Annotated in this window: 58 protein-coding genes and 3 tRNA genes (1 of these 61 running past the window's edge); 39 read left to right on the forward strand and 22 right to left on the reverse strand. The window is 63.7% G+C overall.

The annotated features are described in order from the left end of the window. The first annotated feature begins 3 nt into the window (after window positions 1-3). Window positions 4-80: transfer RNA gene (locus BM059_RS21560), tRNA-Arg, on the forward strand. On the opposite strand, the gene BM059_RS25855 is transcribed toward BM059_RS21560, so the two are convergent. Next, a complete protein-coding gene (locus BM059_RS25855) occupies window positions 36-623 on the reverse strand; it encodes a DUF4124 domain-containing protein (protein WP_244154447.1) in 588 nt (195 codons plus the stop codon). The two genes, BM059_RS21560 and BM059_RS25855, sit on opposite strands and share 45 nt — an antisense overlap. A 323-nt stretch (window positions 624-946) precedes the next feature. Between BM059_RS25855 and mgtE the strand changes: the two genes are divergently transcribed. Continuing rightward, window positions 947-2,389 (forward strand): magnesium transporter, encoded by a 1,443-nt coding sequence (gene mgtE, locus BM059_RS21570; RefSeq protein WP_037005624.1) that lies wholly within the window; start codon window positions 947-949, stop codon window positions 2,387-2,389. Between the two features lie 6 nt (window positions 2,390-2,395). Here mgtE and BM059_RS21575 read toward each other — a convergent pair whose 3' ends face one another. The 3 genes from BM059_RS21575 to BM059_RS21585 form a co-directional block, all read right to left on the reverse strand. Then, a complete protein-coding gene (locus BM059_RS21575) occupies window positions 2,396-2,857 on the reverse strand; it encodes a nuclear transport factor 2 family protein (RefSeq protein ID WP_074941292.1) in 462 nt (153 codons plus the stop codon). A 26-nt stretch (window positions 2,858-2,883) separates the two neighbouring features. Beyond that, window positions 2,884-3,156: an Atu4866 domain-containing protein gene (locus tag BM059_RS21580; RefSeq protein ID WP_244154448.1), complete on the reverse strand. Its 273-nt coding sequence runs from the start codon at window positions 3,154-3,156 to the stop codon at window positions 2,884-2,886. A gap of 68 nt (window positions 3,157-3,224) precedes the next feature. After that, entirely contained in the window at window positions 3,225-3,947 is a 723-nt protein-coding gene (locus BM059_RS21585) for an SDR family oxidoreductase (protein ID WP_083413315.1), read from the reverse strand. 175 nt (window positions 3,948-4,122) lie between these two features. Here BM059_RS21585 and BM059_RS21590 point away from each other — a divergent pair, with 175 nt between their 5' ends. The 4 genes from BM059_RS21590 (at window position 4,123) to BM059_RS21605 (ending at window position 8,427) form a co-directional block, all read left to right on the forward strand. Further along, the gene (locus tag BM059_RS21590) at window positions 4,123-5,019 is read left to right on the forward strand and encodes an AraC family transcriptional regulator (RefSeq protein ID WP_074941364.1); all 897 of its coding nucleotides are present in this window, start codon (window positions 4,123-4,125) and stop codon (window positions 5,017-5,019) included. 201 nt (window positions 5,020-5,220) lie between these two features. Next, window positions 5,221-5,478, forward strand: a complete 258-nt coding sequence (locus BM059_RS21595; protein ID WP_074941365.1) for an OadG family protein — start codon at window positions 5,221-5,223, stop codon at window positions 5,476-5,478. Window positions 5,479-5,501: 23 nt separating this feature from the next. Next, window positions 5,502-7,280: a sodium-extruding oxaloacetate decarboxylase subunit alpha gene (gene oadA / locus BM059_RS21600; RefSeq protein ID WP_074941295.1), complete on the forward strand. Its 1,779-nt coding sequence runs from the start codon at window positions 5,502-5,504 to the stop codon at window positions 7,278-7,280. Between the two features lie 10 nt (window positions 7,281-7,290). Next, entirely contained in the window at window positions 7,291-8,427 is a 1,137-nt protein-coding gene (locus BM059_RS21605) for a sodium ion-translocating decarboxylase subunit beta (protein ID WP_037005617.1), read from the forward strand. 63 nt (window positions 8,428-8,490) lie between these two features. Here the strand turns inward: BM059_RS21605 and BM059_RS21610 are convergent, their stop codons facing one another. After that, window positions 8,491-8,817 carry an Arc family DNA-binding protein gene (locus BM059_RS21610; protein ID WP_037005616.1) on the reverse strand — a complete coding sequence of 109 codons (327 nt, stop codon included), beginning with the start codon at window positions 8,815-8,817 and terminating at the stop codon, window positions 8,491-8,493. A gap of 383 nt (window positions 8,818-9,200) precedes the next feature. On the opposite strand from BM059_RS21610, the gene phnC reads away from it, so the two are divergent. From phnC to BM059_RS21680, 14 genes are all read left to right on the forward strand, one after another. Continuing rightward, window positions 9,201-10,025, forward strand: a complete 825-nt coding sequence (gene phnC, locus BM059_RS21615; protein ID WP_037005615.1) for a phosphonate ABC transporter ATP-binding protein — start codon at window positions 9,201-9,203, stop codon at window positions 10,023-10,025. A 53-nt stretch (window positions 10,026-10,078) separates the two neighbouring features. Beyond that, a complete protein-coding gene (gene phnD, locus BM059_RS21620; RefSeq protein WP_074941296.1) occupies window positions 10,079-11,080 on the forward strand; it encodes a phosphonate ABC transporter substrate-binding protein in 1,002 nt (333 codons plus the stop codon). Window positions 11,081-11,163: 83 nt separating this feature from the next. Then, a complete protein-coding gene (gene phnE, locus BM059_RS21625; protein WP_037005613.1) occupies window positions 11,164-11,955 on the forward strand; it encodes a phosphonate ABC transporter, permease protein PhnE in 792 nt (263 codons plus the stop codon). 20 nt (window positions 11,956-11,975) lie between these two features. Then, window positions 11,976-12,698, forward strand: a complete 723-nt coding sequence (gene phnF, locus BM059_RS21630; protein WP_081811789.1) for a phosphonate metabolism transcriptional regulator PhnF — start codon at window positions 11,976-11,978, stop codon at window positions 12,696-12,698. An 11-nt stretch (window positions 12,699-12,709) separates the two neighbouring features. Further along, on the forward strand, window positions 12,710-13,159 hold the full coding sequence (phnG, locus tag BM059_RS21635; RefSeq protein ID WP_074941297.1) for a phosphonate C-P lyase system protein PhnG: 450 nt from the start codon (window positions 12,710-12,712) through the stop codon (window positions 13,157-13,159). Beyond that, entirely contained in the window at window positions 13,159-13,770 is a 612-nt protein-coding gene (gene phnH, locus BM059_RS21640; protein ID WP_074941298.1) for a phosphonate C-P lyase system protein PhnH, read from the forward strand. The genes phnG and phnH overlap by 1 nt, the downstream gene beginning before the upstream one ends. Continuing rightward, a complete protein-coding gene (locus tag BM059_RS21645; RefSeq protein WP_074941299.1) occupies window positions 13,770-14,846 on the forward strand; it encodes a carbon-phosphorus lyase complex subunit in 1,077 nt (358 codons plus the stop codon). Before phnH ends, BM059_RS21645 begins: the two co-directional genes overlap by 1 nt. Beyond that, window positions 14,846-15,715, forward strand: a complete 870-nt coding sequence (locus BM059_RS21650; protein ID WP_074941300.1) for an alpha-D-ribose 1-methylphosphonate 5-phosphate C-P-lyase PhnJ — start codon at window positions 14,846-14,848, stop codon at window positions 15,713-15,715. The genes BM059_RS21645 and BM059_RS21650 overlap by 1 nt, the downstream gene beginning before the upstream one ends. Next, the gene (gene phnK, locus BM059_RS21655; protein WP_074941301.1) at window positions 15,712-16,521 is read left to right on the forward strand and encodes a phosphonate C-P lyase system protein PhnK; all 810 of its coding nucleotides are present in this window, start codon (window positions 15,712-15,714) and stop codon (window positions 16,519-16,521) included. The genes BM059_RS21650 and phnK overlap by 4 nt, the downstream gene beginning before the upstream one ends. Before the next feature lie 220 nt (window positions 16,522-16,741). Beyond that, complete coding sequence (phnL, locus tag BM059_RS21660; RefSeq protein WP_074941302.1) at window positions 16,742-17,458, forward strand: phosphonate C-P lyase system protein PhnL; 717 nt, start codon at window positions 16,742-16,744, stop codon at window positions 17,456-17,458. Next, a complete protein-coding gene (locus BM059_RS21665) occupies window positions 17,448-18,593 on the forward strand; it encodes an alpha-D-ribose 1-methylphosphonate 5-triphosphate diphosphatase (protein WP_074941303.1) in 1,146 nt (381 codons plus the stop codon). The genes phnL and BM059_RS21665 overlap by 11 nt, the downstream gene beginning before the upstream one ends. After that, window positions 18,593-19,201, forward strand: a complete 609-nt coding sequence (phnN, locus tag BM059_RS21670) for a phosphonate metabolism protein/1,5-bisphosphokinase (PRPP-forming) PhnN (protein WP_074941304.1) — start codon at window positions 18,593-18,595, stop codon at window positions 19,199-19,201. The genes BM059_RS21665 and phnN overlap by 1 nt, the downstream gene beginning before the upstream one ends. Then, window positions 19,192-19,956, forward strand: coding sequence for a phosphonate metabolism protein PhnP (phnP, locus tag BM059_RS21675; RefSeq protein WP_074941305.1), 765 nt, complete (start codon window positions 19,192-19,194; stop codon window positions 19,954-19,956). Before phnN ends, phnP begins: the two co-directional genes overlap by 10 nt. A gap of 98 nt (window positions 19,957-20,054) precedes the next feature. Then, the gene (locus tag BM059_RS21680; protein ID WP_074941306.1) at window positions 20,055-21,257 is read left to right on the forward strand and encodes an MFS transporter; all 1,203 of its coding nucleotides are present in this window, start codon (window positions 20,055-20,057) and stop codon (window positions 21,255-21,257) included. A gap of 30 nt (window positions 21,258-21,287) precedes the next feature. Here the strand turns inward: BM059_RS21680 and BM059_RS21685 are convergent, their stop codons facing one another. The 3 genes from BM059_RS21685 to BM059_RS21695 form a co-directional block, all read right to left on the reverse strand. Continuing rightward, entirely contained in the window at window positions 21,288-21,905 is a 618-nt protein-coding gene (locus BM059_RS21685) for an NAD(P)H-dependent oxidoreductase (RefSeq protein WP_037005600.1), read from the reverse strand. Then, window positions 21,898-23,292: a class II fumarate hydratase gene (locus tag BM059_RS21690; RefSeq protein WP_074941307.1), complete on the reverse strand. Its 1,395-nt coding sequence runs from the start codon at window positions 23,290-23,292 to the stop codon at window positions 21,898-21,900. Before BM059_RS21690 ends, BM059_RS21685 begins: the two co-directional genes overlap by 8 nt. A 106-nt stretch (window positions 23,293-23,398) precedes the next feature. Continuing rightward, window positions 23,399-24,409, reverse strand: coding sequence for a DUF2804 domain-containing protein (locus BM059_RS21695; RefSeq protein WP_074941308.1), 1,011 nt, complete (start codon window positions 24,407-24,409; stop codon window positions 23,399-23,401). A 275-nt stretch (window positions 24,410-24,684) separates the two neighbouring features. Here BM059_RS21695 and BM059_RS21700 point away from each other — a divergent pair, with 275 nt between their 5' ends. The 5 genes from BM059_RS21700 to BM059_RS21720 all read left to right on the forward strand — a co-directional run bounded on the left by BM059_RS21700 (window position 24,685) and on the right by BM059_RS21720 (window position 29,002). Continuing rightward, a complete protein-coding gene (locus tag BM059_RS21700; protein ID WP_037005596.1) occupies window positions 24,685-25,182 on the forward strand; it encodes a DUF2059 domain-containing protein in 498 nt (165 codons plus the stop codon). Window positions 25,183-25,193: 11 nt separating this feature from the next. Further along, complete coding sequence (locus tag BM059_RS21705) at window positions 25,194-25,487, forward strand: BolA family protein (RefSeq protein ID WP_037005595.1); 294 nt, start codon at window positions 25,194-25,196, stop codon at window positions 25,485-25,487. Window positions 25,488-25,654: 167 nt separating this feature from the next. Then, window positions 25,655-26,593, forward strand: coding sequence for an oxygen-dependent tRNA uridine(34) hydroxylase TrhO (gene trhO / locus BM059_RS21710; protein ID WP_074941309.1), 939 nt, complete (start codon window positions 25,655-25,657; stop codon window positions 26,591-26,593). 2 nt (window positions 26,594-26,595) lie between these two features. Then, a complete protein-coding gene (locus BM059_RS21715) occupies window positions 26,596-27,228 on the forward strand; it encodes a DsbA family protein (protein WP_074941310.1) in 633 nt (210 codons plus the stop codon). After that, complete coding sequence (locus tag BM059_RS21720) at window positions 27,221-29,002, forward strand: ABC transporter ATP-binding protein (protein WP_074941311.1); 1,782 nt, start codon at window positions 27,221-27,223, stop codon at window positions 29,000-29,002. Before BM059_RS21715 ends, BM059_RS21720 begins: the two co-directional genes overlap by 8 nt. A 125-nt stretch (window positions 29,003-29,127) precedes the next feature. Here BM059_RS21720 and BM059_RS21725 read toward each other — a convergent pair whose 3' ends face one another. Next, on the reverse strand, window positions 29,128-29,991 hold the full coding sequence (locus BM059_RS21725; RefSeq protein WP_074941312.1) for a LysR family transcriptional regulator: 864 nt from the start codon (window positions 29,989-29,991) through the stop codon (window positions 29,128-29,130). A 95-nt stretch (window positions 29,992-30,086) separates the two neighbouring features. Here BM059_RS21725 and BM059_RS21730 point away from each other — a divergent pair, with 95 nt between their 5' ends. The 8 genes from BM059_RS21730 (at window position 30,087) to BM059_RS21765 (ending at window position 39,177) form a co-directional block, all read left to right on the forward strand. Beyond that, window positions 30,087-30,824, forward strand: coding sequence for a CTP synthase C-terminal region-related (seleno)protein (locus BM059_RS21730; protein WP_074941313.1), 738 nt, complete (start codon window positions 30,087-30,089; stop codon window positions 30,822-30,824). Next, window positions 30,821-31,147, forward strand: coding sequence for an antibiotic biosynthesis monooxygenase family protein (locus BM059_RS21735; RefSeq protein ID WP_037005589.1), 327 nt, complete (start codon window positions 30,821-30,823; stop codon window positions 31,145-31,147). Before BM059_RS21730 ends, BM059_RS21735 begins: the two co-directional genes overlap by 4 nt. A gap of 224 nt (window positions 31,148-31,371) precedes the next feature. Further along, complete coding sequence (gene hppD / locus BM059_RS21740) at window positions 31,372-32,454, forward strand: 4-hydroxyphenylpyruvate dioxygenase (protein ID WP_074941314.1); 1,083 nt, start codon at window positions 31,372-31,374, stop codon at window positions 32,452-32,454. Window positions 32,455-32,458: 4 nt separating this feature from the next. After that, the gene (locus tag BM059_RS21745) at window positions 32,459-33,592 is read left to right on the forward strand and encodes a homogentisate 1,2-dioxygenase (RefSeq protein ID WP_074941315.1); all 1,134 of its coding nucleotides are present in this window, start codon (window positions 32,459-32,461) and stop codon (window positions 33,590-33,592) included. Between the two features lie 57 nt (window positions 33,593-33,649). After that, entirely contained in the window at window positions 33,650-34,636 is a 987-nt protein-coding gene (locus tag BM059_RS21750; protein ID WP_074941316.1) for a fumarylacetoacetate hydrolase family protein, read from the forward strand. A gap of 97 nt (window positions 34,637-34,733) precedes the next feature. Next, window positions 34,734-35,384 carry a maleylacetoacetate isomerase gene (gene maiA, locus BM059_RS21755; protein ID WP_074941317.1) on the forward strand — a complete coding sequence of 217 codons (651 nt, stop codon included), beginning with the start codon at window positions 34,734-34,736 and terminating at the stop codon, window positions 35,382-35,384. 90 nt (window positions 35,385-35,474) lie between these two features. Then, window positions 35,475-36,935, forward strand: coding sequence for a sodium-dependent transporter (locus tag BM059_RS21760; RefSeq protein ID WP_074941318.1), 1,461 nt, complete (start codon window positions 35,475-35,477; stop codon window positions 36,933-36,935). A 292-nt stretch (window positions 36,936-37,227) separates the two neighbouring features. Further along, a complete protein-coding gene (locus tag BM059_RS21765) occupies window positions 37,228-39,177 on the forward strand; it encodes a methyl-accepting chemotaxis protein (protein ID WP_074941319.1) in 1,950 nt (649 codons plus the stop codon). Between the two features lie 96 nt (window positions 39,178-39,273). Here the strand turns inward: BM059_RS21765 and BM059_RS21770 are convergent, their stop codons facing one another. Continuing rightward, window positions 39,274-39,684 (reverse strand): VOC family protein, encoded by a 411-nt coding sequence (locus tag BM059_RS21770; protein ID WP_037005581.1) that lies wholly within the window; start codon window positions 39,682-39,684, stop codon window positions 39,274-39,276. A 61-nt stretch (window positions 39,685-39,745) separates the two neighbouring features. Between BM059_RS21770 and BM059_RS21775 the strand changes: the two genes are divergently transcribed. Next, window positions 39,746-40,048, forward strand: a complete 303-nt coding sequence (locus tag BM059_RS21775; protein ID WP_037005580.1) for a putative quinol monooxygenase — start codon at window positions 39,746-39,748, stop codon at window positions 40,046-40,048. Window positions 40,049-40,090: 42 nt separating this feature from the next. On the opposite strand, the gene BM059_RS21780 is transcribed toward BM059_RS21775, so the two are convergent. The 8 genes from BM059_RS21780 to BM059_RS21815 form a co-directional block, all read right to left on the reverse strand. Continuing rightward, the gene (locus BM059_RS21780) at window positions 40,091-40,864 is read right to left on the reverse strand and encodes an SDR family oxidoreductase (protein WP_074941320.1); all 774 of its coding nucleotides are present in this window, start codon (window positions 40,862-40,864) and stop codon (window positions 40,091-40,093) included. 182 nt (window positions 40,865-41,046) lie between these two features. Continuing rightward, window positions 41,047-41,748: a tRNA (N6-threonylcarbamoyladenosine(37)-N6)-methyltransferase TrmO gene (tsaA, locus tag BM059_RS21785; RefSeq protein ID WP_074941321.1), complete on the reverse strand. Its 702-nt coding sequence runs from the start codon at window positions 41,746-41,748 to the stop codon at window positions 41,047-41,049. Window positions 41,749-41,757: 9 nt separating this feature from the next. Continuing rightward, window positions 41,758-41,964 (reverse strand): hypothetical protein, encoded by a 207-nt coding sequence (locus tag BM059_RS21790; RefSeq protein ID WP_037005577.1) that lies wholly within the window; start codon window positions 41,962-41,964, stop codon window positions 41,758-41,760. A 152-nt stretch (window positions 41,965-42,116) separates the two neighbouring features. Then, on the reverse strand, window positions 42,117-42,827 hold the full coding sequence (locus BM059_RS21795; RefSeq protein WP_074941322.1) for an rRNA pseudouridine synthase: 711 nt from the start codon (window positions 42,825-42,827) through the stop codon (window positions 42,117-42,119). A 102-nt stretch (window positions 42,828-42,929) separates the two neighbouring features. Then, window positions 42,930-44,252, reverse strand: a complete 1,323-nt coding sequence (gene rimO / locus BM059_RS21800) for a 30S ribosomal protein S12 methylthiotransferase RimO (protein ID WP_074941323.1) — start codon at window positions 44,250-44,252, stop codon at window positions 42,930-42,932. Between the two features lie 97 nt (window positions 44,253-44,349). Continuing rightward, the gene (locus BM059_RS21805; protein ID WP_074941366.1) at window positions 44,350-44,898 is read right to left on the reverse strand and encodes a cytochrome b; all 549 of its coding nucleotides are present in this window, start codon (window positions 44,896-44,898) and stop codon (window positions 44,350-44,352) included. A gap of 135 nt (window positions 44,899-45,033) precedes the next feature. Continuing rightward, window positions 45,034-45,110, reverse strand: a tRNA-Met gene (locus tag BM059_RS21810). 115 nt (window positions 45,111-45,225) lie between these two features. Further along, window positions 45,226-45,302: transfer RNA gene (locus BM059_RS21815), tRNA-Met, on the reverse strand. 136 nt (window positions 45,303-45,438) lie between these two features. Between BM059_RS21815 and dinB the strand changes: the two genes are divergently transcribed. Next, window positions 45,439-46,491, forward strand: a complete 1,053-nt coding sequence (dinB, locus tag BM059_RS21820) for a DNA polymerase IV (protein ID WP_074941324.1) — start codon at window positions 45,439-45,441, stop codon at window positions 46,489-46,491. Window positions 46,492-46,578: 87 nt separating this feature from the next. Here the strand turns inward: dinB and BM059_RS21825 are convergent, their stop codons facing one another. From BM059_RS21825 to BM059_RS21840, 4 genes are read right to left on the reverse strand one after another with little or no spacing between them, the layout of a single operon-like run. Further along, window positions 46,579-46,977, reverse strand: a complete 399-nt coding sequence (locus BM059_RS21825; RefSeq protein WP_074941325.1) for an META domain-containing protein — start codon at window positions 46,975-46,977, stop codon at window positions 46,579-46,581. Between the two features lie 4 nt (window positions 46,978-46,981). Then, window positions 46,982-47,413 carry a hypothetical protein gene (locus BM059_RS21830; protein WP_074941326.1) on the reverse strand — a complete coding sequence of 144 codons (432 nt, stop codon included), beginning with the start codon at window positions 47,411-47,413 and terminating at the stop codon, window positions 46,982-46,984. Between the two features lie 27 nt (window positions 47,414-47,440). Then, window positions 47,441-48,436, reverse strand: coding sequence for a 2-hydroxyacid dehydrogenase (locus BM059_RS21835; RefSeq protein ID WP_074941327.1), 996 nt, complete (start codon window positions 48,434-48,436; stop codon window positions 47,441-47,443). 9 nt (window positions 48,437-48,445) lie between these two features. Further along, window positions 48,446-51,196 (reverse strand): response regulator, encoded by a 2,751-nt coding sequence (locus BM059_RS21840; protein WP_074941328.1) that lies wholly within the window; start codon window positions 51,194-51,196, stop codon window positions 48,446-48,448. 120 nt (window positions 51,197-51,316) lie between these two features. Here BM059_RS21840 and BM059_RS21845 point away from each other — a divergent pair, with 120 nt between their 5' ends. The 4 genes from BM059_RS21845 to rlmD all read left to right on the forward strand — a co-directional run. Then, window positions 51,317-52,027, forward strand: a complete 711-nt coding sequence (locus tag BM059_RS21845; RefSeq protein WP_074941329.1) for a response regulator transcription factor — start codon at window positions 51,317-51,319, stop codon at window positions 52,025-52,027. Continuing rightward, window positions 52,024-53,361 (forward strand): HAMP domain-containing sensor histidine kinase, encoded by a 1,338-nt coding sequence (locus tag BM059_RS21850; RefSeq protein ID WP_074941330.1) that lies wholly within the window; start codon window positions 52,024-52,026, stop codon window positions 53,359-53,361. The genes BM059_RS21845 and BM059_RS21850 overlap by 4 nt, the downstream gene beginning before the upstream one ends. Window positions 53,362-53,459: 98 nt before the next feature. Continuing rightward, window positions 53,460-54,365 carry a cysteine synthase CysM gene (gene cysM / locus BM059_RS21855; protein ID WP_074941331.1) on the forward strand — a complete coding sequence of 302 codons (906 nt, stop codon included), beginning with the start codon at window positions 53,460-53,462 and terminating at the stop codon, window positions 54,363-54,365. Continuing rightward, window positions 54,365-54,528, forward strand: the start of a protein-coding gene (gene rlmD / locus BM059_RS21860) for a 23S rRNA (uracil(1939)-C(5))-methyltransferase RlmD (RefSeq protein ID WP_074941332.1). 1,195 nt of this gene lie beyond the right edge of the window; only the first 164 of its 1,359 coding nucleotides appear in the window; it begins with the start codon at window positions 54,365-54,367; its stop codon lies beyond the right edge, outside the window. Before cysM ends, rlmD begins: the two co-directional genes overlap by 1 nt.

Raw genomic sequence — 54,528 nt, forward strand, 5'->3', positions numbered from 1 at the left:
AACGGACTCATAGCTCAGCTGGATAGAGTACTCGGCTACGAACCGAGCGGTCGGAGGTTCGAATCCTCCTGAGTCCGCCATACCGAAAGGGCCTGCAGCAATGCAGGCCCTTTTTCTTTGTGCGTCATTTGCCTTTCACGCACCCGGCTTCGTCGAAGCTGACCTGCCGACTGCTCCCGCCTTTGCGTTTCTCGCGGTAGTGATAGCGCTGCTGTCCATTGCTGCTTGTGACTCTGTCCGGCTTGCCCAGACGTGCTTTCCACGTCGGCTCGGCTCATGCCGCGGCGGACCTCCTTGCGGATGATTGCCTGGCGCCTCTCGCTGCTGCTCAACAGGTTGCCGCAGCCATCGTCCTGCTGGCCGACGATGACCAGCTCGCCACTGCTTGCCGAGGCGGTTGCCGTGCGTCGGTCTGGATCCGCCAGGGGGATTGCCTTGCCGCTGCTGGGGGTGTGGTTGCGCGCATCCTGCAGATGCTGCTCCTGATCGTCGCTGCAGCCGTGGCGAGTGAAGGTGACATGGCCATCTGCGCCCACGCAGCGGAACACGCTGGCGGCATAGCTGTCTGCAATAGGGTAGAGAAATGCAGCGGCCAATAGCGCTGCGAAGTGCCGTCCTCGCATGAATCGTCCTCCGTGACGTTTGCCTGCTTCAGGTTAGACCGTTTTTTCACCCTCGTCAGGGTGTCCTGGCGCGAGTGGCTGGCGTCGCATAGCCAGGTTTTCATGCGAGATCGAAGTTTGCGACGCAAGCAATTGTTCTTGCCGCGCTTTTGTCACGTACAAAGCTGTTTTGCGGTGTTATGATTCGCCGCGTCAGCCCCGCCGGGGCTTGTGGAATACCACCATGGACTTACCCAGTAGTTACTCAATACTCCCCTCGCACAATCGTGTAAGACCTGATTGATCCCCTTTGGCGTGCCCGCCAACTGGGGGTGGAGCGCGCTATGACAGAAGTAGAAGCCAAAAAGCCGCAAGAGAGCTTGCAGGATCGCCTGGCCCAGGTGATCGAGCTGCTGCATCGGCACAAACTGGTCGAAGACCTGACCCATCGTCAGGAAGGCCAGCATCACGACCGGGTCGAGAACCTAGTACATCGTCAGAATCTCGTCGAGCTGCAGCGCAAGCTCGAAGATCTGCACCCTGCGGATATCGCCCACATCCTCGAAGCCTTGCCGCTCGATGAGCGTCTGACCGTCTGGCAGTTGGTCAAGGCTGAGCGTGACGGCGACATTCTGCTGGAAGTGTCTGACGCGGTACGAGAAACCCTGATCGCCGACATGGATGATCACGAGATTCTCGCTGCTGCCAAGGATCTGGACGCCGACGAACTCGCCGACCTGGCACCGGAACTGCCGCGCGACGTCGTTCACGAACTGATGGAAACCCTCGATGCGCAGCAGCGCGAGCGTGTGCGCTCGGCCCTGTCCTATGAGGAAGATCAGGTCGGCGCGCTGATGGACTTCGAGATGGTCACCATCCGCGAGGACGTCAGCCTGGAAGTGGTACTGCGTTACTTGCGCCGCCTGAAAGAGCTGCCGGGCCATACCGACAAACTGTTCGTGGTCGATTACGACGGCGTGCTCAAGGGCGTGCTGCCGATCAAGCGCCTGCTGGTCAACGACCCGGACAAGCAGGTTGGTGAGGTCATGGCCGACGATCCGGTGAGCTTCCACCCGGACGAGGACGGCTACGACGCGGCCCAGGCGTTCGAGCGTTACGACCTGATTTCCGCCCCGGTGGTGGACAAGAACGGCAAGCTGATCGGCCGTCTGACCATCGACGAGATGGTCGACCTGATCCGTGAGGAAAGCGAAAGCGAAGTGCTGAACATGGCCGGTCTGCGCGAGGAAGAAGACATCTTCGCCTCGGTGTGGAAGTCGGTGCGCAACCGTTGGGCCTGGTTGGCGATCAACCTGGTCACGGCGTTCCTGGCGTCGCGGGTGATCGGCCTGTTCGAAGGTTCGATCGAGAAGCTGGTGGCGTTGGCGGCGCTGATGCCCATCGTTGCCGGTATCGGCGGTAACTCGGGTAATCAGACCATCACCATGATCGTGCGCGCCATGGCGCTGGATCAGGTCAGCACCGGCAATACCAAGCGTCTGGTACGCAAGGAACTCGGCGTATCTTTGATCAACGGCATCCTTTGGGGTGGGGTGATCGGCGCCGTCGCCTATGGGCTTTACGGCAGCTGGTCGCTAGGCGTGGTGATGACTGCGGCAATGACCCTCAACCTGTTGCTGGCGGCATTGATGGGGGTGCTGATCCCCATGACCCTGGCACGCCTGGGGCGAGATCCGGCCATGGGGGCCAGCGTGATGATCACCGCCATGACCGACAGCGGCGGCTTCTTCATCTTCCTGGGGTTGGCGTCGATCTTCCTGATGTAGGTCGCTTCAGTTCATCAGTTCGACCAAGCGCCAGGTATCGAGAAAGGCCGTGACCCGGGTGATCCGGCCGTTTTCCAGCTGCATGTGCCAGGAATAACTGTTCTCGTAACGGCTGCCGTCCTTGGCGGTCGCCTGGCCGTTCCAGTGCACGACTACGTATGGCCCCTGCGCCACGATCTGGCGGACGGTGGGGACGATGGGTGTCGCGAGTTTGTCAGTGATGGGTTTGACCGCATCCTCCATGAACGCCTCGCGCGTACGGTAAGTCCCGGAGGACGGGCTGCTGCCGGCCACGACCCAGACGGCGTCATCGGCCAGCAACTGGAAGATGCCGCCCTGACCTGCACGCCAGTCATCGAAGGCTTTCTGAATCAGGGCCTGATTGGCCGCGGTGTTATCACTTGCCCAGGCAGGTAGGCAGAGTGATGCGCTCAGTAGCAATGCGGCGATGATCTTTTGCATGTTCATAAGTTTTCCTTGGCTGATGGCTAGCGTTACTCGCCAGTCGGGTCGCTTCTGCGGCGCAGTACCATACCGCCGTGATAGAGCACGTCGTCGATGAATTCACCGTCGGCGGTAAAGCCGGTGTCGTCGACGTAGTCGATGTGGTTGCCGGTGATTCGGTAGCTGCCCTGGTAGGCACTTTCCCGCTTCCCACGTGCCTCGTCATAACGTCCGTTGGCCAGTAGCTCATGACGGACATGGCCATCGTCTGTTACCCACATGCCTGCGTAGGCATGGGGTTTCTGCGTTTCTGCGGTCGTCATTTCGGGCAACAGTGCGCCGCTGATCAGCAGCGCCGTCAGAGTGGTCTTTGCTGACATGCTGGTTTCCTTCAATACGGACTGGCGGTCGGCCGCACGATCAGCTCGCTGACGTCGACGTCGTCGGGCTGTTCGACTGCATAGGCCACGGCCCGGGCGATGGCGTCCGGTGTGATGGCGATGCGGCGGAAGGCTTTCATCGCTTCGCGTGCACTGGCGTCGGAGATGCTGTCGGCCAGTTCGGACTCGACCACGCCGGGGCAGATGGTGGTGACGCGGATGCGCTCGCTTTCCAGGCGCAGGCCTTCGGATATGGCCCAGACGGCGTACTTGGTGGCGCAGTAGACCGCCGCCGTCGGTGATACGGCGTGGGCGCCGATGGAGGCGATGTTGATCACCTGGCCATGTCCGCGCGCCTCCATGCCCGGCAACACGGCGGCGATACCGTGCAGTACGCCGCGTACGTTGACGTCGAGCATGCGATTCCACTCATCTACCTTCAATGCATTGAGCGGCGAAAGCGGCATGACGCCTGCGTTGTTGATGATCACGTCGACGGCGCCGTGATGCGTTTCGGCATGCTCGACGAAGGCTTGCATGTCATGCAGCTGAGTGACGTCTAGGGCGCGGCAGGACGCGTGTTGCCCCTCGGCTTGCAGGGCTTTTACCAGGGCCTGCAGGCGCTCGATGCGCCGCGCGCCGAGTACCACGTGATGACCCAGGCCAGCGAGGTGCCTGGCGATGGCTTCGCCGATGCCACTGCTGGCGCCGGTGATGAGGATGACTTTGCTCATGTCGGTCTCCATTGCGTTATGGAGAGGTCATGCTAGGCAGGCGCTGGCCTGCTGCTAAGTCTCGTTACTCTTTGGTTATTGCCTGTTTCTATTGAATGCTTCCTACAATGCCCGGGTCTTCATTGCGAGTCGAAAGTGGCGCATGAGCATGAATCCCGAGCAGACGAAACAGCGCATGGTCGAGCTGATGCTGCGCCTGGCGCCAGAAGAGGGGTACACGGCGGCGCAGCTCGACGGCGTCACCTTCATGCGTTCCAATCGGCCGCTTCCGGTGACCCCGGCGCTCTATGAGCCGAGCGTCGTGATCGTGATTCAGGGGCGCAAGAGCGGGCTGCATGCCGGCAATCTGTATGTCTACGATGCGCGGCACTACCTGGTGCTGGCGCTGCCCTTGCCATTCTCAATCGAAACCGAGGCCAGCGCCGAAGAGCCGATGCTGGGCCTGGCACTGCGTGTCGATCCCTTGCAGGTGGCGCAGTTGCTGATGGGGCTGGACGATCTGCCGGCGAGCGAGCCGGCGACACTTTACTCCAGCCCGATGGATGCTCGTTTGAGCGACGCCACGCTGCGCCTGCTGGAGGCATTGGCCGACCCTGACGAAGTGCGCCTGCTCGGGCCGTCGATCCTGCGTGAAATCCTCTTTCGCGTGTTGCAGGGCGAGCAGGGCAGCGGCCTGCGTGCGACTCTGGCACCGAACAGTCATTTCGGCCGCATCACGCGCGTTTTGCAGCGCATTCATAGTGACTATCAAGAACCGTTCGACGTGCCCGCCATGGCTGAGCTCGCCAGCATGAGCGTGCCGACCTTCCATGTGCACTTCAAGGCCATGACCAGCCGCTCGCCATTGCAGTATCTCAAGGCGATTCGCTTGCACCAGGCGCGCCTGTTGATGATCCGCAACGATATGAGTGCGATCAGTGCTGCGCAGCGTGTTGGCTATGAAAGTCCGTCGCAATTCAACCGGGAGTTCAAGCGTCTGTTCGGGCGTACGCCGGGAGATGAAGCCCACCACTTCAAACGCCTGCTGTCGCTCGCCCCGGCGGTCGATATCCGTGCTCGTGTGGCCTTCTAGATCGAGACTTGCAGAGGCGTTCTCCTCCTTTGGTAGTGAGCATGGCGCAAACACTACATAAATCGTTCATCCAGCCCTTTTGTGGTTTGCTTCAAACGCTCGTTTCAGGCTAAGGTTCGGCAGCTTTGCCTGGGCGCAGACCCCAGGCGCTCCTGATCAATAATGAACGCAGCCGTCGAGCTGCTGGCCAAAGGAGCCAAGATGACCCCCAGTGAACTGCTGCTCGAGGGCGTTGAACTCATGCTGTTCGGCATGGGCTTCGTCTTTGTCTTTCTGGTGTTGCTGGTTGGCGTGGTCAGCCTCATGTCCCGCTTGATCGCGACCTTCGCGCCGCCCGTATCGATCTCTGCCGTTGCATCTCCAGTACCCAGTGCCAGGTCGGCCAGCCAAGAGCCGGATGCAGAAACGCTGGCCGCCATCCAATCCGCTATTGCCCAGTACCGCGCACGCCGCGGTTGATCAGGTTCAGAGGGAGTACCTGCATGACTGCCGTGAAACAAGCACTCGGAATTACCGATGTGGTGCTGCGTGACGCCCATCAATCCATTCTGGCCACGCGCGTGCGTCTGGAAGACATGCTGCCGATCGCACCGAAGCTCGATCAAGTCGGCTTCTGGTCGGTGGAGTCCTGGGGCGGCGCGACCTTCGACGCCTGCATTCGTTACCTGGGCGAAGACCCCTGGGAGCGCATCCGCGAACTGAAGAAGGCCATGCCCAATACCCGCCAGCAGATGCTGCTGCGTGGGCAGAACCTGCTGGGCTACCGTCACTACGCCGATGACGTGGTGGAAAAGTTCGTCGAGCGTGCTGCAGTCAACGGCGTCGACGTGTTCCGCGTATTCGATGCGATGAACGACCCGCGCAACCTGGAAACCGCGCTCAAGGCCGTTAAACAGCAGGGCAAGCACGCCCAGGGCACCATCTCCTACACCACTAGCCCGGTGCATACGCTGGAAATGTGGGTCGACCTGGCCAAGCAGATCGAAGACATGGGCGCCGACTCGGTGGCGATCAAGGACATGGCGGGAATTCTCACGCCCTATATCGCCTTCGAGCTGGTGTCGCGCCTGAAGGCCAGCCTGTCGATTCCGGTTCACATGCAGTGCCATGCCACGGCCGGGCTATCGTCGGTGGCGATCCTCAAGGCGGTGGAGGCCGGTATCGATAACGTCGACACCGCCATTTCCTCGCTGTCGATGACCTATGGTCACTCGCCGACCGAGTCGGTGGTGGCGATGTTCCAGGGCACTGAGCGCGACACCGGGCTGAACCTGGAGCTGCTGGAAGAAATCGCCGCGTACTTCCGTGAAGTGCGCAAGAAGTACGCGAAGTTCGAAGGCAATCTCAAAGGCGTCGACTCACGCATTCTGGTCGCCCAGGTGCCGGGCGGCATGCTCACCAATATGGAAAGCCAGCTGAAAGAGCAGGGTGCCCAGGATAAGTTCGACCAGGTTCTGGCCGAGATCCCGCGTGTGCGTGAAGACCTCGGCTTCATTCCGCTGGTGACGCCGACCTCGCAGATCGTCGGTACCCAGGCGGTGATCAACGTGCTCACTGGCGAGCGTTACAAGTCGATCACCAAGGAGACTGCCGGTGTATTGAAGGGCGAGTACGGTGCAGCACCTGCTCCCTTCAATGCCGAACTGCAGGCTCGTGTACTCGACGGCAGCCAGGCCATCACCTGCCGCCCAGCCGATCTGCTCGAAGCTGAAATGCACAAGCTGACCGCTGAGCTGAAGGGGATCGCCAAGGAGAAAGGCATCAAGTTGGCGGCCGATGAAATCGATGACGTGCTGACCTACGCACTGTTCCCGCAGATTGGCCTGAAGTTCCTCGAGAACCGTGGCAACTCGGCTGCCTTCGAGCCCGCGCCGACCGGCAAGGAGACCGTTGCCCGCGAGCCGGGCAAGCCCGAGGTCTATACCGTCGAGGTCAATGGCAAGTCGTTCGTCGTGCAGGTGGGTGAGGGTGGCGATATCGAGGGCATCAAGCCCGTTGGTGGCGCAGCCAGTGCCGCTCAAGCTGTCGCTCCGGTGGCAAGCGGCGGTGGCGAGCCGCAGGCGGCACCGCTGGCCGGCAATATCTTCAAGGTGCTGGTGCAGCCAGGCAAGGCCGTAGAGGAGGGTGAGCTGGTCATCATCCTCGAGGCGATGAAGATGGAAACCGAGATCCGTGCCTTCAAGGCCGGCACTGTTGGCGCCGTCAACGTCAAGGTCGGTGATGCGGTGGCGGTGGGCGACAGCCTGCTGACCATCGGCTGAGGAGTTCGCCATGGAAAAGCTGCTTAAACTCTGGCAGAGCACCGGCCTGTATCATCTGGAGCCTGGTCAGGCGTTCATGATCGCGGTGTGCATGCTGTTGATCTACCTGGCCATCAAAAAGGGCTTCGAGCCTCTGCTGTTGATCCCCATTGGCTTCGGTGGGCTGCTGTCGAACATTCCGGTAGCCAACATGTCCGAGGGTGCCGGTTTCCTGCACCTGATCTATGAAGTGGGCCTGCCGACCAGTATCTTCCCGCTGCTGATCTTCCTCGGTGTCGGTGCCATGACCGACTTCGGCCCGATGCTGGCCAACCCCAAGACCTTGCTGCTCGGCGCTGCTGCGCAGTTCGGCATCTTTGGCACCTTGCTGGGCGCACTGGCGCTGACTGCGTTGGGTATCCCGGGCATGGAGTTCACCCTGAAAGAGGCTGCGTCAATCGCCATCATCGGCGGTGCTGACGGCCCGACCTCGATCTTCGTGACTTCCAAGCTGGCGCCGCATCTACTTGGCCCTATTGCAGTTGCGGCCTATGCCTATATGGCGCTGGTACCCTTGATTCAGCCACCGATCATGCGCGCCCTGACCACCAAGGAAGAGCGCGCCATCGTCATGCAGCAGTTGCGTCCGGTGGGGCAGACCGAGAAGATCATTTTTCCCATCGTGCTGTGCATGCTGATTGGCATGCTGCTGCCTGACGCGGCCCCGCTGATCGGCATGTTCGCCCTCGGCAATCTGCTGCGCGAGGCCGGCGTGGTGGAGCGACTGGCCGATACGTCGCGCAATGCGCTGATCAATATCGTCACCATCTTCCTTGGGCTGACCGTGGGCTCGAAGCTGTCGGCCGAGGCCTTCCTGCAGCTCAAGACCCTGGGCATCCTGATGCTGGGCATGGTGGCTTTCTGTGCCGGCACGGCGGCCGGTGTGCTGATGGCCAAGCTGATGAACCTGTTCAGCAGCAACAAGGTCAATCCGTTGATTGGCTCGGCGGGGGTGTCGGCGGTGCCGATGGCGGCGCGCGTGTCGAACAAGGTCGGCCTGGAAGCCAACCCGCAGAACTTCCTGCTGATGCATGCCATGGGGCCGAACGTGGCTGGGGTGATTGGTTCGGCTGTGGCGGCGGGGGTGCTGCTCAGTTTCGTTGGCTGATCGAGGTCAGAATGACAGGCAACAAAAAAACCGGCTCAAGGCCGGTTTTTTCATGGGCTCGCCTCATGCTTCTTCGGCGGCCATTTCCACGTCGTGGGCGATCAATGCAACCAGAGCATTTTGCTGGCGGCGCGACAGCTGACGGAAACGCTGCAGCAGCTCTCGCTCATGCAGGCTCAGATCAGGGCTGTCGAGACGCAGGCTGAGATCCTCATCCAGAGCGCCTTCCTGCAGCATGCTCTGCTCCAGACGGGCGATGATTTCAGAGTTCATGCTGCGGTGATGGTTGCGTGCTACGTCAGCAATACGCTCACGCATGCCATCAGGCAAGCGAACGACGAATTTGTCAGCCGTGCGGCTGGAATAAATAGCCTGTTTCATAGGGCGCATACATTACCGGTTAGTTCAGGGAGCGATACTGGTAGTCAGTGTCGAGATTGTCACCGGTTTGACCGTCTTTCGCACTAGCCGTTCAACCGGTACCGCGTTCTGCGTCGTATGACCATAAGGTCAGATGAACAGTTCCTTGACGCCAAATACGTGGCACATTGTGCTTGAGGTAAAGGCTTTATGCCAGCACCGGCTGTCAGAAATGCGCAGTACTCAGCATTAAGTCCTCCCGTTCGACGTCTCGCTGTGCAAAAGATTCAAGCGATGGTCACCCAAACGTAACGACTGCTTCACAGCTCTGACACAGGATCTGCCTACCTTGGTCTACACCAGAAGGCAGCCGAAGCGCCCTCTGTCCATTGATGATAGTAGAGGGCCAGCACATGAGCGTAGCGATTCGAGTCGACCGTCTGAATAAAAGTTTCGGCCGCAAACAGGCGCTATTCGATCTGGCCCTGTCAGTACAGCCGGGCGAAATGGTGGCGTTGATCGGCGCCTCGGGTTCAGGCAAGTCGACCCTGCTGCGGCACTTGGCCGGCCTGGCGCGCGGCGATGCCGGCAGCATCGAGGTGCTTGGGCGCCAGGTGCAGGCCGACGGGCGCCTGAATGGCGACGTGCGCCGCCAGCGCGCCGACATCGGCTACATCTTTCAGCAATTCAACCTGGTCGGCCGTCTCAGCGTTCTGCAGAACGTGCTGCTCGGCGGTCTCGGCCGGATGCCGCGCTGGCGTGGCAGTCTCAGCCTGTTCAGCCCCGAAGAGAAGCAGCGTGCATTGCAGGCGCTGGAGCGGGTGGGGTTGGCCGAATTCGCCGCGCAGCGTGCTTCGACCCTGTCCGGTGGTCAGCAGCAGCGTGTGGCCATCGCCCGTGCGTTGTGCCAGCAGGCCGAGGTGATTCTCGCTGACGAGCCGATCGCCTCGCTCGACCCGGAGTCGGCGCGCAAAGTGATGGAGATTCTCGCCGACATCAACCGTCGCGACGGCAAGACGGTGGTGGTGACCCTGCATCAGGTCGACTACGCCGTGCGCTATTGCCAGCGTGCCGTGGCACTCAAGGGCGGGCGCATCCATTTCGACGGCCCGACAGCGGGTTTCAACCCCGATTTCCTCAACGATCTCTACGGCGGCGATCTCGACATCAGCCTGCTGCTGCCGCAAGGGCAGCGCCCGCGGGCTGTAGAGCGTCCGCTGACGTTGGCCAAGGCCTGACGTCACCTCCCTCATTCAAACACCAACGCCAACTCGCAACAGGAGTGTGCTCCATGTTCAAACGCATCGGCCAGGTGCTGGCTGCCTCCGCGCTCGTCACCGGTTCCTTCCTGGGCTCGGCCCAGGCTGCCGAGGAACTCAACTTCGGCATCATCTCCACCGAGTCCTCGCAGAACCTCAAGGCCATGTGGGATCCCTTCCTCGCCGACATGAGCAAGCAGACCGGCGTGAAGATCAACGCCTTCTTCGCCCCGGACTATGCCGGGATCATCCAGGGCATGCGTTTCGACAAGGTTGACGTGGCCTGGTACGGCAACAAGTCGGCGATGGAAGCAGTCGATCGTGCCGGTGGCGAAATCTTCGCCCAGACGGTGGCGGCCAACGGTGCGCAGGGCTACTACAGCCTGTTGGTGGCGCACAAGGACAGCCCGATCAACTCGGTCGAGGACATGCTCAAGAACGCCAAGAGCCTGACCTTCGCCAACGGTGACCCGAACTCCACCTCCGGTTACCTGGTGCCCGGCTACTACGTGTTCGCGCAGAACAACGTCGACGCCGGCAAGGTCTTCAAGCGCTCGCTCAATGGCAGCCATGAGGTCAATGCGCTGTCGGTGGCCAACAAACAGGTCGACGTCGGCACCTTCAACAGCGAAGGCATGGAGCGTCTGGAAGTGACCGCTCCGGACAAGGCCGCACAGCTCAAGGTGATCTGGACTTCGCCGCTGATCCCCTCCGACCCCATCGTCTGGCGCAAGAACCTGCCGCAGGAAACCCGCGACAAACTGCGCAACTTCTTCATGAGCTACGGCGCCAAGCCGGAGGAGAAGAAGGTACTCGCAGGCCTGCAGTGGGGTCAGTTCAAGGCTTCCGACAACGATCAGTTGCTGCCGATCCGCCAGCTCGAACTGTTCAAGAAACGCAGCGAAGTGGCCAACAACGCCACGCTCAAGGACGCCGACAAGCAGGCCCAGCTCAAGGAGCTGGACGCCGAACTGGCCAAGCTGGAGCAGCGCATGGCCGAGCGTGAGAAGCAAAGCGGCGCCAGCGCCGGCTGACCTCGAGAAGCCGCCCCGCAGTGGTGGGGCGGCCCTCGCAAAGCTCGCCGCTGAAGCGTCTCCCACAGGATCGAGAGTGACCCATGACCACACTGACCACCGCCACCCCGGTCGCCGACGGCAAGCGCAGCTGGCTGCAGCTGATCGGCTGGGGCCTGTTCCTTGCCGTGCTCGCCTGGTCCTGGCAGGGCGCGGAAATGAACCCGCTGGCACTGGTGCGCGATGCCGGCAACATGGCGACCTTCGCCGCCGACTTCTTCCCGCCGGATTTCAGCAACTGGCAGCACTATCTCAAGGAGATGGTGACCACTGTGCAGATCGCCCTGTGGGGCACGGTGCTGGCCATCGTCTGCGCCATTCCGCTGGGCATCCTCTGTTCCGAGAACATCGTGCCCTGGTGGGTCTACCAACCGGTGCGCCGGGTGATGGATGCCTGCCGTTCGATCAACGAAATGGTCTTCGCCATGCTCTTCGTCGTCGCGGTCGGGCTCGGCCCCTTCGCCGGTGTACTGGCGCTGTTCATCAGCACCACCGGGGTGTTGGCCAAACTCTTCGCCGAGGCGGTCGAGGCCATCGACCCAGGTCCGGTCGAGGGCGTGCGCGCCACCGGTGCCAGTGCCTTGCAGGAGGTGATCTTCGGCGTCATCCCACAGGTGCTGCCGTTGTGGATTTCCTACTCGCTGTACCGCTTCGAGTCCAACGTGCGTTCGGCCACGGTGGTCGGCATGGTCGGCGCCGGCGGTATCGGGGTGATTCTCTGGGAGGCGATTCGCGGCTTCCAGTTCGCCCAGACCTGCGCACTGCTGATCGTGATCATCCTGGTAGTGAGCGCTATCGACATCTTGTCCCAACGCCTGCGCAAGCTCTTTATCTGAAGGAGAGGGAGGGCGCCTGCGTGCGCCCTTTGCAAACGATGAACTTGTCTAGACAAAGCGAACCGCTGTACCGCGAACTGGCCGCCGTGCTGCGCGAAGACGTGCAGCACATGAGCCCGGGCGACTACCTGCCGGGCGAGATGCAACTGGCCGCGCGCTTTTCCGTCAACCGCCACACCTTGCGTCGCGCCGTCGACGAGCTGGTGCTCGAGGGCCGTTTGCTGCGTCGCCAGGGCAAGGGCACGCAGGTACTGGCCAAGCCCCTGGTGTATCCGGTGGAGGCGGGCAGCGCCTTCAGCCAGTCGCTGTCGGCGCTCGGCCACCGGGTCGAGGCCAAGCTGATCGAGCGCCTGCGTCGCAGCGGCAGCAGCGAGGAATGTCGCCACCTGCAACTGCCTGATGGCAGCGAACTGATCGAACTGGCCACCCTGCGCCTGCTCGACGGCCAGCCGCTGAGCCTGATCCGCCACCGTTTCTGCGCCAGCCTGGCGCCGCTGTTGGCCGATTACGAAGGCGGTTCGCTGCGCCATTACCTGGGCGAGCGCGACCTGCCACTGGCGCGCACCTTCAGCCTGATCGGCGCGCGCCTGCCCAGCCGAGAGGAGGCTGCGCACCTGTTGATGCCGCGCCATGCGCCGCTGCTCAGCGTGCTCACCCTGTCCCGTGACCCCGCCGGTCGCGCGGTGGAGCTGGCGCAATCCAGCAGCCGCGCCGACCGCTTCCAGTACCAGGTCGCGACCTGATGGAGACCCGCATGAACCACCAAGACCCGAATATCACCGCGCGCCAGAGCTGGATGGGCGTGTTGGCCCGCGCCGGCGGCGACCTCGACGCCCATGAGGCGGCACTGAAGGACAGCGCCTACCAGCTGATCCGCGCCCCTGAGGTGGGCATGACCCTGGTGCGCGGGCGCATGGGCGGCACCGGCAGCGCCTTCAACCTGGGCGAGATGACCGTCACCCGTTGCGTGGTGCGCCTGGCCGACGGCCGCACCGGCTACAGCTATCTGGCCGGCCGTGACAAGCGCCGCGCCGAACTCGCGGCACTGGCCGACGCCCACCTGCAGGGCAGCGACCAGGCGCGCTGGCTCAGTTATCTGATCGAACCCCTGGCCCGCCAGCAGCGCGAACAGCGTCTGGCCCAGGCCGCACGTACCGCCACCACCCAGGTGGAATTCTTCACCCTGGTCAGAGGAGAGGATTGATGAACACGCCGCAGAGCTCGCACTGGCTGCAACCGGCTTTCGACGATCCGGTGCTCGATGCCCAGATCAGCTTCCGCGCTGCGCTCGGTGCCCTGGCCGAGCCGGGGCTACCACGCACCATGGACCGCGCACACCTTCTGGGTGACCTGGCGCCGGCCACTTATGGCCTGTGCCTGGCCTTCCTCGACAGCGACACGCCGCTGTGGCTGGCGCCACGCTTCGATACGCCGCTGATCCGCGCCAACCTGGCGTTCCACTGCGGTTGCCCGATCGTCGCCGAGCGCGAGATTGCCCTGTTCGCCCTGCTCGACGAGCGTGAGTTGGGAGATCTGTCGGACTTCGACAATGGTAGCGAGCGCTACCCGGATCAGTCCTGCACGCTGCTGATTCAGCTGGCTGATCTGCATGCCGGAGCCCCTCTGCGCTGGCGTGGCCCGGGCATCAAGGACGTGCGCAGCGTCAACCTGCCGTTGCCGGCCTCGTTCTGGCAGCAGCGCCAGGCGCGCAGCGCTTTTCCCCGTGGTCTGGACTGCTTCTTCGCCGCAGACGGCGAGGTGATCGGCCTGCCGCGCAGCACCCGCGTGCTGATCGAAACCGAGGAGGCTGCCTGATGTATGTCGCCGTCAAAGGTGGCGAACGCGCCATCGACAATGCCCATCAACTGCTGGCCAGCCGTCGCCGTGGCGATACCACCGTCGCCGAACTGGGTGTGCAGCAGGTACGTCAACAGTTGCCGCTGGCCGTGGCCCGGGTGATGAGCGAGGGCTCGCTGTACGACGAAGAACTGGCCGCACTGGCCATCAAGCAGGCGGCCGGCGACCTGATGGAAGCCATCTTCCTCTTGCGCGCCTACCGCACCACGCTTCCGCGCTTCGGTGCCAGCGAACCGCTGGACAGCACGCGGATGCAACTGCAGCGGCGCATCTCTGCCACCTTCAAGGACCTGCCCGGTGGTCAACTGCTCGGCCCGACCTTCGACTACACCCACCGCCTGCTGGACTTTGCCCTGCTGGCCGAGGGCGAGTACCCGGCACCGGAAAGCGCCGTGATCGATGAACCGAAAGCCTGCCCTCGGGTGCTGGACTTTCTCGCTGACGAAGGCCTGATGGCCCGTGAGCAGGATGATGGTACCCCGGTGCCGGACATCACCCGCGAGCCGCTGGCCTTTCCCGCCAAGCGTGCCGAGCGTCTGCAGGCTCTGGCCCGTGGTGATGAAGGCTTCCTCCTGGCGCTGGGTTATTCCACCCAGCGTGGTTATGGCCGCAACCACCCCTTTGCCGGGGAGATCCGCATCGGTGCCGTCGAGGTGTGGATGACCCCCGCCGAACTGGGTTTCGCCGTACCGCTGGGCGACATCGAAATCACCGAATGCGAGATGGTCAACCAGTTCGTCGGTGAAAGCGCCGAGCAGGCGCAGTTCACCCGTGGTTACGGCCTGAGCTTCGGCTATGCCGAGCGCAAGGCCATGGGCATGGCCCTGGTCGACCGCGCCCTGCGCGCCGGTGAGTACGGTGAAGAAGTGCAGGGCCCGGCGCAGGAGGAGGAGTTCGTGCTGATGCACTGCGACAATGTCGAGGCCGCCGGCTTCGTCTCGCACCTCAAATTGCCGCACTACGTCGACTTCCAGGCCGAACTGGAACTGATCCGCAAGCTGCGCCGCCAGGCGCCGGCAGAGGAGAACCGCTGATGAACCTGTCCAATGCAAGCGGCGCCCGCGAGGCGTCGGCCTACAACTTCGCCTACCTCGACGAGCAGACCAAACGCATGATCCGTCGTGGCCTGCTCAAGGCCGTATCCATCCCCGGCTACCAGGTGCCCTTCGGCGGCCGCGAGATGCCGCTGCCCTACGGCTGGGGCACCGGCGGCATGCAGCTGACCGCCGCCATTCTCGGTGCGGATGATGTGCTCAAGGTGATTGACCAGGGCGCTGACGACACCACCAATGCGGTGTCGATCCGCCGCTTCTTCGCTCGTACTGCCGGCGTCGCCACCACCGAGCGTACGGTTGATGCCAGTGTGATCCAGACCCGCCATCGCATTCCGGAAACCCCGCTGTCGGCCGGGCAGATCATGGTCTATCAGGTGCCGATTCCCGAGCCGCTGCGCTTTATCGAGCCGAGCGAGCAGGAGACGCGGACCATGCATGCGCTGGAGGACTACGGCGTGATGCACGTGAAGCTGTACGAGGACATCGCCACCTTCGGCCATATCGCCACTGCCTACGCCTACCCGGTGACGGTGGACGCGCGCTACGTGATGGATCCGTCGCCGATTCCCAAGTTCGACAACCCTAAACTGGACATGAGCCCGGCGCTGATGCTGTTCGGTGCCGGCCGTGAGAAACGCCTCTACGCGGTGCCGCCCTATACCCGGGTGGTCAGCCTGGACTTCGAGGATCACCCCTTCGCCGTGCAGCAGTGGGACGAATGCTGCGCCTTCTGTGGCAGCAGCGAGTCCTTTCTCGACGAGCTGATCGTCGATGACGCTGGCAGCAAGCGCTACGTCTGCTCCGATACCGACTACTGCCACCAGCGCACCGAGGAGAATCTGCAATGAGCGCCGCCGAACGTCTGCAACCTGTCGTGGCAGCGACTGAGCCGCTGTTCTCGGTGCGTGACCTGACCCGCCTGTACGGCCCGGACAAGGGCTGCCAGGGGGTGAGCTTCGACCTTTATCCCGGCGAGGTGCTGGGCATCGTCGGCGAGTCCGGCTCGGGCAAGTCCACCTTGCTCAGCCTGCTTGCCGGGCGTTGCCCGCCAGATCGCGGCACGGTGAGTTATCGCGGCCGCGACGGTCAGTGGCTGGATCTGTACAGCGCCAGCGAAGCCGAGCGGCGCACGTTGCTGCGCACCGAATGGGGCTTCGTCGAGCAGAGCCCGCGTGACGGTCTGCGCATGGCGGTGTCGGCCGGCGCCAACATCGGCGAGCGGCTGATGGCCCAGGGCGTGCGCCACTACGGCGAGTTGCGCGCCGCCGGGCTCGATTGGCTGAGCCAGGTGGAGATCGACCCGACACGCATCGACGACCTGCCGCGCACCTTCTCCGGCGGCATGCAGCAGCGCCTGCAGATCGCCCGCAACCTGGTGTCCGCGCCGCGCCTGGTGTTTATGGACGAGCCGACTGGCGGGCTGGACGTGTCGGTGCAGGCGCGCCTGCTGGATCTGCTGCGCGGGTTGGTGCGCGAGCTGGACCTGGCGGTGGTGATCGTCACCCACGACTTGGCGGTGGCGCGCCTGCTGGCCGACCGGCTGATGGTGATGCGCCGTTCGCGCGTGGTGGAGGCGGGGCTGACCGATCAGATTCTCGACGACCCGCAGCATCCCTATTCGCAGCTGTTGGTGTCGTCGGTGTTGCAGCCATGACACGTAGTTTCTGTAGGAGCGGCTTCAGCCGCGAATCGCTTTTCGCGGCTGAAGCCGCTCCTACGAGTCACCCTCGGTGGATGGATAAAGCGCCATCCACCCTACAACCACCAACCCGTAGCCCGGATGAAATCCGGGAAAACCGTGCCAGCCATCCCCGGGTTGCACCTGGGCTACGCCCCATAGCAAGAACTCGCTCCTACGGGGTAGAGAGGATCGAATGAACAACCTGATCGAGGTCAGCGGCCTCAGCAAGACCTTCACCCTGCACCAGCAGAACGGCGTCGTCCTGCAGGTGCTGCGTGACCTGAACTTCAGCGTACGCGGTGGTGAGTGCCTGGTGCTGCACGGCCAGTCCGGCGCCGGCAAGTCGACCCTGTTGCGCACGCTGTACGGCAACTACCTGGCTGCGGGCGGCAGCATCCGTATTCGCCATCAGGGCTCGCCGCTGGAGCTGGTCGGCGCAGAGCCGCGCCGGGTGCTGGAGGTGCGGCGGCAGAGCCTGGGTTACGTCAGCCAGTTTCTGCGGGTGATCCCACGCGTCTCGACCCTGGACGTGGTGATGGAGCCGGCGCTGTCGCGTGGCTGGACGCGTAGCGACGCCGAGGCGCGGGCCAAGGCATTGCTGGCGCGGCTGAGCATCCCCGAAGCGCTCTGGCAACTGGCGCCGGGCACCTTCTCCGGTGGTGAGCAGCAGCGCGTCAACATCGCCCGCGGCTTCATGGTCGAGTGGCCAGTGCTGTTGCTGGACGAGCCCACGGCCTCGCTGGACGACGCCAACCGTCAGGTGGTGCTGCAACTGATCAACGAAGCCAAGGCCGCTGGCAGTGCGCTGATCGGCATCTTCCACGACCGCAGCGCCCGCGAGGCGGTGGCCGACCGTTACCTCGACATGAGCGCCGAGGCGGCGCAAGCGGAGTACGTCTATGTCGTCTGAACAGATTCTCAGCAACGCCCGCGTCGTCACTGCCGAGCGCGAGTTCCTCGGCACGCTGCTGCTGCGTGACGGGCTGATCGCCGCGGTGGACGAAGGCGCCAGCCGCCTGCCGCAGGCCCAGGACCTGGGCGGCGATTACCTGCTGCCAGGGCTGGTGGAGTTGCACACCGATAACCTGGAAAAGCACATGAGCCCACGCCCAGGGGTCGATTGGCCGTCGGCTTCGGCGGTGCTGACCCATGATGCGCAGATCGTCGCCGCCGGCATCACCACGGTGTTCGATGCGCTGTCCATCGGCGATATCAACCCGCGCGGTCGGCGCATGCAACAACTGCCGGCGATGATCGAGGCCATCGCCGCCAGCGAGGCAGCCGGGCAGACCCGTGCCGAGCATCGCCTGCACCTGCGCTGCGAGCTGTGCCACCCCGATGCCCTGGCGATTTACCGCGACCTGGTGGAGCACCCGCTGGTGGCGCTGGTCTCGGTGATGGATCACTCGCCCGGCCAGCGCCAGTTCGCCAAGGTGGAGAAGTACCGCGAGTACTACATGGGCAAGTACCACCTGAGCCCTGCGGAGATGGAGGATTTCCTCCAGGAACAGATCGCCAACTCGCGCCAGTACAGCGACCGCCAGCGCCGCGCCATCGTCGAGGACTGCCACGCCCGTGGTATCTCGGTGGCCAGCCATGACGATGCGACCCTGGCCCACGTGCAGGAGTCGGCCGGCTTCGGCATGGCCATCGCCGAGTTCCCCACCACCCTGGAGGCGGCCAAGGCCAGCCATGAACTGGGCCTGAACGTGCTGATGGGCGCGCCGAACGTGGTGCGTGGCGGCTCGCACTCGGGCAATATCGCCGCCGCCGAACTGGCGCGTCACGGTGTGCTGGATATCCTCTCCAGCGACTACTACCCGGCCAGCCTGTTGCACGCGGCCTGGCTGCTCGCCGGGCAAGACAACGACTATGATTTGCCTGCGGCCATCGCCACCGTGAGCCGCGCACCGGCCAGGGCGGCCGGGCTGGAGGATCGCGGTGAGATTCGCGTCGGCCTGCGTGCCGACCTGGTTCAAGCCAGGGCCCATGGCCAGCAGCCGGTGATCCAGCAGGTGTGGCGCCAAGCACGAAGGGTGTTCTGATGCAGGGCAGGTTGATCTATCTGATGGGGCCTTCAGGCTCGGGCAAGGACAGCCTGTTGCAAGCCGCGCGTGCGCCGCTGGAGGCGCACGGCTGCCGTTTCGCCCGGCGGGTGATCACCCGTAGTGCCGAATCGGTGGGAGAAGATGCGCTGGGGGTGACCCCGGCCGAATTCGAGCGCCTGGAGGGCGAGGGCGCCTTCGCCCTGAGCTGGCGCGCCAATGGCCTGGCCTATGGCATCCCGCGCGAGATCGATGACTGGCTGAGTGCCGGTCAGGATGTGCTGATCAACGGTTCGCGCGGCCATCTGGAGGCCGCCCGTCATCGTTATCCGCAACTGCTCGCGGTGCTCCTGCAGGTCGACGAAGAGGTGCTGCGCCAGCGCTTGCTGGCTCGTGGCCGCGAGACGCCGGAGCAAATCGAGCAGCGTCTGGCGCGCAGCCGCGAACTGCAGGTGGGCAGCGCTTTGTCCCCTCTCCCGCTTGCGGGAGAAGGGCCGGGGGAGAGGGCTGGCCAGGCTGACACCGTCATCCTCGACAACTCCGGCCCGCTGCAACAGACCGTCACCCGCCTGCTGCAACTGCTGGACGAGACTCGCCAATGCGCCTGACCCTGCTCGGCACCGGCGATGCCCGCCAAGTGCCCGTGTACAACTGCAACTGCCCGGCGTGCGATGCAGCGCGCGTCTATCCGTCACGACGCCGTGGCCCCTGTTGCGCGCTGGTCGAATGTGGCACGCAGCGCTGGCTGATCGACAGCGGCCTGAGCGACCTTGCCGAACGCTTCCCGCCGCATAGTTTGAGCGGCATCCTGCAAACCCATTACCACGCCGACCATGCCCAGGGCCTGTTGCACCTGCGCTGGGGCCAGGGTCTGATCATCCCCGTGCATGGCCCGGATGATCCGGAGGGCCTGGCCGATCTGTACAAGCATCCGGGCATCCTCGACTTCAGTCAGACGTTCACCGCCTTCGAGCGTCGTCGACTGGGTGAGCTGAGCGTTACCGCGCTGCCGCTGACGCATTCGAAGCCGACCTTCGGCTATTTGTTTGAAGGGCAAGGGCTCGACGGGCAGGGCAGGCGCATCGCCTACCTCACCGATACTGTTGGTGTGCCCGAGGCCAGTTGCGCCGAACTGCAGCGCGCGCGGCTGGATCTGCTGGTGCTCGATTGCTCCACCGCGCCGCAAGCGCTGGCACCACGCAATCACAATGACCTGACCCGCGCACTGGAAGTCATTGAGCGCCTGCAGCCGACACAGGCGGTGCTGACCCATATCGGCCATAGTTTCGATGCCTGGCTGCTGGACCATCCCGACGCCTTGCCGCCGGGTGTGATGCTGGCGAGCGACGGCCTGGTACTGTGAGCCTGCGTCGTTATCTGTAACCAAAGGTTTCAGGTTTGCCGGGCTTGCCGTTACAGTGCCAGGCCTTTCGACGTGTTTTCCTCCTGCAAAGAGACCGCATGAACGCCCGCCGCATTACCCTGTTGCTGTGTACGGCCGAAACCCTGGGCATGGCCGGTTTTGCCCTGTTCGCCGCGCTGTTGCCGCAGTTCCAGGCGCTCTGGGGGTTGAGCAATACCGAGGCTGGCTGGATCGGCGGCGGCTTCTTTCTCGGCTATATGCTGGCCGTGCCGGTACTCACCGGCCTGACCGACCGCCACGACGCCCGGCTGATTTACCTGTGGGCGATGCTGCTGACGGCGGTAGCCAGCGCCGGTTTCGTCTTCGCCGATGGTTTCTGGTCGGCGCTGCTCTGGCGTGTGCTCGCCGGCATCGGTCTGGCGGGCACCTACATGCCGGGGCTCAAGGCGCTGTCGGAGCGTATCGACGGTGCCTCGCAGTCGCGCGCCATCGCCTTCTACACCGCCAGCTTTGGATTGGGCACGGCGCTGTCCTTCACACTGTCCGGCGAACTGGCCAGGCTCGGCGGCTGGCAACTGCCGGCATTGCTCAGCGGCGCCTGTGCGTTGTTGGCCTGGGCACTGGTGTACTGGGGAATGGCACCTAAAGCGGTGGTCGCTCATGCGCCGCGCAATCTGCTGGATCTGGCGCCGCTGAAAAACCGTGCGGTATTGGCCTACTGCCTGGCCTACGCGATGCACAACCTGGAACTGTTCGCCCTGCGTGCCTGGCTGGTGGCCTTCGTGGTGTTCTCTGGGCATTTGCAGGGCGTCGATCCCTGGCTTTCGGGCACCTGGGTGGCGATGTTGGCGACGCTGATCGGCATGCCGTCGAGCATTCTTGGTAATGAGCTGGCGCTGCGTTTCGGGCGTCAGCGCTGGTTGATCGGGGTGATGCTCAGCTCCGCGCTGCTGGCCGCCGTGGTCGGCCTGGGCGCAGCGCTGCCGTTTTGGGCAATGCTGGGGCTGATCCTGATCTACGCGGTGACGGTGACCGCCGACTCGGCTTCGCTGACCGCTGGGCTGGTCAGCGTGGCCCCGGCCAGCCACCGTGGTGCGGCGATGGCGCTGTATTCCTGCACTGGCTTTACCGGCGCGTTCCTCGGCCCGTTGCTGTTCGGCATGACGCTCGATGTGTTGGGCGATGAGCTGCTGCTTGGCTGGTGGGCGGCGTTCGCCCTGATGGGCCTGCTGCTGACGCTGGGGCCACTGGCGCTGTGGTGGGCGGGCTGGGCGCGCGAGGTGGCTCGCGCCCCTGAGTGAGGGGCGCGCTACAGGGCTCGGGTGGTGGATTTACGCTTTGCTGCCCAGTGCTTCGGCCTTGCGCAGCCAGTTCTGACGTTGTTCTTCGCTGGACGGGCGCACCGGGGCGAATTCGCTCAGGCGGCGGGTCTTGATGCCGCAGAAGCCGAGGATGGTACGCACCATCTGTCGATGCGCCGGGGCACCGTAGACCCAGCGGAAGTACCAGCGCGGCGTGTCCATGGTCACCAGCAGGTCGGCGCTGCGCCCACTGAGCAGCTTGTCCCAGAGTTGCGAGCGGTTGCGGTACTTGAAGGCGAAGCCGGGTAGGAACACCCGGTCGAAGAAGCCCTTGAGCAGCGCGGGTATGCCGCCCCACCAGACCGGGTAGACGAACACCAGGTGCTGAGACCAGTGGATCAGGCGCTGGGCTTCGAGCAGGTCCGGCTCAAGATTCTGGCTTTGTTCATAGCCATCGCGCAGCACCGGGTCGAACTGCATCTCGCCCAGCCGCAGCTGGCGTACCACGTGTCCCTTGCTGCGTGCTCCCTGGCTGTAGGCCTCGGCCAGGGCATGGCAGAGGCTGTCCTTCTTCGGCGTGCCGAGAATCAGCAGGATTCTTTTGCCATCGCCTTCCAGCGGTGTGGCGCCACTCTTGCCTTCAGTCATGCCGCCCGGCTCCAAGCATGTCCTGCGGTCGTACCCATTGGTCGAACTCCTCTTCATTCAGATAGCCGAGCTGCAGTGCGGCCTGGCGCAACGTGCTGCCTTCGGTGTAGGCCTTCTTGGCGATTTCAGCGGCTTTGTCGTAGCCGATATGGGGGTTGAGCGCCGTCACCAGCATCAGGCCATTCTCCAGGTGCGCGGCCATTTGCGCGGCATCCGGCTGCAGATCGGCGACACAATGCTGCTGGAAGTTGCGGCAGCCGTCGGCGAGCAGACGGATCGATTGCAGCAGATTATGGATGATCACCGGTTTGAACACGTTCAGCTGCAGGTGGCCCTGGCTGGCGGCGAAGCTGATGGTGGCGTCGTTGCCCAGCACCTGGCAGGCCAGCATCGACAGCGCTTCGCACTGGGTCGGGTTGACCTTGCCGGGCATGATCGAGCTGCCCGGCTCGTTGGCTGGCAGGCGCACTTCGGCGAAGCCAGCACGTGGCCCGGAGCCGAGCAGGCGCAGGTCGTTGGCCAGCTTCATCAGGGCCACGGCCAGGGTTTTCAGCGCGCCGGACAGTTGCACCAGCGGTTCGTGACCGGCCAAAGCAGCGAACTTGTTAGGTGCACTGGTCAGTGGCAGACCGGTGAGCGCGGCCAACTCGGCGGCAATGGCTTCGGCGAAGCCTGCTGGTGCGTTCAGGCCGGTGCCGACGGCGGTACCGCCCTGGGCCAGTTCACAGACAGCGGGCAGCGCGGCACGAATCGCCGCTTCGGCGTGGCCAAGCTGGGCGACGAAGGCCGACAGTTCCTGGCCGAAGGTGATCGGCGTGGCGTCCATCATGTGGGTGCGCCCGGTCTTGACCAGGTTGGCGTGACGCTGCGCCTGGTCCTGCAGGCCGTCACGCAGTTCGGCCAGCGCCGGCAGCAGGGCGTGGCGTACACCCTGCACGGCGGCAATGTGCATGGCGGTGGGGAAGCAGTCGTTGGAGCTCTGCGCGCGGTTGACGTGATCGTTGGGGTGCACCGGGGTCTTGCCGCCACGGTTGCCGCCAGCCAGTTCGTTGGCGCGCCCGGCGATCACCTCGTTGACGTTCATGTTGCTCTGCGTGCCGCTACCGGTCTGCCAGACCACCAGGGGAAACTGCGCGTCGTGCTGGCCGTCGAGCACTTCGTCGGCAGCCTGTTCGATCAGTCGGGCGACATCCGCCGGCAGCTCGCCGCTACGGCTGTTGACCCGTGCTGCGGCTTTCTTGATCAGCGCCAGGGCATGCAGCACGGCCAGCGGCATGCGTTCCTGGCCGATGGCGAAGTTGATCAGCGAACGCTGGGTCTGCGCACCCCAATAGGCGTCGTTGGGGACTTCGATGGGGCCGATGCTGTCGGTTTCGGTGCGGCTCATGGCGTTCTCCGGGGCAAATGCAAGGTTGCTGGCAGTTTAGGTCGCGCCACCGAAGACAGGTTCCACAACTTATCTATCAGATCGATTGGAGCCTTGTAGAGCGCGCCTACCAGCGTGCATGGGTTTCGCCCAGCCAGCCCAACGCGCCATCTACCGGGACCCGCTCGCCCTTGGGGCCGCGCAGCACACCATCATAGTGGCCGAAGCGCTGCACGGTGTTGGCGTGAAAGGGGCCGAGCTTTGGGCAGGCCCTGTGCAGCTGGCGCGGGGTGAAGCGCAGAGATACACGGTCATCTGCGCTGTCCAGGCGCCAGGGGGCCAGCGCTGCCTGCGAGCTGCGCTCGATATGCAGGGGGCTGTCGAGCAATTGCACTTCGCCGCCGAACCACAGGGCGTTTTCCGACTGGCCGCTGTAATCCAGCCAGCCCGCACCGAAGTTGCCGGCGATGCCACCGGCTGCAGCGAAGGCAGCGCGCTGCCAGTAACTGTTCAGCGGCCAGACGCCGCGACCGAAGTCCAGCGCGGCGAAACTCTGGCCCTGCACGCAGCTGTAGTGTTTCCCGCCTAGTTGCAGGCTACCGGCGGTGGGCAGGCCCAACTGGCGACTGGTGGCATGAAAACCGCCATTTTGCAGGGGCGCGACCAGATTGACCGACTGCAGGTGAGCGGGGCGCTGAATGTCCAGGGCCACCTGCAGGGGGTGCCCACCGATATCCGGTGCGGCTGCGGTAAGGCGCAGCCGGCCGGGGTGTTCGTCGATACGCAGCTGCAAGCGAGAGTGGCTGAAGGAGTGGCTCTCCAGCGGCAGATCGGGCAGTTGGCAGCCGAGTGCGAAGGGGCGGAACTGGGTATGGGCCACGGCCTGGCCGGTTTCCAGATCGAGAAAGTAGGCGGCGCCGTAGCCGAGGTAGTCGAGGTCGGCCAGGGTCAGCGAGAGCATCCACTGCGGTGTGGTGATGCACCAGTGGTTCCAGCGTTTGCGACGTCCGGCGTGGCCGTGCAGGGTGCAGTCCACCTGCGGGCGGCTGGACCAGCCAATGGCCTCGTCCAGCAACCGGCCCTTGCTGTCGCAGAGCGGCTGGAGCGGAAAGGGGGCGTGAGAGGTGAGGCTGGTCATCGGGCACGTCCATGTGTGTGCGCGGGCTGGCGATCAATTGCCGGATACTGGGGTGCGCATGCCTGGGTAAAGATAGTCGGGGTCGCACAGCATGCCGAGCCCGGCCAAGCATGAGCAAGTACTGGCATTTTGGCAACTGACCAGTGGGTGCGCTGCTGAACAGGCGGTGTGTGACCTCGTGCACAACTCGCGCCGCTTGAGGGATTCTGGCGTAGGGCACAAAATGCCGCCACCGCAGTCTACCCAGACTCACTCATCACCAGTGGAAGCTTCCCATGCTCCGTTTTTCCAAACTCTGCACCGCCGTTCTGCTCAGCGCTAGCGCATCCCTGGCCATGGCCGATGCCGCCAGCCACGCCGCCGATGCCGAGCGTTTTCTCAAGCTGGCCCACGCCGACAAGCTGACCGTGCCGGTCTACGGCCAGGTGCAGCAGATGTTCGCCCAGCGTTTCGCCCAGGCGCCGGATGGCAAGAAGGCGGTGTTGGAGAGTTATCAGGCCAAGGCCAACACGGCGCTGGACAAGGCCGTCGGCTGGGACAAGCTGAAGCCGGACATGGTCAAGCTCTACACCACTAACTTCAACGAGCAGGAACTCAAGGACCTGATCGCCTTCTACGAGTCGCCGCTGGGGCAGAAGGTGCTGCAGAAGATGCCAACCCTGACCGCACAGTCCGCGCAGATCACCCAGAGCAAGCTGGAGTCCGCGGTGCCTGAGGTGAACAAACTGCTGGCCGACATGGGTAACGAACTCGGCCTGCCGAAACAGCCCTGATGGAGCCCAAGATGTCCAAGCAAGACCTGATCGTCACCGCCCTGACGGCGCTGCAGCCTGAGCACCTTGATGTGTTGGACGAGAGCCATATGCACAGCCGTGGTCTGGAGACCCATTACAAGGCGGTGATCGTCAGCCCGGCCTTTGCCGGCCTGAATGCGGTCAAGCGGCATCAGAAGGTCTACGCCACGGTCGGTGAGCTGATGGGGCAGATCCACGCGCTGGCGCTGCATACCTACACCCCTGAGGAATGGGCCGCGCAGGGCGTGGCGCCAGCTTCGCCGACCTGCCGCGGCGGTCATTGATCTAGCCCGGATTGCATCCGGGCTACGTGACAGGCTGTCGCGCCTTGTCGCCAAGCCACCCCGGCGAATCCCTGCTTTGCTACAATCCGTCCGCGCCGGCTCATGCCGGCGTTTTTCATGTCACCCCAGTCCGCCCTTTACGTGGGCGACTACTGAGAGAACTGTTCATGACCGACAAGATCGTCGTTGCGGCGCTGTATAAATTCGTCTCCCTGCCGGACTACGAGGCGCTGCGCGAACCCCTGCTGCAAACCCTGATCGACAATGACATCAAGGGCACCCTACTGCTTGCCGAAGAGGGCATCAATGGCACCGTGTCCGGCACCCGCACCGCTATCGATGCGCTGCTCGCCTGGTTCCATCTGGATGCTCGTCTGGCCGATATCGATCACAAGGAATCCTATTGCGATGAGCAGCCGTTCTATCGCACCAAGGTCAAGCTGAAGAAAGAGATCGTCACCCTCGGCGTGCCCGGCGTCGACCCCAACCAGCGCGTTGGCACCTATGTCGAGCCGCAGGACTGGAACGCCCTGATCAGTGATCCCGAGGTGCTGCTGATCGACACGCGCAACGACTATGAAGTGGCCATCGGCACCTTCGAGGGCGCCATCGACCCCAAGACCAAGTCGTTTCGCGAGTTCCCCGAGTACATCCGCGAGCACTTCGACCCGAGCAAGCACAAGAAGGTGGCGATGTTCTGCACCGGCGGCATCCGCTGCGAGAAAGCCTCCAGCTACATGCTTGGCGAGGGCTTCGAAGAGGTCTATCACCTCAAGGGCGGCATCCTCAAATACCTGGAGGAAGTGCCGCAGGAACAGACCAAGTGGCAGGGCGACTGCTTCGTCTTCGACAATCGCGTGACCGTGCGCCATGACCTCTCCGAAGGCGACTACGATCAGTGTCACGCTTGCCGCACACCGATTTCCGTGGAAGAGCGTCAGTCCGAGTTCTACAGCCCCGGCGTGAGCTGCCCGCATTGCTGGGATTCGCTGCCGGAGAAAACCCGCGAAAGCGCGCGCGAGCGGCAGAAGCAGATCGAACTGGCGCGCCAGCGCAACCAGCCGCATCCCATCGGCCGCGACCCCCGCCAACTGAACGAGGCCTGATCATGGCTAGCCATCTGCTCTACGTTATGGACCCGATGTGCTCCTGGTGCTGGGGTTTTGCACCTGTAGTCGAAGCCCTCGCCGAGCAGGCGGCCGCTGCCGAGGTACCGCTGCAGATCGTGGTGGGCGGCCTGCGCCGTGATCAGGTGGCCGTCGATGCCGCCGCGCGGGTGCGCTATCTGGGCTATTGGCAGGCGGTCAATGCCAGCACCGGTCAGCTGTTCGATTTCGAGCACGGTCTGCCGGAAGGGATGGTGTATGACACCGAGCCTGCCTGCCGCGCGCTGGTGACCGCCCGCAACCTGCATGCACCGAGTGCCTGGACGCTGCTCAGGCTGATCCAGCAGGCCTTCTATACTGAGGGTGCCGATGTCACCCAGGCCGGCGTGCTGGTGCAACTGGCCGAACAGGCGGGCATCCCGCGTATCGAGTTCGCCGAGGCCTTCGACAGCCAGACCATGCAGGAGGCGACCGCTGCCGACTTCACCTGGGTGCAGGATCTGGGTATCGCCGGCTTCCCCACGCTGCTCGCCGAGCGCGATGGCCAACTGGCGCTGCTGACCAACGGCTACCAGCCGCTCGAAGTGCTATCGCCGCTGCTGAGCCGCTGGCTGGAGCGCGCTGCCAATGCCTGATCGGTTGAGCTGGGCAGAAATTCGTCGCCTGGCCCTGCGTCACAAGAAAGCACTGATCCTGGCCAATCTGGTTGCCGTCCTGGCGACCCTGTGCAGCGTACCGATTCCATTGCTGTTGCCGCTGCTGGTCGACGAAGTGCTGCTGCATGACGGTGATGCGGCGCTCAAGGTGATGGACAACTTCCTGCCGACCGAGTGGGAAACGGCAGCCGGCTATATCGGCCTGATGCTAGTGCTGACCCTGCTGCTGCGCGGCTCGGCGCTGATCTTCAACGTGTTGCAGGCGCGGCTGTTCGCCAGGCTATCGAAGGACATTGTCTATCGCATCCGCATGCGTCTGATCGAGCGCCTCAAGCGCATCTCCCTCGGCGAGTATGAGAGCCTGGGCAGCGGCACGGTGACCACCCACCTGGTCACCGACCTGGAAACCCTGGACAAATTCGTTGGCGAGACCCTGAGCCGCTTCCTGGTGGCGGTGCTGACCCTGGTCGGCACCTCGGCCATTCTGATCTGGATGCACTGGCAACTGGCGCTGCTGATCCTGCTGTTCAACCCGCTGGTGATCTACGCCACCGTGCTTTTGGGCAAGAAGGTCAAGCACCTGAAGAAGCTGGAGAACGACAGCACGTCGCGTTTCACCCAGGCGCTGAGCGAGACCCTGGAAGCGATTCAGGAGGTGCGTGCCGGTAATCGTCAGGGCTATTTCCTCGGCCGCCTTGGCGGTCGGGCGCGTGAGGTGCGTGACTATGCCGTGGCTTCACAGTGGAAGAGCGATGCCTCCAACCGTGCCAGCGGCCTGCTGTTCCAGTTCGGTATCGATGTGTTTCGCGCTGCGGCGATGCTCACCGTGCTGTTCTCCGACCTGTCCATCGGCCAGATGCTGGCGGTATTCAGCTACCTGTGGTTCATGATCGGCCCGGTCGAGCAGTTGCTCAGCCTGCAGTACGCCTTCTATGCCGCAGGGGGCGCGCTGACGCGGATCAACGAACTGCTGGCGCGCAAGGATGAGCCGCAGTACGACGGGCGTGTCGATCCCTTCAAAGGGCGCGACACGGTGGGTATCGAGGTGCGTGGGCTGACCTTCGGCTATGGCGAGGAGCCGGTGCTGGACCGCCTCGATCTGTCCATCTGCCCCGGTGAAAAGGTCGCCATCGTCGGTGCCTCCGGTGGTGGAAAAAGCACCCTGGTACAGCTGCTGCTGGGCCTGTATACGCCGCAGGCCGGCAGCATTCGCTTCGGCGGCAGCGCGCTGGAGGAGATCGGCCTGGACTGCGTGCGTGACAACGTCGCAGTGGTGTTGCAGCACCCGGCGTTGTTCAACGACACGGTGCGCGCCAACCTGACCATGGGCCGTGAGCGCAGCGACGAAGCCTGCTGGCAGGCGCTGCGCATCGCCCAGCTCCACGACACGATCGCGCAGCTGCCGCAAGGGCTGGACAGCGTGGTCGGGCGTAGCGGGGTGCGGTTGTCCGGCGGGCAGCGCCAGCGCTTGGCCATTGCCCGCATGGTGCTGGCCGAACCGAAGGTGGTGATCCTCGATGAGGCGACCTCGGCACTGGATGCCGCCACCGAGTACGCCCTGCATGAAGCGTTGGCGCAATTCCTTGAAGGTCGCACCACGCTGATCATCGCCCACCGCCTCAGTGCGGTGAAGCAGGCGGATCGCGTGCTGGTGTTCGATGGCGGCAGCGTCGCCGAGGATGGTGACCACCAGCAGCTGATCGCCGAAGGTGGCCTGTACGCCAAGCTCTATGGGCATTTGCAGCAGGGTTGAGGTGCCTATTCTTTGGGGCTGAAACGGAATGCCGCCTAGCCGCTCCTACGAATCAGAAGCCGCTTCTATGGGATAGGTAGGAGCGGCTTCAGCCGCGACGGGGTGACCTCTCCACTGGACCTGTCTTAGCCTGGCATCATCCAAGCTTCGCTCAATTCCTCGAACAGCGTCTGTACCGAGCGCAAGGCGCGGCAATCCGGGCGGGTCAGCAACCAGAGTTCGGTGTCGCAGCTGGCCAGTGGTGGGCCGAGTGGCTTGAGTTCGGGGTGGGCGCGCAGCACGAAATCGGGCAGGGCGGCGACGCCCAGTCCGGCGCGTGCCAGTTGCGCGACGGCGTACATGCTGCTGCAGCGGTAGTTGGGGGTGACACCCGGCAATTCGCGCAGGCGCCAGAGCACCGTGGCGTGATCCGGCATCGCTTCGTCCGGGGCAATCCAGCTCTGCCGCGCCAGGTCGCTGCGATCCTGCTCATCATCACGGGCGCAAACGACGTAGGACACGCTGGCCAGGCGCCGGCCGACCAGATGCTCCGGCGGCTCATTGGTCAGGCGCAGGGCCAGGTCGGCATCGCGCCGGCTCAGGTTGGCGAAGTCGTTGGAGGTCACCAGCTCCAGCGCCAGCGCCGGGTAGCTGGGCATGAAGCGCGCCAGCGCCGGTAGCAGCAGGCTGCTCAAGACCGCATCGGTGCAGGTCAGCCGCACCGTGCCACTGACCACCTGCTTGCCCAGTTCAAGCGCTACACGCGCGGCATCCAGCGCCTGTTCGGCGCGTTCGGCCTGCTCGGCCAGGGCGCGAGCGGTTTCGCTGGGTTCATAGCCGCGTCGGCTCTTCTCGAACAGCGCCACACCCAAAGCAGCCTCCAGCCGACGCACGGCGCGGAACACCGTCGATACATCGACCTGCATCAGTTCTGCAGCGCGCGCCAGGGAGCGACCACGCACCAGGGCGAGTACCAGGGACAGGTCGGTATGATCGATTTGATATTGCATGGCTGCAATCTCTGCTTGTCTATTCGCCAATTATTATTGCGTGAGCGCCATCTTATAGTGGCAGGCAAACCGCCATGCAAGAGGGGGAAGTGCGTATGTACAGCAAGTGTCGAGTCAGGGTCGCTCTGGTAGGTGACTACAATGCGGCGATTGCCGCGCACCGCGCGATTCCCGAGGCGCTGCGCCTGGCCAGCGAGGCACTGGGTGTGGCGGTCGAACATGACTGGCTGGCCACCGACGGTCTCGTCGATGACGCCACCCTGATGGCTTACGACGGTATCTGGTGCGTGCCCGGTAGCCCCTATGCCGCGACCGAAGGCGCGTTGCGCGCCATTCATTTCGCGCGCGAGCAGGGCGTGCCGTTCCTGGGCACCTGTGGCGGCTTCCAGCATGCGCTGCTGGAATACGCGCGTAACCGTCTGGGCTGGACAGAGGCCGAACACGCCGAGCTCTCGCCGCAAGCGCAGCACCCTCTGATCGCGCCGCTTAGCTGTGCCTTGCTCGACGTCAGCGAGCACGTGCACCTGGTTTCCGGCTCGCGCATTGCCGAGCTCTACGGTGTACGTGAGATCAGCGAGCAGTACCTGTGCCGCTACGGCCTGGCCGATGCCTTCGTCGAACCGCTGATGGCCCAGGCGCTGAAGGCCTCCGGGCATGACCAGGCTGGGGCCGTGCGGGCCATCGAGCTGGACGATCATCCGTTCTTCATCGCTACCCTGTTCCAGCCCGAGCGCGCGGCACTGGATGGTCGTCTACCGCCGCTGGTCGCTGGTCTGGTCGGCGCCTGTGCGGTGCAATCGGTGCACGAAGCACACCTGGCCGTGGCGTCGTGATCGCCGCCACACCGGAGCCACCTTATTACGTGGTGATGTTCACCTCGGTGCGCACGGAGGTGGACGCCGGTTATGCCGAGGCTGCGCAGCGCATGCTGGAGTTGGCCGCGCAGCAGCCCGGCTTTCTCGGTGTGGAGTCGGCGCGCAGCGACGGCCTGGGTATCACCCTGTCCTACTGGCAGAACGAGGAGGCCATTCGCGCCTGGCGCGAGCAGGCCGAGCACAGCGCCGTTCGCGAGCAGGGGCGCGCCGACTGGTACGCCGCCTTCACCACTCGCGTGGCCAAGGTAGAGCGGGCCTACAGCTTCTCGCGCCCGAGCTGAGTGATAGCGGCAAGCCGGCTGGCCACCGTGTAAGGATTTTTTTACGCATGCCAGGGCTTTGCGTGCCTTGCCAGGGAGGCGTAAGGAAAATTTGCCACTGCTGATCGCGGCCACTGCGTCCAGGTGCCGCAAGCCATCTTGAGGTCGGTTCCGCGCTCGGTTGTCATGGGGTTGTCCGCAACGCATTCGTGCGCTTGCCATAACAATGACAATCAGGAGGCGAGATGAACGCCGTGGCCAAGATAGAGCAGCACAACCCCATCGGAACCGACGGTTTCGAATTCGTCGAATTCACCGCACCGAATGCCGAAGGTATCGAGCAACTGCGCCAGTTGTTCACCGCCATGGGCTTCACCGAAACCGCCAAGCACCGTTCGAAAGAGGTGTGGCTGTTCCAGCAGAACGATATCAACATCGTGCTCAACGGCAGCCCCACCGGGCATGTGCGTGCCTTCGGCGAGAAGCATGGCCCCAGCGCCTGCGCCATGGCCTTCCGGGTCAAGAACGCGGCCCAGGCTGCGGCTTACGTCGAGCAGCAGGGCGCCACGCTGGTGGGCAGTCACGCCAACTTCGGCGAGCTGAACATCCCCTGCGTCGAAGGAATCGGCGGCTCGCTGCTGTATCTGGTCGACCGTTACGGCGACAAGAGCATCTACGATGTCGACTTCGAGTACATCGAAGGCCGCAGCGCCAACGACAACTCTGTTGGTCTGCAGTGCATCGACCACCTGACCCACAACGTGCGTCGCGGGCAGATGGACGTGTGGTCCGGCTTCTACGAGCGCATCGCCAATTTCCGCGAGATCCGCTACTTCGATATCGAAGGCAAGCTCACCGGCCTGTTCTCCCGCGCCATGACCGCGCCGTGCGGCAAGATCCGCATCCCGATCAACGAGTCGGCTGATGACAAGTCGCAGATCGAGGAATTCATCCGCGAGTACCACGGCGAAGGCATCCAGCACATCGCCCTGTCTACTGACGACATCTACGCCACCGTGCGCCAGCTGCGTGCCAACGGCGTGGACTTCATGGCCACCCCGGACACCTACTACGAGAAGGTCGACAGCCGCGTCGCCGGCCATGGTGAGCCGACCGACGTATTGCGTGAGCTGAACATCCTCATCGATGGCGCGCCTGGCGATGACGGCATCCTGCTGCAGATCTTCACCAACACGGTGATCGGCCCGATCTTCTTCGAGATCATTCAGCGCAAGGGCAACCAGGGCTTCGGTGAGGGCAACTTCAAGGCCTTGTTCGAATCCATCGAGGAAGACCAACTGCGTCGCGGTGTGATCTCCGAGGAGTGATGCCATGAGCCGTCAATGGATCCGCTTTCCCCTGCGTGAAGGCGAGTGCTCGCGCCAGGCGCACTGCGATCTGCCGCAGGGCACCTACGAGCGCGAAATGGGCCGCGAAGGCTTCTTCGGCCCCACCGCGCACCTGCACCACAAGCATCCGCCCACCGGCTGGATCGACTGGGAAGGCCCGCTGCGCCCGCACGCGTTCAACTTCAACGACATCCCCAGCGAGCGCGACTGCCCGCTGGCGGCGCCGCTGACGCTGCACAACGCCGACGTGAAATTGCGCGTCTGGCGTACCCACGGCGCCATGCGCCACCTGGTGCGCAATGCCGACGGCGACGAGTTGTTGTTCGTGCATGAAGGCAGCGGGCACTTCTATTGCGACTTCGGCCATCTGGAATACCGCGATGGCGACTACCTGCTGATTCCGCGCGGCACTGCCTGGCGTATCGAGGCCAGCACGCCGAGTTACTTCCTGCTGATCGAGAACAGCGACGGCGCTTATCAGTTGCCGGACAAGGGCCTGCTCGGCCCGCAGGCGATCTTCGATTTGGCGGTGCTGGAGCATCCGCACATCGACGACGCCTTCAAGGCGCAGCAGGACGAAAACACCTGGCAGATCCGCATCAAACGGCGCGGCCAGATCAGCACCGTGACCTATCCCTACAACCCGCTGGACGTGGTCGGCTGGCACGGCGACAACACCGTGGTGCGCCTGAACTGGCGCGACATTCGCCCGCTGGTCAGCCACCGCTACCACCTGCCGCCGTCGGTGCACACCACCTTCGTTGCCAATGGTTTCGTGATCTGCACCTTCACCCCGCGCCCGGTGGAGTCCGACCCCGGTGCGCTCAAGGTGCCGTTCTTCCACAACAACGACGACTACGACGAAGTGCTGTTCTACCACCGTGGCAACTTCTTCAGCCGCGACAACATCGAGCAGGGCATGGTCACCCTGCACCCGTGCGGCTTCCCCCATGGGCCGCACCCCAAGGCACTGAAGAAGAGCCAGGAAGATCCGGCCACCTTCATCGACGAGGTGGCGGTGATGATCGACACCCGCCGCGCCCTGGAAGTGAGCGATGCCGCTGCTGCGGTGGACGTGGCCGAGTACGTCAACTCCTGGCGCGCGCCGGGTATGTAGCTGCACACGGATTTCTGATTGCAATGGTGCGCACGGCGCACCCTACGAGGTTTGAGCATGAAACTCGCATCACTGAACCAAGGCCGCGATGGCGTGCTGATCGTCGTTTCCCGCGATCTCACCCGTGCCGTAGTTGTGCCGCAGATCGCTTTCACCCTGCAGGCGGCGTTGGACGACTGGGCCGTGGCCCGGCCCAAGCTCGAAGCAGTCTATCAGCGCCTCAACGATGGCATGGAAGAGGGCGCGTTCGACTTCGATCAGGCCGCCTGCCACAGTCCGTTGCCGCGTGCCTATCACTGGGCGGATGGCAGCGCCTACGTCAATCATGTCGAGCTGGTGCGCAAGGCGCGTGGCGCCGAGATGCCGGAGTCGTTCTGGCACGACCCGCTGATGTACCAGGGCGGTGCCGATGCCTTCATCCCGCCGCACAGCCCGATACGCCTGGCCGACGAAGCCTGGGGCATCGACCTGGAAGCCGAACTGGCGATTGTCACTGACGACGTGCCGATGGGCGCCACGCCAGCCGAAGCGGATGGCCATATCCGCCTGCTGATGCTGGTCAACGACGTGTCGCTGCGTAACCTGATTCCTGGCGAGCTGGCCAAGGGCTTCGGTTTCTACCAGAGCAAGCCGTCGTCGAGCTTCTCGCCGGTGGCCATCACCCCGGACGAACTCGGTGAGAGCTGGAAGGACGGCAAGGTGCACCGGCCGCTGGTGTCGCACATCAACGGTGCGCTGTTCGGCCAGCCGAACGCCGGTGTGGACATGACCTTCAACTTCCCAACCCTGGTGGCACACGCGGCCAAGACCCGCCCGCTGGGCGCCGGCACCATCATCGGTTCGGGCACCGTGTCCAACTATGACCGCAGTGCGGGCTCGAGCTGCCTGGCGGAGAAACGCATGCTGGAGATCGTCGAGTCGGGCGAGGCGAAAACGCCGTTCCTCAAGTTCGGCGACCGGGTGCGCATCGAGATGTTCGATGTCGTCGGGCAAAGCCTCTTCGGCGCCATCGATCAGGTGGTGGAGCGCTACGACGCCAGATGAATTGTAGGAGCGGCTTCAGCCGCGATCAGCCTTGAACGTGCTGAAAACATCGCGGCTGAAGCCGCTCCTACGGTTTGCGTTTTGCAAGGAATTCACAATGTTGAAGCTCTACGGCTACTGGCGCTCCAGCGCTGCCTATCGCGTGCGTCTCGCGCTGAACCTCAAGGGACTGGCCTACCAGCAGGTGCCGGTGCACCTGGTCAAGGACGGCGGGCAGCAGCACGGTGCCGACTACCGCGCGCTCAACCCGCAGGGCCTGTTGCCGCTGCTGGTGGACGAAGAAAACGGCGGCGTGCGCATCGCCCAGTCGCTGGCGATCATCGAGTACCTCGAAGAAATCTTCCCGGTGCCGGCGCTGCTGCCGGCTGACCCGGCCGAGCGCGCCCAGGTGCGGGCGCTGGCGCTGCATATCGCTTGTGACGTGCACCCGCTGAACAACCTGCGGGTGCTGCAGTACCTGAGCGCTGAGCTGGGCGCCAGCGATGAGGCGAAGAACGCCTGGTATCGGCATTGGGTCGCCCTGGGCCTGGCCGCCGTGGAGGAGGGACTTACCGTGTTCGACGGGCGTCTGTCGCTCGGCGAGCGGCCTGGATATCTGGAAGCCTGCCTGATTGCGCAGCTGTATAATGCGCGGCGTTTTAACTGTGACCTTGCCGCGTACCCACGCATTGTCGCCATGGCGGCGCGCTGTGAACCCCTGGAGGCCTTTCAACTGGCCGCACCGGAGGCACAAGCCGACGCTCAGTGACACCTTCGGCTTCACCCAAGCCTTGCATTCCGCTGCGCCACAAGCGCGGCGGGTCCGATTCCGTCACAGATAAAAACAAACAGGTGACGCATGACCCGTGAAAAACCGAAGAACCTCTGGCTCTCGCGCTGGGGTTTCATCCTCGCTGCAACCGGCTCGGCCGTCGGCCTGGGCAATATCTGGAAATTCCCCTACATCACCGGCGAGTACGGCGGCGGCGCCTTCGTGCTGATGTACTTGGCGTGCATCCTGGCCATCGGCATTCCGGTGATGATGACTGAGATCGCCATTGGTCGCCGTGGTCGTGGCAGCCCCATCGACGCCATCGGCCGCGTGGTACGCGAGAGCGGCGGCAATCCGCTGTGGAAGGCGGTCGGCGGCATGGCCATGCTCGCCGGTTTCATGATCCTGTGCTTCTACGTGGTCGTCGCGGGCTGGGCCTTCGCCTACACGTGGAAGATGCTCGACGGCTCGCTGGCGGCCACCAGCGTCGAGGCGCTGGGTGGCGTGTTCGAGGCGCACAACGCCAACCCCTGGCAACTGGGCGGCTGGAGCGTGCTGGTGGCGCTGCTGACGTTGTGGATCGTGGCCAAGGGCGTGCAGCAGGGCATCGAAAATGCGGTGCGCTGGATGATGCCGGGCCTGGCCCTGATGCTGGTGGCGCTGGTCGGCTATGCGTTCACCAGCGGCAGCTTCAGCGCCGGTTTCGGTTTTCTGTTCCACTTCGATGCCTCGAAGATCACCGGTGAGGCGCTGCTGGCGGCATTGGGGCACGCCTTCTTTACCCTCAGCCTGGCCTCGGGTGCCATCCTCACCTACGGCTCCTACATCCCGGATGGCCAGTCCATCGCCCGCACCACCTTCGTCGTCGCCCTCTGCGACACCTGCGTGGCGCTGTTGGCCGGCCTGGCGATCTTCCCAATCATCTTCGCCAACGGCATGAGCCCGAGCGCCGGACCAGGGCTGATCTTCATGAGCCTGCCGCTGGCCTTCCAGCAGATGCCATTCGGCACCGCTTTCGGCGTCTTGTTCTTCGCCATGGTGTCGATTGCCGCGCTGACCTCGGCGATCTCCATGATCGAGGCCACCGTGGCCTACCTGAACGAGAAACATGGCATCAGCCGCCTGCATGCGGCCATGGGGGCCGGCGCGGCGCTGCTGGTGATCAGCCTGCTGGCGATGCTGTCGTTCAACCTGCTGGCGGGCTGGACACCGCTGGGCAAGAACCTCTTCGACTGGCTGGATTACCTCACATCGCGCTGGATGATGCCGCTCGGTGGCATCTTCATGGTGGTGCTGGCGGGCTATGCGCTGCGCGGCGAGATCATGCGTGATGAACTGGGTCTGCCGCCTGCGGGCTACGCGCTGTGGCTGTTCATGGTGCGTTACGTCAGCCCGGTGCTGATCATGGTGGTATTCCTGCATGCCCTGGGTTGGCTGATGTTCGACCCTGTCGTGCAGTGGTACTGGATCGCCAGTGCTATTGGTCTGCTGGCCGTGGCCGGCGAAATCCTGCGACCCAGAGTGATGCCGGCGCTCGTTGGGCGCTGATCGCGGCTCGATTCGAGAGGCGCAGCTTCGTCAGAGGCTGCGCCTTTTTTATTGATACCGATGCGGTAGGCGGGATTTCGCCATTAAGTCGGCGCCAATAAGCGGATCATTGCCGGTTCGGATGATTTCATTGGCTACGCTGAGCAACATGGCTTGGCGAATTGCCAGCACTCAAGCGGTGGCACTCTCCTGCCGATAAACCGGACTCGACATGGCATAGCAGTTGCGTAGTCAGTCGACCAGGTCGCGCCACGATGCGCGGCTGTATAAGAAGAAACTGGAGTCGCCCCTTATGTTCAAGCCTGCCGCACGCTTTTTCGCCAACCTTGCCGTGGGCAAGAAACTCTTCATCGGTTTCGGCCTGGTGCTGTTGCTCACCGCTGCCATGACCGGTAGTGGATACCTGGCCGTTCAGGCGGTGCTGCATGGGCATGAGCAGGTGGGGGAATTGGCGCAGGTGAACCAGGAGATCCTTCAGGCGCGTCGCCTGGAGCGCAATTTCGCCATCGAGCAGACCCCGGAAAGCGCTGCGCGTGTGCGCGACAGTCTGCTTCAGGTGCAGAACATGCTGGAGCACCTGGGCAAGGATGCGGCCGAAAACACGCGGGTGCAGACCATGCAGCAGGCCACCGCCGAGTACCTGAAGCAGTTCGACAACTATGTCGAGCAGCAAGGCAAGGCTCGTGAGGCTCGTCAGGACATGCGCACCGCTGCCGGTGAAACCCGTGATCAGTTCGAGGTGATCGAGCTGGATATGTACGACGCGGTGCGTGAACTGCGCCTGCAGGGCGACCGCCTGCGAGGCAGCGACCCGCTGACCCTGGCGGAAACCGCATCCGGCCTGAGCAAGCGCATGCTCGACCTGCGTGGCCAGGAAAGCCTGTACATCATCGATAGCTCGCCCGAAGCGCTGGAGGAGTGGGAGTACATCAGCGAAGACCTGCAAACCGTCGCTCGCAGCCTGACCGTCTGGCTCAACGATGATCAGAAGGCAGCCATCGAAACCGCGTTGCAAGCGCTGACCCTGTACCAGCGCTCCTTCCTCTACTACCAGCAACTGCGCGAGCAGAACCAGGCCACCGAGAAGGCCATGATCGAGCGCGCGCGCTCGGTCGTCGATCTGGCTGAGTCGGCCCAGGCCAGTGCCGAAACCCAGATGCTCGCCGATACCCAGCGTGCGCTGGTGATGCTCGGCATCATGGGGTTGGCTGCCGTGGTGCTGGGCCTGTGCGCGTCGCTGGTGATCACCCGCCTGATCGTCGCGCCGCTGCGTCAGACCGTGACCTTCGCCCAGCGCATTGCCGCGGGCGATCTCAGCCAGGACATCCCGCAGGAGCGCCGCGACGAAGTCGGGCAACTGCTCGCTGCGATGCAGGACATGACCGTCAGCCTGCGCAATCTGGTCAGCCGCATTGGTGGTGGCGTCGGACAGATCGCTGCGGCGGCCGAGCAGCTGTCCGCGATCACCGCGCAAACCAGCGCCGGTGTGCAGACGCAGAAACTGGAAACCGAACAGACCGCCACCGCCATGCACCAGATGGCCGCTACCGTGCAGGAAGTGGCACAGAACGCCGAGCAGGCTTCGCTGGCTGCGCGTGATGCCGATCTGGAGGCGCAGCAGGGCAATCGCGTGGTGCAGCAAGCAGTTGATCAGATCGACAGCCTGGCCAGCGAAGTGGAGCAATCGGCCAAGGCCATTGCCGATCTGAACCAGGAAAGCGCGCGTATCGGCAGTGTGCTGGAGGTGATTCGCAACGTTGCCGAGCAGACCAACCTGCTGGCACTCAACGCGGCCATCGAAGCGGCGCGCGCCGGTGAGCAGGGCCGTGGTTTTGCCGTGGTCGCCGACGAGGTGCGAGCGTTGGCCAAGCGCGCTCAGGAGAGCACCGAGGAGATCGAGAGCCTGATCGCCGGCCTGCAGCGCATGGCCAAAGGCGCCGTGCAGCAGATGGACAGCAGCCGCGACCTGACCCGTCGCACCGTCGAGTTGGCCGGTGAAGCCGGCGATGCGCTGGGCCGTATCACCCAGGCGGTGAGTACCATCGAGCAGATGAACCAGCAGATCGCCGCTGCCGCCGAGGAGCAGAGCGCGGTGGCCGAAGCGATCAACGAAAGCGTCACCCGCGTGCGCGACATCGGTGAGCAGAGCGCTACCGCCAGTGAGCAGACCGCCGCGTCCAGCGCCGAGCTGGCTCGCCTGGGCGTGGAACTGCAGGGCCTGGTGCGGCAGTTCCGTACCTGAGCCTGGTCGATGCAGAACGTAGGGTGCGCTGTGCGCACCAGCACCTACTGAGCATTTTAGTGCAAGCGCTCTTCACGGCACCCTGCAGGTTCAGGCTCAGGCCGGGCTGAAACGCTGGCCCGATATTGCCGGATGGTAGAGCGGCTGGATCTTGTTGCCGGCCGGGTCCAGCAGGTGAAAGCTGCGTGCGCCGTCGCCATGGTCGAAGGGACGATCCAGCAATGTCACCCCGCTAGCCTTGAGGTATTGGTACCAGGCATCCAGCTCCTTGACGCTGTCGACGATGAAACCGTAGTGATCGACCAGTGGTACGCCGTGGCTCTCGGCATAGGCGCGGCCGAGCGAGAGGTTGTCATTGCCGCAAGTAAGGTAGACCAGGTCTTCGTTGGCGCGGTGTAGCAGCTGCATGCCCAGCACATCCACATAAAAGCGTTCGCACGCTTCCAGATTGGGTACCAGCAGAGCCAGGTGGCGCAGGCCGTTGAGGCGAGATGGGCGTTCGAGCATCTTTTCAAACTCCGTTATGTATACAATTATTTTTCAAATATAAAACATAATGGAGGTTGTCGTGTACGTACTATTACTCAGAACCCAACTCAAACCGGGTAGTTTCGAGGCGTTTATGGACGCCATGCAGGTCAACGCCGCCGCTTCGGTGCGCGACGAACCGGGCTGTCTGACCTTCGACGTGATGCGTGACCGCAGCGACGCCGATCTGGTCTGGCTGTACGAGGTGTACGTCGACGAGGCGGCCTTCGAGGCGCACACGCAAACCGCGCATTTCCTCGCCAGCCGGCCGCTGGTGGAGCCGCTGATCGAGCGTCAGGACGCCATCGAAGCTGACATGCTGGCGCTCAATCCGTCGCGTTGAAGGCCCACCTCCCGCAGGGTGGGCCAAGCACAGCGCTGCAGTTCAGCCCAGGTGAAAGCCGCCGTCGATGGGGATGATGGCGCCTGTCATATAGGCGCCGGCGCTGCCAGCCAGGCTCAGGGCCAAGGCGGCCATTTCTGCTTCACGGCCCCAGCGTTTCATCGGAATCACTGCCGTATCGGCGGCCAGCGCGGCTTCGTCCTCAGCGATGAAACGGGTCATCTTGCTCGGGAAGCGCCCTGGGGCGATCACGTTGACGTTGATGTGTTCGCCGACCAGCTCCTTGGCCAACATGCGCGACAGTTGATGCAGCGCCGCCTTGCTTGGCCCGTAGGCATAGGCTTGTTCACCCATGGCGCTGATGCCAGCCACCGAACCGATATTGATCACCCGCGCCGGGTAGTCCGTCGAGCCGGCCTTGCGCAGCAGCGGCAGCAACTGCTGGATACAGCCGAACACCGAGGTGACGTTGAGCTGCATGACCTTTTCCCAGCCCTTGGCCGGGTAGCTCTCCAGCGGTGCGCCCCAGGTGGTACCGGCGTTGTTGACCAGAATGTCCAGGCGCTCGATACGCTCGCCCAGCTCGCGCGCCAGCGCCTGCACGCCTTCCTCGCTGGCCAGGTTGGCGGCGATACCGCTGCACTGGCCCAGTGCCGAGAGTTCAGCGGCGGTCTGCGCACAGGCTTCGCCATCGCGCGCGCAGACATAGACGTGGGCGCCGGCTTCGACGAAGGCCTTGGCGATCATCAGGCCGATGCCGCGGGTGCCGCCAGTAACCAGAGCAGTGCGCCCGGCAAGGGAAAAGTAGGGATGCATGGAAAGGCCTCGCGAGATGGTGAGGGCTTCACCCTAGGGCCTGGCAGCGGGGAATGCAGGCATCATTGTCGGCCGAAATGACGCCTCATGCGTTTTCTCTGGTCACGGCTGCAGCCCCGCGGAATCAGCGCCCTGTGAGGGCTTTGCTCATGCAGAGGCTCTCGCGCTTTGTGGGAGGGGCTTTAGTCGCGACTCGCCATCTGCACATCCAGCACCCGGATGCGCCCCAGCTCGGGGTAGTGCCAGTGAACGTCCAGATCCCAGAACCGCGCGCCATAGCGTCGTTCCGGCTCCGGCTGTTGATAGGCCGGACGTGGGTCCTGCGCCAGGCACTGTTCGATCAGCTCCACCAGCGGCTCGCTCAGGCGTTGCGCGTGCTGGTGCGCAGACGACAATGCATCGCCATGCCAATCCACCGGGATCAGCCGTGGCGCGGCATCGGCCATGGTGTTATGCGCATCGCTGACGCAATCGGCATAGGGCACGTAAGGCTTGATATCCAGCACCGGCGTGCCGTCGAGTAGGTCGATGCCGGACAGGTGCAGCCGTCCCGGTTCGACCTTGTCCAGGCGCACCACCGATTGGCCGATGCCATTAGGGCGGTGGGTGGCGCGGGTGCTGAATACGCCAACCGACTGGTTACCGCCCAGGCGGGGTGGGCGCACCTTGAGGCGTGGTTTGTCTTCCAGTGTCTGGTGAAACAGAAACAGCAGCCAGACATGGCTGACCTGCTCCAGCCCCTGCACCGCCTCGCCCTGATCGAAAGGTGGCAGCAACTCCAGTATCCCGCGCGCGGCCGGCGCCAGGTGCGGCTGGCGGGGGATGGCGAATTTTTCCTTGAAGCAGGAGCGCACGATACCGACAGGCGAAACCAGATGCTGCATGGCGTTCTCTTAGCGGCTGCGCACAGGCGCGTCGTGCGCGACCCGGCAACCGGCATCACGGAACGGGCCGGTGAAGCGAATCCAGCCGTCACCAGGGCTGACCTGGGCGCATGTCAGGTGACCGTCGACCTTGCTCTGCCAGAGAAAGAAGGGGGCTGGCGCGGCGAGGGCAGAGAGGCTCAGGGCGAGCAGGATGGTAAGAAGCAGGGGGCGCATGATGCCGATCTCCTGTGCGTGAGAAGTGAACCTAACATGGAAGCGCGAGGGCAGAGCCTCAGCGGGTAGGGCGGGTGCAACCCGCCGGGTGGGCTATGGCGCGTTGCACCCGCCCTACGGCATTTGCAGGCCAAGCCTACTACAGCTCTGCTTCAGAATCGTTCCTTCTCGCCCAGATAGCGCCACTGCCCGGAAGGCAGCTTGGCCATGGGTACGCCGCCGATGCGGATGCGCTTCATGCTCAGCACTTTCAGGCCCAGCGCCGTGCAGAGCTGCCGCAGCAGATCAGGGGCCGGATTCTTCAGGGCGAAGCGTAGGCGCTGTTCGCTCTGCCAGCTGGCTTTGCAGGGCGGGAATTGCGTGCCCTTGTGCAGCCAGCCCTTCTTCAAGCGTTCCAGTGCGCTGGCGGCTACCTCGCCGGCAACCTCGACCAGGTATTCCTGTTCCAGCTTGGCAGCGTCCTCGCGCAGCTTGCGTTGTGTGCGCCAGTCCTGGCTGAGCACTATCAGGCCGCTGGCACCGGTCTGCAGCGGCAGGCTCTGCTCCTGGCGCAGGAAGTGGCCATGTAGGATGCGCTGGGCGTGCGGGTCTTCTTCCCAGTGTCGTTCACGCACCAGCAGGTGCTGCAACTGTGCGGCGTTACAGCCAGTCGCACCATGCACCAACAGGGTGACCGGCTCTACCGCTGCAAGCGTGGCATCTGGATGTAGCTCGACACGCTGGCCCTCGACTTTGAATTGCGGCGCCTCGACCACCTGGCCGTCCACCGTCACCCAGCCGCCGGTGATGTACAGATCGGCCTCGCGGCGCGAGCAGCCGAACAGTTCGATGACGCGTTTGGACAGGCGGGTGGATTCGCTCATGACGGCGCTCGACAAAAAGAAGGTCATTGTACCGGCAAGAAGCTGTGGTGCCGGGAAAGAAAAAGCCCCGCATGCTGCGGGGCTTTTCAGGGCGCAGGTTGGTCAGACCAACTCGCCCCACATGTCGTACTCGTCGGCATCAACGATGCGCACGCGCACCTTGTCGCCCGGTTTGACGTTGGGGGAGTCGATGAACACGCTTCCGTCGATCTCCGGGGCATCGGCCCAGGAGCGAGCTACGGCGCCTTCGCCGTCCACTTCGTCGATCAGCACGTCCATCTCCAGGCCGATCTTGGCCTGCAGGCGCGCAGAGCTGATCGCCTGCTGGTGCGCCATGAAGCGCTCCCAACGCTCCTGCTTTACGTCGTCAGGTACTACGTCCAGGCCCAGGTCGTTGGCGGGTGCGCCTTCGACCGGGGAGTACTGGAAGCAGCCGACGCGGTCGAGCTGGGCTTCGGTCAGCCAGTCCAGCAGATACTGGAAGTCTTCCTCGGTCTCGCCAGGGAAGCCGACGATGAAGGTGGAGCGAATGGTCAGCTCAGGGCAGATCTCACGCCACTTCTTGATGCGCGCCAGGGTCTTGTCTTCGAAGGCCGGGCGCTTCATCGACTTGAGCACTTTCGGGCTGGCGTGCTGGAACGGGATGTCCAGGTAGGGCAGCAGTTTGCCGGCAGCCATCAGCGGGATAACGTCATCGACGTTGGGGTAGGGGTAGACGTAGTGCAGGCGCACCCACACGCCCATCGACGACAGCGCTTCGCACAGTTCGAGCATGCGCGTCTTCACTGGCTGGCCGTTCCAGAAGTCCAGCTTGTACTTCATATCGACGCCGTAGGCGCTGGTGTCCTGACTGATCACCAGCAGCTCTTTCACGCCAGCCTTGACCAGGCGCTCGGCTTCGCTGAGCACATCGCCCACCGGACGGCTGACCAGTTTGCCGCGCATGGACGGGATGATGCAGAAGCTGCAGGTATGGTTGCAGCCTTCGGAAATCTTCAGGTAGGCGTAGTGACGCGGAGTGAGCTTGATGCCCTGCGGCGGCACCAGGTCGATCAGCGGGTTGTGCTCGGTCTTCGGTGGGATGACTTCGTGTACGGCGTTGACCACCTGCTCATATTGCTGCGGGCCGGTGACGGCCAGCACGCTCGGGTGTACGTCGCGAATGCTGTCTTCGGCCACACCCATGCAGCCGGTGACGATCACCTTGCCGTTCTCCGCCAGCGCCTCGCCGATGGCGTCCAGCGACTCGGCCTTGGCGCTGTCGATGAAGCCACAGGTATTGACCACCACCACGTCGGCATCCTGGTAGGTCGGTACGATCTCGTAGCCTTCCATGCGCAGTTGGGTCAGGATGCGTTCGGAGTCGACGGTTGCTTTCGGGCATCCGAGCGAGACGAAGCCGACTTTCGGGGTGGCGGTGGACATGCGGGCTAACCTCTAACGGGCGCCTCGTGGGCGCCTCTGATCAAAAAGTGCGCAATTCTAGCGGCGGTTCGGGCACTTGACCAGAGGCGTCGTCACCTCAATTGCGCCCCGGCAGCATGCGAGTGAGGGTGTTATCGCGCGCTACGTAATGGTGGTACAGGCCGGCGACCGCGTGCAGGCCGATCAGCCAGTAACCGGCGGTACCGGCTAGCTCGTGCAGTTCCTTGATCTGCCCGGCCAGTTCCTTGTCCGGGCCGATCAGTGTCGGCAGCTCCAGACCAAAGAAGGGGATGGGCTTATCGGCGGCGCTGAGGATCAGCCAGCCGGCCAGCGGTGCGCCGATCATCAGGGCGTACAGGGCCAGGTGCATCAGCTTGGCGAGCAGGTTCTGCCAGCTTGGTGGCGCAGGTTCGATGGCCGGGGTTGGGCTGAGGGTGCGAGCCAGCAGGCGCAGCCAGACCAGTGCGAAGACGCTCAGGCCGAGCATGAAGTGCCACTGCTTGAGCAGCTCGCGGGTATCGCTACCTTTGGGGAAATTGCCCTTGAGTTCGATGCAGGCGTAGACGGCGGCGATCAGAATCAGCATCAGCCAGTGCAGGCCGATGGACAGACTCCCATAGCGTGGTGGGGTGTTCTTCCAGTTCATACAGGCTTCCTCGGTAATGTCCTGCATCTGTGGCAGGTGTCTCCAGCATAGGCCCGCTTGGCTTATGTGAAGCTGAGGAAGATCAATACTCGGAAACGAAAAAGGCCACTCGTTTGAGTGGCCTTTATCTGAAGGTGGTTGCGGGAGCAGGATTTGAACCTACGACCTTCGGGTTATGAGCCCGACGAGCTACCAGACTGCTCCATCCCGCGGCGGCCATTCTACTCAGGGAGAGAGTGTTGTCAATCGGTTTATTGCTTTTAATCGAAAATACTAATCGACCGGGCAAACAAAAAGGCCACTCATTTGAGTGGCCTTTTCGGAAGGTGGTTGCGGGAGCAGGATTTGAACCTACGACCTTCGGGTTATGAGCCCGACGAGCTACCAGACTGCTCCATCCCGCGGCAGTCATTCTACCGGCAGAGAGCCTTACGTCAACTACTATCTTCAAAAAACTGTTTTCAACTCAGATGGTTAGCCTCAAACAGCTGTTAGACTTCAGCGGGTTCGACCTGACCTGGCAAGGCTTTCGAGGGTGTTGTGCGCAAGATAATTCACGTCGACTGCGACTGCTTTTACGCCGCCATCGAGATGCGTGACGACCCGAGCCTGGCCAATCGTCCGTTGGCAGTGGGTGGTTCGGCCGAGCGGCGTGGGGTGATCGCCACCTGCAACTACGAGGCACGTGCCTATGGCGTGCGCTCGGCGATGTCGTCGCGGCATGCGCTGAAATTGTGCCCGGACCTGTTGATCGTCAAGCCGCGCTTTGAGGTGTACCGCTCGGTCTCCCGTGAGATTCACGGCATCTTTCGCCAGTTCACCGACCTGATCGAGCCGCTGTCGCTGGACGAAGCGTATCTCGATGTCAGCGAATCGGCGCATTTCTCCGGCAGCGCCACGCGCATTGCTCAGGAAATTCGCCGCCGTGTGGCGCAGGAACTGCACATCACCGTGTCGGCCGGGGTGGCGCCGAACAAGTTCTTGGCCAAGATCGCCAGCGACTGGCGCAAGCCCAACGGGCTGTTCGTCATCACCCCGGATCAGGTCGACGATTTCGTCGCAGAGTTGCCAGTGAACAAGTTGCATGGCGTCGGCAAGGTCACGGCCGACAAGCTGACGCGCCTGGGCATTCGCACCTGTCTGGATCTGCGTGAATGGAACAAGCTGACGCTGGTGCGTGAGTTCGGCAGTTTTGGCGAGCGCCTGTGGCGTTTGGCGCATGGCATCGACGAGCGCGCCGTGCAGGTGGACAGCCGGCGGCAGTCGTTGAGTGTCGAGAATACCTACGATCAGGATCTGCCTGACCTGGACAGCTGCCTGGAGAAATTGCCAGCGCTGCTTGAGGAGATGAATGTCCGCCTGCTGCGTCTGGATTCGAGCTATCGACCGGACAAACCCTTTGTCAAGGTCAAGTTCCATGACTTTACCCAGACCACGTTGGAGCAGGCCGGCGCCAGTCTTGACCTGGAAAGCTATCGACTGTTGCTGAGCAACGCCTTTGCTCGCGGCGGCAAGCCGGTACGGCTGCTTGGGGTGGGTGTCAGGTTGCATGATCTGCGCGGGCGGCAGACGCAACTGGAGCTGTTCGCGTAGTTGCCGTTGTGGGAGGGTTTTTAGCCGCGATTATCGGTCCAAATGTCGCCGCTGAAGCGCCTCCCGCAGAGTACCCGCGGGGCTCGATCACTCCGCCCAGAGGCGAATCGGCTTGCCGCTGGCCGGCCACAGTTGTAGCTGGCCGATGTCGTTGAAGTCCCAGCGTTTCACTTCGCTCAAGGCTGCGAGAAAGCGCTGCTCCTGCTCCATCAGCGCTGGCGCGCACATCTTGCGGGTGCTGCCTGGGGCTTCGAAGCCAACCGCGTCACCTTTAAGCCTGTAGCCGGCGAACCAGTGGTTGCAGCCAGCGTGCCCGTGAGCGCGGCCATCGGCGGCAAAGGTGACGGTCAGGTGGCTGCGGTCGATCAGCGGGCGTTCGCCGATCCATTCCACACGGTAGCTGCGTTCGGTTTCCAGCTGCGGGGCATCGCTGGCGCACCCCGCCAGCGTTGCGGCGAGCAGGGCGAGGGGCAGGGAGCGGTACATGGTGTCAGGCCTCCTGGCAGGTGCGGCAAAGGTGGCGACCGGCATCGTTGCGCCAGCCAAGCTCGGCGATACGGGCTTCGGCAGCTGGCGCATGCGCGGCCTTGCCGAGGGCGGCATCGACGGCGAATTCGAAGTCCAGTTGCTTGCCGCAACCGTCGCAGTTCACCTGCCAGTTGTGAATGGCCAGTTCCTTGAACTGCGGGCCCTTGCACACGGCCAGCCATTGGCCGGGCGGGTTGATCAGATGACGAACCTTCTCCACGTCGAGGCGCATGTGCAGGTCACGACTGCCCTTGAGGGTGACCAGCAGCGTGTCATTGGCCTGGATCGAGCCACCGTTGCCGGTGACCTGGTAACGGCCCGGCGCCAGGGCGCGGCATTCGGTAAGGGTGTGTTGCGGGTTGAGCAGGGAATAACGGAAATCGTGTTCGGCCATGGGTCCTCCAGATCAGCCGGCATGCTATCACGCGCCGGCTTTGACCTCATTGCTGGGCCGGCCGGTGAGCCAGGCCGAGATGTTGTCCAGGGTGGTGCGGGCGATGGCATCGAGCGCTTCGTGGGTGAGAAAGGCTTGATGCGCAGTAATGATGACGTTGGGGAAGCTCAGTAGACGGGCCAAGGTATCGTCCTGCAGCGGCAGGTCGGAGTGATCCTCGAAGAACAGTTCCGACTCCTCCTCGTAGACGTCCAGGCCCAGGTAGCCGAGCTGGCCGCTTTTCAGTGCCTTGATCAGCGCCGGCGCGTCGACCAGCGCGCCGCGCCCGGTGTTGATCAACATGGCGCCGCGTTTCATCTGGGCCAGGCGTGCGGCATCTATGAGGTGATAGCTATCGTCGGTCAGCGGGCAGTGCAGGCTGAGGATGTCGCTGCTGGCGATCACTTCTTCGAGTGCTGCCTGGCGTGCGTCCAGGGGCTCGAGCCCAACCAGCGGGAACGGGTCGTGGATCAGCACCTGGCAGCCGAAACCATACATGATGCGAGCGAAGACCTGGCCGATCTTGCCACCGCCGACCACGCCGACGGTCTTGCCATGCAGATCGAAGCCGGTCAGGCCGTGCAGGGAAAAATCACCCTCGCGGGTGCGATTGAATGCGCGGTGGGTGCGGCGGTTGAGTGCCATGACCAGGGCCACCGCGTGTTCAGCTACCGCGTGCGGTGAATAAGCCGGCACTCGCACCACCGGCAGGTCCAGGCGCTGCGCTGCTGCCAGGTCGACATGGTTGTAGCCGGCCGAGCGCAAGGCGATCAGGCGTGTGCCGCCGGCAACCAGTTGCTCCAGCACCGGGGCCGACAGGTCGTCATTGATGAAGGCGCAGACCACGTCGCTGCCCATGGCCAACGCCACGCTGTCGGTGGTCAGGCGTGTTTCGTGGAACTGCAGATACCAGTCTGACGGACAGTTGGCCGCGAGGAATGACTCGCGGTCGTAGACTTTGCTGCTGAACAGGCAGATACGCATGACGGTTCCTCAGGCATGTTGTGCCGCAGCTTCGGTCAAGCGCGCGATTGCGTCATCCAGCTCGTCCAGGGCGCGCTGCGCTTCGGGATCGTCCTGTTTGAGCAGCGTTTCGCTGCGTTGACAGGCAATGCGCAGTTGCGGCACGCCGCAGTAGCGAGTGGCGCCGTGCAGGCGATGAACCCGCTCGATCAGTGTGGTGCGTTCGCCGGCATCGCGCGCCTGGCGGATGGCCTGACGGTCGCCGGGCAGACCGACCAGCAGCATGCTCAGCATGTCGGCGGCCAGATCGGCCTTGCCCGCCGCCAGGCGTAGCCCTTCCTCGGCGTCGAGCACCTTGGGTTGCGATTGTGGTGGTGCAGGCGGGGCGACCTTGTGAGTCGGCTGGTTGCGCAGGTTCAGGCCAGTCCACTTGAGTACGACCTGGGCCAGTTGACGTTCGTTGATCGGTTTGGTCAGGTAGTCATCCATGCCGCTCTGCAGCAGGGCGCGCTTCTCGTTGGCCAGGGCATGGGCAGTGAGGGCGATGATTGGCGTGGCACTGCGGCCCTGTTCGCTCTCCCACTGACGGATCGCTTCGGTAGCTTCACGGCCATCCATGCCGGGCATCTGCACGTCCATGAACACCAGGTCGAAGCTGCCTTGCTGAACCGCTTTTATCGCCGCATAGCCGCTGTCGACGGCCGTGACCTGAGCGCCCAGGTCGTCGAGCAGGGTCTGAACCAGTAGCAGGTTGGCCGGGTTGTCATCGACGCAGAGGATCTGCGGTCGGCGGGTCTCACTGATCACCAGTGGCTCGCTGACCGCGCGTTGCGGGCTGACCAGCTCTACCAGCGCCTTGTGCAGCTTGCGCGTGCACGGGGGTTTGGCCTGCAACTGGGTGTAGGCGTCGGGCAGCGATTCATGAAACAGGCCCAGTTCGGTGGTCGGGCAAAGCACCAGCGCTTTGCAGCCGAGCCGGTCGAGATCCCGGATGCGTTGGCCGAGCGCGTCAGGTGGTAGCTGGCTGGCGGTGATGCCGAGCACTGCCAGGCTCAGCGGTTGTTCGCGAGTGTACTGGTTGCTCACTGCGTCGAAGAGTTGTCCGGGATCGGAGAAACTCTCTACTTCCAGGCCGCAGTCCTCGAGCTGGTGGGCCAGTGCCTGACGGGCCAGCTCGTGACTTTCCAGCACCGCGACGCGACGTCCCTGCAGGGCGGTACGCGGCAGGTCCTCGGCGTCGTCGCGGGCCTTGGGCAGGGTCAGGGTCACCCAGAACTCCGAGCCTTCACCCGGTGTACTGTCGACGCCGATCTCGCCACCCATCTGCTCGATCAGACGCTTGGATATCACCAGGCCGAGGCCAGTGCCGCCGGCCTGGCGGTTGAGTGAGTTGTCGGCCTGGCTGAAGGCCTGGAACAGCGCACGCAGATCGTCATCCGACAGGCCGATGCCGGTGTCCATCACGCTGATACGCAACTGCGCGCTGTCGGCACTCTCATCCTCGACCATGGCACGCATGACGATGGTGCCTTCGCGGGTGAACTTGATTGCATTGCTGACCAGGTTGGTCAGTACCTGTTTCAGACGCAGCGGGTCGCCACGCAAGGCCAGTGGCGTGTCGCGGTAGATAAGGCTGACCAGCTCCAGCTCTTTTTCGTGGGCCGCGGGGGCGAGGATGGTCAGGGTGTCCTGCAGCAGGTCGCGCAGGTTGAACGGGATGGACTCGAGCACAAGCTTGCCGGCCTCGATCTTGGAGAAGTCGAGCACCTCGTTGATGATGCCGAGCAGGCTATCGGCGGATTTCTCGATGGTCGACAGGTAGTCCTGCTGGCGTGGGCTGAGCTCGCTCTTCTGCAGCAGGTTGGTGAAGCCGAGAATGCCGTTGAGCGGGGTGCGGATCTCGTGGCTCATGTTGGCCAGGAACTCGGACTTGATGCGGCTGGCCTCCAGCGCCTCCTTGCGCGCGAAGTCCAGCTCGATGTTCTGGATCTCGATGGTCTCCAGGTTCTGGCGCACGTCTTCGGTAGCCTGCTCGATACTGTGCTGCAATTCTTCCTGGGCGTTCTGCAGCGCCTCGGCCATGCGGTTGATGCCGGAGGCCAGCTCGTCCAGCTCAAAGCTGCCCAGCGGTGGTAGGCGTGTTTCCAGGTGGCCATCCTTGAGCTGGGCGACTCCGGCCTTGATCGCACGCAGCGGACCGTTGATGCTGCGGCTCATGCGCAGGGCGAGCAGGGCGGTGACGGCAAGGCCGCCAGCGATCAGCAGCAGGCTGGCGAACAGGCTGCGGTAGCCGCTGAGCAGCGTGCCTTGATGCGAGAGCTCCAGCTCGACCCAGCCGAGCAGCTCCAGTTGGCGATCCTCGCCGAGGGCGTCGCTGAGTACCAGGTGCTGGTCGTAGACCGGCATGAGAAAGCGCGTGGCATCCTGGCCACTGAGCAGGCTGACGCCCGGCTGGCCGCTGGGGTAGGGGTTAAGCATGCTGGGTCCGGCATGCGCCAGGGAGGCGCGCTCCGGGGCAAGAAAACCCACCGCACGTACGTCAGGGTGCTCCAGCGCCTGTTGAGCGATGCGCTCGAGTTTTTTCACGTCTTTCTGTTCCAGCGCCGGAGCTGCCAGGGGCGCCAGATGTTCGACCAGCATTTCACCGCGCTGCAGCAATTGAGTCTGCAAGCCCGATAGCTGCACCCAGGTGAAATAACCGCCCAGTACCAAGGCCAGCAGGCTGGTGGGCAGCAGGGTGAGCAGCAGTACGCGCCCTTTGATGCTGAGATCCTTGAACACGACCTTCCTCCTTCGGAACATCTGGGCAGTGTAGCGATTCGACGCCACAGAATCTGTAGGTGAGAGATTGTTGTTTAGTAGATAGAATTGTTCGCATTCAATATCTCTCGGTTTACCGCCATGATGACCCGCACGCCCACCCCGGCCCGCATCCTTGCTGTCGAGGATGACCCTTTGCTCGCCAGCCACGTGCAATCGCACCTGATCAGTTGCGGGTTCGATGTGACCCTGAGTCACGATGGCAGCGAAGGCTTGCAGTTAGCGGAAAGAGACGACTTCGATCTGGTGCTGATGGATATCCTCCTGCCCGGTACCAATGGCCTGGAGGCGCTGCAACGTCTGCGCCAGCGCCGCAGTGTGCCGGTGCTGCTGATGTCGGCTCTGGGGGATGAGCAGAATCGCATTGCCGGTTTCAGCCAGGGTGCCGACGATTACCTGCCTAAGCCTTTCAGCCTCGGCGAGCTGAGCGTGCGGGTCGAGGCGATTCTGCGTCGGGTCGCCTACGAGCGTCGCGAGCAGCAGCCTAGTGTCGCCGAGGATGGTTTGCAGCTCGATGAAGGGCGCAGCGATGTCGCCCTCTCTGGCACCTGGGTTGGCCTGACCCCCAGCGAGTACCGCGTGCTGGAGTTGCTCTGGCGGCACCGCGACGAGGCGTTGAGCAAGCCCTTCCTTTATCAGCAGGCGCTACGCCGCGCCTATTCCCAGCATGACCGCAGCCTGGACATGCACGTCAGCCACATCCGGCGCAAATTGCTGGCGGTCGGCTACGAGGCTGCACGTGTCGATACCGTATGGGGCAAGGGCTATGTCCTGACGCAGGCCGGGGCATGAGCCTGCCGGGACGCCATTCGCTGCTCTGGCGGCTGGCCGGCGCCCTGGCGCTGTTCTGTCTGCTGCTGGTCAGCCTGCACGTGGATGTGGGGCGTACGCTGCTCGAGGCGACGTCCTATCTGCCCGAGTCGACCAAGCAGATTCTCAGGGCCGATGCACAGGAAGCTGAAGCAGCGTGGCGAGAGCGGGGTGCGCCTGGTGTCGATGCTTTTTTGCAGCGATTGCGTGAGCGTGAGCGGGTCTGGGCCGTGGTGGTCGATGAGCACAAACATTCGCTGGCCTCGCGGCAGTTGACCAACGAAGAGGCGCAGCGCCTGGATTTTGTGCGCAAGCTGGATTTCCCTGTGGGCCGACCTGGTAGTACGCCGACCTTCTACGTGCCCTTCGGTGATACAGGGGCGCGGCTGGTCATGCAGTTGCCGCAGCGCTTGAACCCGCGCAAGTACAACGAACTATGGGAGTTGCTGTTGCAGCGGGTGCTGCCGGCGGTCCTGGCCGTGGCGGTGGCTCTGCTGATTTACCGACTGCTGATTGCCCCTCTGGCGTTACTGCGGCGTCAGGCTGCCGCACTGAGTGCGGGTGATCTGTCCGCCAGACTTGGCTCGCCGGTCACCCAGCGCAAGGATGAGCTGGGCGAGCTGGCGCGCAGTTTCGACCACATGGCCGAGCGCCTGCAGGGTACGGTCGCTTTTCAGCGCCAGTTGTTGCGCGACTTGTCCCATGAACTGCGTACGCCACTGAGCCGCTTGCGTGTGGCCGGGGAAAGCGAGCGCGATAGCGATGCTCTGCGCCAGCGCCTGGTACGTGAAGTCGAGGCGATGGAGAAGCTGGTCGGCGATGCCCTGGAGTTGGTCTGGTTGGATACGGAGCGGCCGCAACTGCCCAGCGAAGAGGTGGATATCGTCAGGTTGTGGGATGTGCTGCGCGAGAACGCAGGCTTCGAAACCGGCTGGCCGCCCACGCGCATGCCCTGTGATCTAGCCTCTGGTTGTCTGGTGCGCGGCAACCTCAACGGCCTGGCGCAGGCGTTGGAAAACATCTTGCGTAATGCCATCCGGCATTCGCCGGACGGCGGCGTGGTTCGCCTTGCTGGCCAGCAGGAAGGCGATCATTGGTTGTTGTGGATCGAAGACCAGGGCCCTGGTGTGGCAGAGAGTGAGCTGGAGACCATCTTCCGTCCCTTCACCCGTCTCAGCGCCGCCAGGCCGGGCGGCGACGGCTTCGGTCTGGGCCTGGCCATCGCCCGCAGCATGGTCGAGACGCAAGGCGGGCGCGTCTGGGCCGAGAACGGCAGTCATGGTTTGCACGTATATATGTACTTGCCGGCTGCTTGATCGCGCCGAGCAGCCTCCTGTTACGTTCGCTGGGTGATGCGGCGGCAGGTTCGGCGTATCATGACGCCCCTTCGCGTCAGTCTGGATTCGAGCGACCCATGACCCTGCAATTCCCCACTATTGCCGACTGCATCGGTAATACCCCTCTGGTACGTCTGCAACGCCTGTGCGGTGAAACCAGCAACACGCTGCTGGTCAAGCTGGAAGGCAACAACCCGGCCGGTTCGGTCAAGGATCGTCCGGCCTTGTCGATGATCAATCGCGCCGAGTTGCGTGGTGCTATCCAGCCCGGCGATACCCTGATCGAAGCCACCAGCGGCAATACCGGCATTGCCCTGGCCATGGCCGCCGCGATCAAGGGTTACAAGATGATCCTGATCATGCCCGACAACTCCACCGCCGAGCGCAAGTGGGCGATGACCGCCTATGGCGCCGAGCTGATCCTGGTCAGCAAGGAAGAGGGCATGGAAGGCGCACGGGACCTGGCCGAGCGGCTGCAGACCGAGGGGCGTGGCAAGGTGCTCGACCAGTTCGCCAACGGCGATAACCCCGAGGCGCACTACAGCGGTACCGGCCCTGAGATCTGGCGCCAGACCAGCGGCACCATCACCCATTTCATCAGCTCGATGGGCACCACCGGCACCATCATGGGTACCTCGCGCTACCTCAAGGAGCAGAACCCGGCGATCCAGATCGTCGGCCTGCAGCCGCAGGAAGGCTCGGCCATTCCCGGTATCCGCCGCTGGCCACAGGAATACCTGCCGAAGATCTATCAGGCCGAACGAGTCGATCAGGTCATGGACATGGGCCAGGCAGAGGCCGAACACGTCATGCGCCGTCTGGCACGGGAAGAGGGCATCTTCTGCGGTGTTTCTTCCGGCGGCTCGGTGGCCGGCATGCTGCGCCTGTCGCAGCAGCTGGAAAACGCGGTGCTGGTGGCGATCATCTGCGACCGTGGCGACCGCTATCTGTCCACCGGCGTTTACGAAGAACCGGCGCACTGATGGCCAGACGCAGCTCCAACCTGCGCTTTCAGCCCAGCGGCGGCAGTCGCGCGGTGCAGGTTCCGGTCGGCAAGAAGCAGAAGCTCGCCATCGAGCGTCTGGCCGGTGACGGTCGTGGCATCGCCTTCGAAGGCGGGCGTACCTGGTTCGTCAGTGGTGCACT

The organism is Ectopseudomonas composti, assembly GCF_900115475.1.
Classification (GTDB): domain Bacteria; phylum Pseudomonadota; class Gammaproteobacteria; order Pseudomonadales; family Pseudomonadaceae; genus Aquipseudomonas; species Aquipseudomonas composti.

Excerpts from the sequence above, each read along its gene's own strand:
- BM059_RS25855 (WP_244154447.1), bottom strand. The coding sequence starts at position 623 with ATGCGAGGACGGCACTTCGCAGCGCTATTGGCCGCTGCATTTCTCTAC.
- mgtE (WP_037005624.1), top strand. The coding sequence starts at position 947 with ATGACAGAAGTAGAAGCCAAAAAGCCGCAAGAGAGCTTGCAGGATCGC.
- BM059_RS21575 (WP_074941292.1), bottom strand. The coding sequence starts at position 2,857 with ATGAACATGCAAAAGATCATCGCCGCATTGCTACTGAGCGCATCACTC.
- BM059_RS21580 (WP_244154448.1), bottom strand. The coding sequence starts at position 3,156 with ATGACGACCGCAGAAACGCAGAAACCCCATGCCTACGCAGGCATGTGG.
- BM059_RS21585 (WP_083413315.1), bottom strand. The coding sequence starts at position 3,947 with ATGAGCAAAGTCATCCTCATCACCGGCGCCAGCAGTGGCATCGGCGAA.
- BM059_RS21590 (WP_074941364.1), top strand. The coding sequence starts at position 4,123 with ATGGTCGAGCTGATGCTGCGCCTGGCGCCAGAAGAGGGGTACACGGCG.
- BM059_RS21595 (WP_074941365.1), top strand. The coding sequence starts at position 5,221 with ATGACCCCCAGTGAACTGCTGCTCGAGGGCGTTGAACTCATGCTGTTC.
- oadA (WP_074941295.1), top strand. The coding sequence starts at position 5,502 with ATGACTGCCGTGAAACAAGCACTCGGAATTACCGATGTGGTGCTGCGT.
- BM059_RS21605 (WP_037005617.1), top strand. The coding sequence starts at position 7,291 with ATGGAAAAGCTGCTTAAACTCTGGCAGAGCACCGGCCTGTATCATCTG.
- BM059_RS21610 (WP_037005616.1), bottom strand. The coding sequence starts at position 8,817 with ATGCGCCCTATGAAACAGGCTATTTATTCCAGCCGCACGGCTGACAAA.
- phnC (WP_037005615.1), top strand. The coding sequence starts at position 9,201 with ATGAGCGTAGCGATTCGAGTCGACCGTCTGAATAAAAGTTTCGGCCGC.
- phnD (WP_074941296.1), top strand. The coding sequence starts at position 10,079 with ATGTTCAAACGCATCGGCCAGGTGCTGGCTGCCTCCGCGCTCGTCACC.
- phnE (WP_037005613.1), top strand. The coding sequence starts at position 11,164 with ATGACCACACTGACCACCGCCACCCCGGTCGCCGACGGCAAGCGCAGC.
- phnG (WP_074941297.1), top strand. The coding sequence starts at position 12,710 with ATGAACCACCAAGACCCGAATATCACCGCGCGCCAGAGCTGGATGGGC.
- phnH (WP_074941298.1), top strand. The coding sequence starts at position 13,159 with ATGAACACGCCGCAGAGCTCGCACTGGCTGCAACCGGCTTTCGACGAT.
- BM059_RS21645 (WP_074941299.1), top strand. The coding sequence starts at position 13,770 with ATGTATGTCGCCGTCAAAGGTGGCGAACGCGCCATCGACAATGCCCAT.
- BM059_RS21650 (WP_074941300.1), top strand. The coding sequence starts at position 14,846 with ATGAACCTGTCCAATGCAAGCGGCGCCCGCGAGGCGTCGGCCTACAAC.
- phnK (WP_074941301.1), top strand. The coding sequence starts at position 15,712 with ATGAGCGCCGCCGAACGTCTGCAACCTGTCGTGGCAGCGACTGAGCCG.
- phnL (WP_074941302.1), top strand. The coding sequence starts at position 16,742 with ATGAACAACCTGATCGAGGTCAGCGGCCTCAGCAAGACCTTCACCCTG.
- BM059_RS21665 (WP_074941303.1), top strand. The coding sequence starts at position 17,448 with ATGTCGTCTGAACAGATTCTCAGCAACGCCCGCGTCGTCACTGCCGAG.
- phnN (WP_074941304.1), top strand. The coding sequence starts at position 18,593 with ATGCAGGGCAGGTTGATCTATCTGATGGGGCCTTCAGGCTCGGGCAAG.
- phnP (WP_074941305.1), top strand. The coding sequence starts at position 19,192 with ATGCGCCTGACCCTGCTCGGCACCGGCGATGCCCGCCAAGTGCCCGTG.
- BM059_RS21680 (WP_074941306.1), top strand. The coding sequence starts at position 20,055 with ATGAACGCCCGCCGCATTACCCTGTTGCTGTGTACGGCCGAAACCCTG.
- BM059_RS21685 (WP_037005600.1), bottom strand. The coding sequence starts at position 21,905 with ATGACTGAAGGCAAGAGTGGCGCCACACCGCTGGAAGGCGATGGCAAA.
- BM059_RS21690 (WP_074941307.1), bottom strand. The coding sequence starts at position 23,292 with ATGAGCCGCACCGAAACCGACAGCATCGGCCCCATCGAAGTCCCCAAC.
- BM059_RS21695 (WP_074941308.1), bottom strand. The coding sequence starts at position 24,409 with ATGACCAGCCTCACCTCTCACGCCCCCTTTCCGCTCCAGCCGCTCTGC.
- BM059_RS21700 (WP_037005596.1), top strand. The coding sequence starts at position 24,685 with ATGCTCCGTTTTTCCAAACTCTGCACCGCCGTTCTGCTCAGCGCTAGC.
- BM059_RS21705 (WP_037005595.1), top strand. The coding sequence starts at position 25,194 with ATGTCCAAGCAAGACCTGATCGTCACCGCCCTGACGGCGCTGCAGCCT.
- trhO (WP_074941309.1), top strand. The coding sequence starts at position 25,655 with ATGACCGACAAGATCGTCGTTGCGGCGCTGTATAAATTCGTCTCCCTG.
- BM059_RS21715 (WP_074941310.1), top strand. The coding sequence starts at position 26,596 with ATGGCTAGCCATCTGCTCTACGTTATGGACCCGATGTGCTCCTGGTGC.
- BM059_RS21720 (WP_074941311.1), top strand. The coding sequence starts at position 27,221 with ATGCCTGATCGGTTGAGCTGGGCAGAAATTCGTCGCCTGGCCCTGCGT.
- BM059_RS21725 (WP_074941312.1), bottom strand. The coding sequence starts at position 29,991 with ATGCAATATCAAATCGATCATACCGACCTGTCCCTGGTACTCGCCCTG.
- BM059_RS21730 (WP_074941313.1), top strand. The coding sequence starts at position 30,087 with ATGTACAGCAAGTGTCGAGTCAGGGTCGCTCTGGTAGGTGACTACAAT.
- hppD (WP_074941314.1), top strand. The coding sequence starts at position 31,372 with ATGAACGCCGTGGCCAAGATAGAGCAGCACAACCCCATCGGAACCGAC.
- BM059_RS21745 (WP_074941315.1), top strand. The coding sequence starts at position 32,459 with ATGAGCCGTCAATGGATCCGCTTTCCCCTGCGTGAAGGCGAGTGCTCG.
- BM059_RS21750 (WP_074941316.1), top strand. The coding sequence starts at position 33,650 with ATGAAACTCGCATCACTGAACCAAGGCCGCGATGGCGTGCTGATCGTC.
- maiA (WP_074941317.1), top strand. The coding sequence starts at position 34,734 with ATGTTGAAGCTCTACGGCTACTGGCGCTCCAGCGCTGCCTATCGCGTG.
- BM059_RS21760 (WP_074941318.1), top strand. The coding sequence starts at position 35,475 with ATGACCCGTGAAAAACCGAAGAACCTCTGGCTCTCGCGCTGGGGTTTC.
- BM059_RS21765 (WP_074941319.1), top strand. The coding sequence starts at position 37,228 with ATGTTCAAGCCTGCCGCACGCTTTTTCGCCAACCTTGCCGTGGGCAAG.
- BM059_RS21770 (WP_037005581.1), bottom strand. The coding sequence starts at position 39,684 with ATGCTCGAACGCCCATCTCGCCTCAACGGCCTGCGCCACCTGGCTCTG.
- BM059_RS21780 (WP_074941320.1), bottom strand. The coding sequence starts at position 40,864 with ATGCATCCCTACTTTTCCCTTGCCGGGCGCACTGCTCTGGTTACTGGC.
- tsaA (WP_074941321.1), bottom strand. The coding sequence starts at position 41,748 with ATGCAGCATCTGGTTTCGCCTGTCGGTATCGTGCGCTCCTGCTTCAAG.
- BM059_RS21790 (WP_037005577.1), bottom strand. The coding sequence starts at position 41,964 with ATGCGCCCCCTGCTTCTTACCATCCTGCTCGCCCTGAGCCTCTCTGCC.
- BM059_RS21795 (WP_074941322.1), bottom strand. The coding sequence starts at position 42,827 with ATGAGCGAATCCACCCGCCTGTCCAAACGCGTCATCGAACTGTTCGGC.
- rimO (WP_074941323.1), bottom strand. The coding sequence starts at position 44,252 with ATGTCCACCGCCACCCCGAAAGTCGGCTTCGTCTCGCTCGGATGCCCG.
- BM059_RS21805 (WP_074941366.1), bottom strand. The coding sequence starts at position 44,898 with ATGAACTGGAAGAACACCCCACCACGCTATGGGAGTCTGTCCATCGGC.
- BM059_RS21825 (WP_074941325.1), bottom strand. The coding sequence starts at position 46,977 with ATGTACCGCTCCCTGCCCCTCGCCCTGCTCGCCGCAACGCTGGCGGGG.
- BM059_RS21830 (WP_074941326.1), bottom strand. The coding sequence starts at position 47,413 with ATGGCCGAACACGATTTCCGTTATTCCCTGCTCAACCCGCAACACACC.
- BM059_RS21835 (WP_074941327.1), bottom strand. The coding sequence starts at position 48,436 with ATGCGTATCTGCCTGTTCAGCAGCAAAGTCTACGACCGCGAGTCATTC.
- BM059_RS21845 (WP_074941329.1), top strand. The coding sequence starts at position 51,317 with ATGATGACCCGCACGCCCACCCCGGCCCGCATCCTTGCTGTCGAGGAT.
- BM059_RS21850 (WP_074941330.1), top strand. The coding sequence starts at position 52,024 with ATGAGCCTGCCGGGACGCCATTCGCTGCTCTGGCGGCTGGCCGGCGCC.
- cysM (WP_074941331.1), top strand. The coding sequence starts at position 53,460 with ATGACCCTGCAATTCCCCACTATTGCCGACTGCATCGGTAATACCCCT.